The organism is Streptomyces sp. CB02366, assembly GCF_001905905.1.
GTDB lineage: Bacteria > Actinomycetota > Actinomycetes > Streptomycetales > Streptomycetaceae > Streptomyces.
The window spans coordinates 57,672-112,805 of the sequence record NZ_LIVT01000007.1 but is presented as its reverse complement, the minus strand read 5'-3'; the positions used below and the strand labels follow the sequence as shown (position 1 = coordinate 112,805).

53 protein-coding genes and 3 pseudogenes (1 of these 56 cut by a window edge) are annotated in these 55,134 nt (G+C 73.9%); 36 read left to right on the top strand and 20 right to left on the bottom strand.

Annotation, left to right across the window (positions count from 1 at the left end):
• Positions 1 to 95 precede the first annotated feature (95 nt).
• The gene (locus AMK24_RS21445; protein ID WP_073770443.1) at positions 96 to 767 is read left to right on the top strand and encodes a TetR family transcriptional regulator; all 672 of its coding nucleotides are present in this window, start codon (positions 96 to 98) and stop codon (positions 765 to 767) included.
• Positions 768 to 810: 43 nt separating this feature from the next.
• Here AMK24_RS21445 and def read toward each other — a convergent pair whose 3' ends face one another.
• Positions 811 to 1,356: a peptide deformylase gene (def, locus tag AMK24_RS21440; RefSeq protein WP_073770442.1), complete on the bottom strand. Its 546-nt coding sequence runs from the start codon at positions 1,354 to 1,356 to the stop codon at positions 811 to 813.
• Between the two features lie 114 nt (positions 1,357 to 1,470).
• On the opposite strand from def, the gene AMK24_RS21435 reads away from it, so the two are divergent.
• The 7 genes from AMK24_RS21435 to AMK24_RS21410 all read left to right on the top strand — a co-directional run bounded on the left by AMK24_RS21435 (position 1,471) and on the right by AMK24_RS21410 (position 7,983).
• Positions 1,471 to 2,709: a MurT ligase domain-containing protein gene (locus tag AMK24_RS21435; RefSeq protein ID WP_073770441.1), complete on the top strand. Its 1,239-nt coding sequence runs from the start codon at positions 1,471 to 1,473 to the stop codon at positions 2,707 to 2,709.
• Positions 2,710 to 2,743: 34 nt separating this feature from the next.
• Positions 2,744 to 3,472, top strand: a complete 729-nt coding sequence (locus tag AMK24_RS21430; protein WP_073770440.1) for a type 1 glutamine amidotransferase — start codon at positions 2,744 to 2,746, stop codon at positions 3,470 to 3,472.
• 178 nt (positions 3,473 to 3,650) lie between these two features.
• Positions 3,651 to 4,676 (top strand): 6-phosphofructokinase, encoded by a 1,026-nt coding sequence (locus AMK24_RS21425; RefSeq protein ID WP_073770439.1) that lies wholly within the window; start codon positions 3,651 to 3,653, stop codon positions 4,674 to 4,676.
• A gap of 111 nt (positions 4,677 to 4,787) precedes the next feature.
• Complete coding sequence (locus tag AMK24_RS21420) at positions 4,788 to 5,738, top strand: cytochrome c oxidase assembly protein (protein ID WP_073770438.1); 951 nt, start codon at positions 4,788 to 4,790, stop codon at positions 5,736 to 5,738.
• 66 nt (positions 5,739 to 5,804) lie between these two features.
• Entirely contained in the window at positions 5,805 to 5,963 is a 159-nt protein-coding gene (locus AMK24_RS34275; RefSeq protein WP_199876475.1) for a hypothetical protein, read from the top strand.
• Between the two features lie 185 nt (positions 5,964 to 6,148).
• Positions 6,149 to 6,865, top strand: coding sequence for a lysophospholipid acyltransferase family protein (locus tag AMK24_RS21415; protein ID WP_073770437.1), 717 nt, complete (start codon positions 6,149 to 6,151; stop codon positions 6,863 to 6,865).
• A gap of 65 nt (positions 6,866 to 6,930) precedes the next feature.
• A complete protein-coding gene (locus tag AMK24_RS21410; protein WP_242435216.1) occupies positions 6,931 to 7,983 on the top strand; it encodes an NAD-dependent epimerase/dehydratase family protein in 1,053 nt (350 codons plus the stop codon).
• 31 nt (positions 7,984 to 8,014) lie between these two features.
• On the opposite strand, the gene AMK24_RS21405 is transcribed toward AMK24_RS21410, so the two are convergent.
• The 8 genes and pseudogenes from AMK24_RS21405 to AMK24_RS21370 all read right to left on the bottom strand — a co-directional run.
• Positions 8,015 to 9,598 (bottom strand): alpha/beta hydrolase, encoded by a 1,584-nt coding sequence (locus tag AMK24_RS21405; protein WP_242435215.1) that lies wholly within the window; start codon positions 9,596 to 9,598, stop codon positions 8,015 to 8,017.
• Positions 9,599 to 9,753: 155 nt separating this feature from the next.
• A complete protein-coding gene (locus AMK24_RS21400) occupies positions 9,754 to 10,539 on the bottom strand; it encodes an urease accessory protein UreD (RefSeq protein WP_073770434.1) in 786 nt (261 codons plus the stop codon).
• Complete coding sequence (gene ureG, locus AMK24_RS21395) at positions 10,536 to 11,213, bottom strand: urease accessory protein UreG (protein WP_073770433.1); 678 nt, start codon at positions 11,211 to 11,213, stop codon at positions 10,536 to 10,538. Before ureG ends, AMK24_RS21400 begins: the two co-directional genes overlap by 4 nt.
• A 59-nt stretch (positions 11,214 to 11,272) precedes the next feature.
• Complete coding sequence (locus AMK24_RS21390; protein ID WP_073770432.1) at positions 11,273 to 11,935, bottom strand: urease accessory protein UreF; 663 nt, start codon at positions 11,933 to 11,935, stop codon at positions 11,273 to 11,275.
• Between the two features lie 12 nt (positions 11,936 to 11,947).
• Positions 11,948 to 13,669, bottom strand: a complete 1,722-nt coding sequence (locus AMK24_RS21385; RefSeq protein ID WP_073770431.1) for an urease subunit alpha — start codon at positions 13,667 to 13,669, stop codon at positions 11,948 to 11,950.
• Entirely contained in the window at positions 13,662 to 13,973 is a 312-nt protein-coding gene (locus tag AMK24_RS21380; protein ID WP_073770430.1) for an urease subunit beta, read from the bottom strand. The genes AMK24_RS21385 and AMK24_RS21380 overlap by 8 nt, the downstream gene beginning before the upstream one ends.
• A gap of 14 nt (positions 13,974 to 13,987) precedes the next feature.
• Complete coding sequence (locus AMK24_RS21375) at positions 13,988 to 14,290, bottom strand: urease subunit gamma (protein ID WP_073770429.1); 303 nt, start codon at positions 14,288 to 14,290, stop codon at positions 13,988 to 13,990.
• A 137-nt stretch (positions 14,291 to 14,427) separates the two neighbouring features.
• Positions 14,428 to 14,658, bottom strand: a pseudogene (locus tag AMK24_RS21370) (TetR/AcrR family transcriptional regulator); the annotation flags it as partial.
• 5 nt (positions 14,659 to 14,663) lie between these two features.
• Between AMK24_RS21370 and AMK24_RS21365 the strand changes: the two are divergent.
• Positions 14,664 to 14,915: pseudogene (locus tag AMK24_RS21365) on the top strand (ABC transporter permease); the annotation flags it as partial.
• Between the two features lie 98 nt (positions 14,916 to 15,013).
• Here the strand turns inward: AMK24_RS21365 and AMK24_RS21360 are convergent.
• Positions 15,014 to 15,301: a type II toxin-antitoxin system Phd/YefM family antitoxin gene (locus tag AMK24_RS21360; RefSeq protein ID WP_073770573.1), complete on the bottom strand. Its 288-nt coding sequence runs from the start codon at positions 15,299 to 15,301 to the stop codon at positions 15,014 to 15,016.
• 112 nt (positions 15,302 to 15,413) lie between these two features.
• Here AMK24_RS21360 and AMK24_RS21355 point away from each other — a divergent pair, with 112 nt between their 5' ends.
• From AMK24_RS21355 to AMK24_RS21345, 3 genes are all read left to right on the top strand, one after another.
• The gene (locus tag AMK24_RS21355; RefSeq protein ID WP_073770428.1) at positions 15,414 to 16,037 is read left to right on the top strand and encodes an ATP-dependent Clp protease proteolytic subunit; all 624 of its coding nucleotides are present in this window, start codon (positions 15,414 to 15,416) and stop codon (positions 16,035 to 16,037) included.
• 37 nt (positions 16,038 to 16,074) lie between these two features.
• Positions 16,075 to 16,380, top strand: a complete 306-nt coding sequence (locus AMK24_RS21350; protein WP_073770427.1) for a hypothetical protein — start codon at positions 16,075 to 16,077, stop codon at positions 16,378 to 16,380.
• A gap of 608 nt (positions 16,381 to 16,988) precedes the next feature.
• Complete coding sequence (locus AMK24_RS21345) at positions 16,989 to 17,459, top strand: C40 family peptidase (protein ID WP_073770426.1); 471 nt, start codon at positions 16,989 to 16,991, stop codon at positions 17,457 to 17,459.
• A gap of 120 nt (positions 17,460 to 17,579) precedes the next feature.
• Here the strand turns inward: AMK24_RS21345 and AMK24_RS21340 are convergent, their stop codons facing one another.
• Entirely contained in the window at positions 17,580 to 18,224 is a 645-nt protein-coding gene (locus AMK24_RS21340) for a LysE family translocator (RefSeq protein WP_073770425.1), read from the bottom strand.
• 73 nt (positions 18,225 to 18,297) lie between these two features.
• On the opposite strand from AMK24_RS21340, the gene AMK24_RS21335 reads away from it, so the two are divergent.
• The gene (locus AMK24_RS21335) at positions 18,298 to 19,221 is read left to right on the top strand and encodes a LysR family transcriptional regulator (protein ID WP_073770424.1); all 924 of its coding nucleotides are present in this window, start codon (positions 18,298 to 18,300) and stop codon (positions 19,219 to 19,221) included.
• A 3-nt stretch (positions 19,222 to 19,224) separates the two neighbouring features.
• Here the strand turns inward: AMK24_RS21335 and AMK24_RS21330 are convergent, their stop codons facing one another.
• Positions 19,225 to 19,665, bottom strand: coding sequence for an ATP-binding protein (locus AMK24_RS21330; protein ID WP_073770423.1), 441 nt, complete (start codon positions 19,663 to 19,665; stop codon positions 19,225 to 19,227).
• A gap of 234 nt (positions 19,666 to 19,899) precedes the next feature.
• On the opposite strand from AMK24_RS21330, the gene AMK24_RS21325 reads away from it, so the two are divergent.
• Entirely contained in the window at positions 19,900 to 20,754 is an 855-nt protein-coding gene (locus tag AMK24_RS21325) for a helix-turn-helix domain-containing protein (RefSeq protein WP_073770422.1), read from the top strand.
• A gap of 9 nt (positions 20,755 to 20,763) precedes the next feature.
• Complete coding sequence (locus tag AMK24_RS21320) at positions 20,764 to 21,024, top strand: DUF397 domain-containing protein (protein ID WP_073770421.1); 261 nt, start codon at positions 20,764 to 20,766, stop codon at positions 21,022 to 21,024.
• Here AMK24_RS21320 and AMK24_RS21315 read toward each other — a convergent pair.
• Positions 21,017 to 22,177 carry an 8-amino-7-oxononanoate synthase gene (locus AMK24_RS21315; RefSeq protein WP_073770420.1) on the bottom strand — a complete coding sequence of 387 codons (1,161 nt, stop codon included), beginning with the start codon at positions 22,175 to 22,177 and terminating at the stop codon, positions 21,017 to 21,019. The genes AMK24_RS21320 and AMK24_RS21315 overlap by 8 nt on opposite strands.
• A gap of 313 nt (positions 22,178 to 22,490) precedes the next feature.
• Here AMK24_RS21315 and bioB point away from each other — a divergent pair, with 313 nt between their 5' ends.
• From bioB to AMK24_RS21295, 4 genes are all read left to right on the top strand, one after another.
• Positions 22,491 to 23,744, top strand: a complete 1,254-nt coding sequence (bioB, locus tag AMK24_RS21310) for a biotin synthase BioB (protein WP_073770419.1) — start codon at positions 22,491 to 22,493, stop codon at positions 23,742 to 23,744.
• Positions 23,737 to 25,080, top strand: a complete 1,344-nt coding sequence (locus AMK24_RS21305; protein WP_073770418.1) for an adenosylmethionine--8-amino-7-oxononanoate transaminase — start codon at positions 23,737 to 23,739, stop codon at positions 25,078 to 25,080. Before bioB ends, AMK24_RS21305 begins: the two co-directional genes overlap by 8 nt.
• Positions 25,081 to 25,086: 6 nt before the next feature.
• Complete coding sequence (gene bioD / locus AMK24_RS21300) at positions 25,087 to 25,785, top strand: dethiobiotin synthase (RefSeq protein ID WP_073770417.1); 699 nt, start codon at positions 25,087 to 25,089, stop codon at positions 25,783 to 25,785.
• Positions 25,786 to 25,945: 160 nt separating this feature from the next.
• Complete coding sequence (locus tag AMK24_RS21295; protein WP_073770416.1) at positions 25,946 to 26,623, top strand: class I SAM-dependent methyltransferase; 678 nt, start codon at positions 25,946 to 25,948, stop codon at positions 26,621 to 26,623.
• A 69-nt stretch (positions 26,624 to 26,692) separates the two neighbouring features.
• Here the strand turns inward: AMK24_RS21295 and AMK24_RS21290 are convergent, their stop codons facing one another.
• A complete protein-coding gene (locus AMK24_RS21290) occupies positions 26,693 to 27,064 on the bottom strand; it encodes a fic family toxin-antitoxin system, toxin component (protein ID WP_073770415.1) in 372 nt (123 codons plus the stop codon).
• The gene (locus AMK24_RS21285; protein WP_073770414.1) at positions 27,061 to 27,288 is read right to left on the bottom strand and encodes an antitoxin; all 228 of its coding nucleotides are present in this window, start codon (positions 27,286 to 27,288) and stop codon (positions 27,061 to 27,063) included. The genes AMK24_RS21290 and AMK24_RS21285 overlap by 4 nt, the downstream gene beginning before the upstream one ends.
• Positions 27,289 to 27,430: 142 nt before the next feature.
• Between AMK24_RS21285 and AMK24_RS21280 the strand changes: the two genes are divergently transcribed.
• The 8 genes from AMK24_RS21280 (at position 27,431) to AMK24_RS21245 (ending at position 35,964) form a co-directional block, all read left to right on the top strand.
• Positions 27,431 to 28,312, top strand: a complete 882-nt coding sequence (locus AMK24_RS21280; RefSeq protein WP_073770413.1) for an LLM class F420-dependent oxidoreductase — start codon at positions 27,431 to 27,433, stop codon at positions 28,310 to 28,312.
• A 120-nt stretch (positions 28,313 to 28,432) separates the two neighbouring features.
• Positions 28,433 to 28,903, top strand: a complete 471-nt coding sequence (locus tag AMK24_RS21275) for a GNAT family N-acetyltransferase (RefSeq protein WP_073770412.1) — start codon at positions 28,433 to 28,435, stop codon at positions 28,901 to 28,903.
• A gap of 250 nt (positions 28,904 to 29,153) precedes the next feature.
• Entirely contained in the window at positions 29,154 to 30,491 is a 1,338-nt protein-coding gene (locus tag AMK24_RS21270; RefSeq protein ID WP_073770411.1) for a hemolysin family protein, read from the top strand.
• On the top strand, positions 30,488 to 31,507 hold the full coding sequence (locus AMK24_RS21265) for a hemolysin family protein (RefSeq protein WP_073770410.1): 1,020 nt from the start codon (positions 30,488 to 30,490) through the stop codon (positions 31,505 to 31,507). Before AMK24_RS21270 ends, AMK24_RS21265 begins: the two co-directional genes overlap by 4 nt.
• Positions 31,508 to 31,584: 77 nt before the next feature.
• Complete coding sequence (locus AMK24_RS21260; protein WP_073770409.1) at positions 31,585 to 32,454, top strand: SGNH/GDSL hydrolase family protein; 870 nt, start codon at positions 31,585 to 31,587, stop codon at positions 32,452 to 32,454.
• Positions 32,455 to 32,574: 120 nt separating this feature from the next.
• Positions 32,575 to 34,008, top strand: a complete 1,434-nt coding sequence (gene purB, locus AMK24_RS21255) for an adenylosuccinate lyase (protein ID WP_073770572.1) — start codon at positions 32,575 to 32,577, stop codon at positions 34,006 to 34,008.
• Positions 34,009 to 34,044: 36 nt separating this feature from the next.
• Complete coding sequence (mug, locus tag AMK24_RS21250) at positions 34,045 to 34,641, top strand: G/U mismatch-specific DNA glycosylase (protein ID WP_073770408.1); 597 nt, start codon at positions 34,045 to 34,047, stop codon at positions 34,639 to 34,641.
• Between the two features lie 165 nt (positions 34,642 to 34,806).
• Positions 34,807 to 35,964 (top strand): ROK family protein, encoded by a 1,158-nt coding sequence (locus tag AMK24_RS21245; RefSeq protein WP_073770407.1) that lies wholly within the window; start codon positions 34,807 to 34,809, stop codon positions 35,962 to 35,964.
• 126 nt (positions 35,965 to 36,090) lie between these two features.
• On the opposite strand, the gene AMK24_RS21240 is transcribed toward AMK24_RS21245, so the two are convergent.
• Together AMK24_RS21240 and sigJ are read right to left on the bottom strand one after the other, a co-directional pair.
• Positions 36,091 to 36,861, bottom strand: coding sequence for a GntR family transcriptional regulator (locus AMK24_RS21240; protein ID WP_073770406.1), 771 nt, complete (start codon positions 36,859 to 36,861; stop codon positions 36,091 to 36,093).
• 276 nt (positions 36,862 to 37,137) lie between these two features.
• A complete protein-coding gene (sigJ, locus tag AMK24_RS21235) occupies positions 37,138 to 38,022 on the bottom strand; it encodes an RNA polymerase sigma factor SigJ (RefSeq protein ID WP_073770405.1) in 885 nt (294 codons plus the stop codon).
• Between the two features lie 123 nt (positions 38,023 to 38,145).
• On the opposite strand from sigJ, the gene AMK24_RS21230 reads away from it, so the two are divergent.
• Positions 38,146 to 38,976: an alpha/beta fold hydrolase gene (locus AMK24_RS21230; RefSeq protein WP_073770404.1), complete on the top strand. Its 831-nt coding sequence runs from the start codon at positions 38,146 to 38,148 to the stop codon at positions 38,974 to 38,976.
• 516 nt (positions 38,977 to 39,492) lie between these two features.
• Here AMK24_RS21230 and AMK24_RS35445 read toward each other — a convergent pair.
• Positions 39,493 to 39,906 (bottom strand): annotated as a pseudogene (locus tag AMK24_RS35445) (EamA family transporter); the annotation flags it as partial.
• Between the two features lie 47 nt (positions 39,907 to 39,953).
• Here AMK24_RS35445 and pdxR point away from each other — a divergent pair.
• The 5 genes from pdxR to AMK24_RS21200 all read left to right on the top strand — a co-directional run bounded on the left by pdxR (position 39,954) and on the right by AMK24_RS21200 (position 48,918).
• Positions 39,954 to 41,411, top strand: a complete 1,458-nt coding sequence (gene pdxR, locus AMK24_RS21220; protein WP_073770402.1) for a MocR-like pyridoxine biosynthesis transcription factor PdxR — start codon at positions 39,954 to 39,956, stop codon at positions 41,409 to 41,411.
• Between the two features lie 145 nt (positions 41,412 to 41,556).
• On the top strand, positions 41,557 to 43,158 hold the full coding sequence (locus AMK24_RS21215; RefSeq protein ID WP_073770401.1) for an alkaline phosphatase D family protein: 1,602 nt from the start codon (positions 41,557 to 41,559) through the stop codon (positions 43,156 to 43,158).
• 51 nt (positions 43,159 to 43,209) lie between these two features.
• Entirely contained in the window at positions 43,210 to 44,616 is a 1,407-nt protein-coding gene (locus AMK24_RS21210) for an SWIM zinc finger family protein (protein ID WP_073770400.1), read from the top strand.
• Positions 44,613 to 47,345 (top strand): DUF7825 domain-containing protein, encoded by a 2,733-nt coding sequence (locus tag AMK24_RS21205; protein ID WP_073770399.1) that lies wholly within the window; start codon positions 44,613 to 44,615, stop codon positions 47,343 to 47,345. The genes AMK24_RS21210 and AMK24_RS21205 overlap by 4 nt, the downstream gene beginning before the upstream one ends.
• 145 nt (positions 47,346 to 47,490) lie before the next feature.
• Positions 47,491 to 48,918, top strand: a complete 1,428-nt coding sequence (locus AMK24_RS21200) for a GNAT family N-acetyltransferase (protein WP_073770398.1) — start codon at positions 47,491 to 47,493, stop codon at positions 48,916 to 48,918.
• Here AMK24_RS21200 and AMK24_RS21195 read toward each other — a convergent pair.
• Positions 48,851 to 50,065 carry a trans-sulfuration enzyme family protein gene (locus AMK24_RS21195; RefSeq protein WP_073770397.1) on the bottom strand — a complete coding sequence of 405 codons (1,215 nt, stop codon included), beginning with the start codon at positions 50,063 to 50,065 and terminating at the stop codon, positions 48,851 to 48,853. The two genes, AMK24_RS21200 and AMK24_RS21195, sit on opposite strands and share 68 nt — an antisense overlap.
• A 59-nt stretch (positions 50,066 to 50,124) precedes the next feature.
• Here AMK24_RS21195 and AMK24_RS21190 point away from each other — a divergent pair, with 59 nt between their 5' ends.
• From AMK24_RS21190 to AMK24_RS21180, 3 genes are all read left to right on the top strand, one after another.
• A complete protein-coding gene (locus AMK24_RS21190; RefSeq protein ID WP_073770396.1) occupies positions 50,125 to 50,604 on the top strand; it encodes an Lrp/AsnC family transcriptional regulator in 480 nt (159 codons plus the stop codon).
• 119 nt (positions 50,605 to 50,723) lie between these two features.
• On the top strand, positions 50,724 to 52,412 hold the full coding sequence (locus AMK24_RS21185) for a DUF885 domain-containing protein (protein WP_073770395.1): 1,689 nt from the start codon (positions 50,724 to 50,726) through the stop codon (positions 52,410 to 52,412).
• 70 nt (positions 52,413 to 52,482) lie between these two features.
• Positions 52,483 to 53,364 carry an ATP-grasp domain-containing protein gene (locus tag AMK24_RS21180; RefSeq protein ID WP_073770394.1) on the top strand — a complete coding sequence of 294 codons (882 nt, stop codon included), beginning with the start codon at positions 52,483 to 52,485 and terminating at the stop codon, positions 53,362 to 53,364.
• Positions 53,365 to 53,590: 226 nt separating this feature from the next.
• Here AMK24_RS21180 and AMK24_RS21175 read toward each other — a convergent pair whose 3' ends face one another.
• On the bottom strand, positions 53,591 to 55,134 hold the 3' portion of the coding sequence (locus AMK24_RS21175) for an AAA family ATPase (protein WP_073770393.1). The gene runs 1,495 nt beyond the window's last position; only the last 1,544 of its 3,039 coding nucleotides appear in the window; its start codon lies off the right edge, out of view; the stop codon is at positions 53,591 to 53,593.

Here is a 55,134-nt window from a genome sequence, read left to right as displayed (position 1 = left end):
GGAGCCGATCCGACGCCGTCAGCGCGGGGTGTTACGTTGCGCGGGGGTGCAGGAGCGATGCGACGCATCGCGTGGCCAGGGGTGGGAGAGACGACATGGAGACCGCACGAAGCGCCGAGCGGCAGCGGACCGCGGCCGAGAGCCGTCGGCGCGAGTTGCTGGAAGCGGCGGACCGGGTGGTGCTCAGGGACGGACCGCACGCCTCGATGAACGCCATCGCCGCCGAGGCCGGGATCACCAAGCCCATCCTCTACCGCCACTTCGGGGACAAGGGCGGGCTCTACCGCGCGCTGGCCACCCGCCACACCGACGCACTGCTCAGCGCCCTGCGGGCCGCCCTGGACGCGCCCGCCGACCGGCGCCGCCGGGTGGAGTCCACGCTGGAGACCTATCTCGCCGCGATCGAGGCCCGCCCCCAGGTCTACCGCTTCCTGATGCACCCCGCCGACGGGGCGGCCGACGCCTCCCCCGCCGACGCCTCCTCCGCCGAGCAGGGCTTCGACGTCGGCCGGCACTCCGCCCCGCTGCTGCGCCGCCTCGGCGAGGAGCTGGGCCGGGTGATCGCCGAACGGGTGGACCTGGGCCCCGACAGCGAGCGGACCGCCCGCATCTGGGGCCACGGGATCGTCGGCATGATGCACGCGGCGGGCGACTGGTGGCTCGGCGACCGGCCCTGCTCCCGCGAACAGCTGGTCCGGGCCCTGGCCGATCTGCTGTGGGGCAGGCTCGCGGAGGCGGGCGACCTCCGGGGCGGCCCCGGTTTCTGAGCGGAGCGGAGGTGCGGACGGCCCCCGCCGCCCGGACCGGGACTCAGCCGCTTTGCGCCCAGGGGGCCCGGCGCACCGCCCGCAGCGCCCTGGAGCGCCGCAGCCCGGTCAGCCGGTCGGTGTAGACGGCGCCCGCCAGGTGGTCGCACTCGTGCTGGAGGCACCGGGCGAACCACCCCGTCCCGGCGATCCGGACCGGCTCGCCGGTCATCGTCAGACCCTCGACGACCGCGTGGTCGAAGCGTTCCGTGCCCGCTTCCAGGCCCGGAAGTGACAGACAGCCCTCCGGTCCGCGTACGGTGAGTCCGTCCGCCTCGACCAGTTCGGGATTGACGACGTGTCCCAGATGGCGGACATCGTCGTCGTCCGGACAGTCGTAGACGAACACCTTGAGCGGGACGCCGATCTGGTTGGCGGCGAGCCCGACACCCCGTGCGGCGTACATCGTGGCGAACATGTCCTCGACCAGCCGGGCCAGCGACGGGCCGAAGTCCGTGACGTCCTCGCAGGCGCGATGGAGCAACGGGTCGCCGAACAGACTCATCTCACGGACGAGTCCGGAACTGCCGGGGATCGGGCGGTTTCGCATGGCGGCAAGCGTACGTTCCGCCGGGACCGGGGCGTTCCCCCGGTGCCGCGGTGCGGCCGTGGCGCGGGACATCGATAGGCTGGGCGCGGACCGATGCAAGGAGGATCTAGGACGATGGCAGGCAACACGGAGCCGTTGTCGCCGCGGGCCAAACTGGCCGTGACGGCGGGCAAGGCCGCGGCGGCGGTGTCACGCGCCGCGGGGCGGGGCAGCGGATCGGTGATCGGCGGCCGGGTGGCGCTCAAGCTCGACCCCGACCTGCTGGGGCGGCTGGCGCAGCACCTGGACGTGATCCTCGTGTCGGCGACGAACGGCAAGACGACCACCACCCGGCTGATCGCCGAGGCGCTGCGGGCCGCCGGGCCCGTCGTGTCGAACGCGCTCGGCGCGAACATGCCCGCGGGCATCACCTCGGCGCTGGCCGGCGGCTCGGACGCGAAGTTCGGCGTGATCGAGGTCGACGAGAAGTACCTGGCCGGCGTCGCCCGCGACACCACGCCCAAGGCGATCGCCCTGCTCAACCTCTCGCGCGACCAGCTGGACCGCGCGGCGGAGACCCGGATGATGGCCGAGCACTGGCGCGAGGGCCTGTCCGGCTCGAAGGCCGTGGTCATCGCCAACGCGGACGACCCGCTGGTCGTCTGGGCGGCTTCCTCCTCGTCCAACGTGGTGTGGGTGGCGGCCGGTCAGGCGTGGAAGGACGACGCCTGGTCCTGCCCGTCCTGCGGCGGTGTGATGCAGCGTCCGGGCGACGACTGGTTCTGCGGGCAGTGCGGCTTCCGCCGCCCCGCCCCGAGCTGGGCGCTGAACGGCGACTACGTCCTGGACCCGCACGGTTCGGCATGGCCGATCCACCTCCAGTTGCCGGGCCGGGCGAACAAGGCGAACGCCGCGACGTCGGCCGCCGTGGCCGCCGTCTTCGGAGTGCCCCCGCAGGTCGCCCTGGAGCGCATGTACCAGGTGCAGGCGGTGGCCGGGCGCTACGACGTGGTCACCTTCCAGAACCGCGAGCTGCGCCTGCTGCTGGCGAAGAACCCGGCCGGCTGGCTGGAGACGTTCTCCCTGATCGACCCGCCGCCCACGCCGGTGATCCTCTCGGTCAACGCCCGCGGCGCGGACGGCACCGACACCTCCTGGCTGTGGGACGTGGACTACACCCAGCTGGCGGGCCACCCGATCTTCGTGCTCGGCGACCGGAAGCTGGACCTCGCGGTCCGCCTCGAAGTGGCCGGTCTCGACTTCCGGGTCTGCGAGACGCTCGACGAGGCCGTGCAGTACGCCCCGCCCGGCCGCATCGAGGTCATCGCCAACTACACCGCCTTCCAGGATCTGCGCCGTCGTGTCGGCAACTGACCCCGGCCCCGGCCACCTCCGGAGAGGACGAAGCATGAGCAACAACGGTCTGCGTCTGGTCTGGGTCTACCCCGACCTGCTCAGCACCTACGGCGACCAGGGCAACGCGCTGGTCGTGGAGCGGCGGGCCCGGCAGCGCGGTCTGGACGTGCAGCGCGTGGACGTGCGCAGCGACCAGCCGGTGCCGACGTCCGGCGACATCTACCTGATCGGCGGCGGCGAGGACCGGCCCCAGCGCCTCGCGGCCGAGCGGCTCCGCCGGGACGGCGGGCTCAGCCGGGCCGCCTCCAACGGCGCGATCATCTTCTCGGTCTGCGCGGGTTACCAGATCCTGGGCCACGAGTTCATCAACGACCTCGGTGAGCGCGAGCAGGGCCTCGGTCTGCTCGACGTGGTCTCCACCCGCGGCGAGGGCGCGCGGTGCGTCGGCGACGTCCTGGCGGACATCGACCCCCACCTCGGGCTGGAGCCGCTGACCGGGTTCGAGAACCACCAGGGCGTCACCCACCTGGGGCCGACGGCGCGGCCGTTCGCCCGGGTGCGGTTCGGCCGGGGCAACGGCACCGGGGACGGTACGGAGGGCGCGTACAACGACACGGTCTTCGGGACGTACATGCACGGTCCGGTGCTGGCGCGCAACCCGCAGATCGCGGACCTGCTGCTGAAGCTGGCCCTCGACGTGAACGCGCTGCCGCCCACCGACGACCGCTGGTACGAGGCACTGCGCGCGGAGCGGATCGCGGCTGCCACACAGCCCGCCTGATGAGGCGTTTTCCGCTCGCCTGAGCGGTGTCCGCCTGAGGTGTTCCCCGCTCGATCGAGCGGAGTCCAGCAGGCGGACGGCCGGTTCGGTCCCGTCATCCTGCGCCGGTAGGGTGGCGGGGATCCAACCGGACGACGTGGTCCGGTCGTCGACTAAACGTTGCAAAGGTTCTCGGGCCATGCGCATTGGTGTACTCACCTCCGGCGGCGACTGCCCCGGCCTCAACGCCGTCATCCGTTCCGTGGTCCATCGCGCGGTGGTGGACCACGGCGACGAGGTCATCGGATTCCACGACGGCTGGAAGGGCCTGCTGGAGTGCGACTACCGCAAGCTCGACCTCGACGCGGTGGGCGGCATCCTGGCCCGCGGCGGCACGATCCTCGGCTCCTCCCGGGTGCAGCCCGCGCATCTGCGCGACGGGGTCGAGCGCGCCCGGGGCCATGTCGCGGACCTCGGTCTCGACGCCGTCATCCCGATCGGCGGCGAGGGCACCCTCAAGGCGGCCCACCTCCTGTCCGAGGCCGGGCTCCCGATCGTCGGGGTTCCCAAGACCATCGACAACGACATCGCCTCCACCGACGTCACCTTCGGCTTCGACACCGCCGTCGGCGTCGCCACCGAGGCGCTGGACCGTCTGAAGACCACCGCCGAATCGCACCAGCGGGTGCTGATCGTCGAGGTCATGGGCCGTCACACCGGTTGGATCGCGCTGCACTCCGGGATGGCCGCCGGGGCCCACGCCATCGTGGTGCCCGAGCGCCCCTTCGACATCGACGAGCTGACCGAGCTGGTCGGCAAGCGCTTCTCGGCGGGCAAGAAGTTCGCCATCGTGGTGGTCGCCGAGGGCGCCAAGCCCCGCGAAGGCTCCATGCAGTTCGAGCAGGGCGTCAAGGACGTCTACGGCCACGAGCGGTTCGCCGGCGTGGCGACCCAGCTCTCCGGTGAGCTGGAGCAGCGGCTCGGCAAGGAGGCCCGGCCGGTCATACTCGGCCACGTCCAGCGCGGCGGCACGCCGACCGCGTACGACCGGGTCCTGGCGACCCGGTTCGGCTGGCACGCGGTGGAGGCGGCGCACCGGAGCGAATTCGGGATGCTGACCGCGCTGCGCGGCACCGACATCGTGATGGTCCCGCTGGCGGAGGCGGTCGAGACGCTGAAGACGGTCCCGGCCGAGCGGTACGCCGAGGCGGAGTGCGTGCTCTAGGGACACGTCGTTCCAGAACTGCCCCCGGCCGCGACCGCGGCCGGGGGCAGTTCTACTCTGGACCGGACAACCGGCACGAAACGGGGACACGTCCCCATCGGGAGCGAACTGATGGATCACAGCGGGCACGGCATGAACATGGATCTGCCGCCGTTCACGCTGGGACGGGGGCTGGAGCTCTCCGTGGAGCCGTTCTTCCTGACCGGCTGCGTCCTGGCGCTCGCCCTGTACGGGTACGGCGTGGTGCGGCTGCGTCGGCGCGGGGACGGCTGGCCGGTGAACCGGATCGTGTTCTTCGCCGTGGGCGTGCTGAGCATCGCGCTGGTGATGTGCACCAAGCTCAACGACTACGGCATGGTCATGTTCAGCGTGCACATGGTGCAGCACATGGTGATCAGCATGCTGTCGCCGATCCTGCTGCTGCTGGGCGCCCCGGTGACGCTGGCGCTGCGCGCGCTGCCGCCCGCCGACCGGGGGCGGACCGGGCCGCGCGAGCTGCTGCTGAAGCTGCTGCACAGCCGGTACATGAAGATCATCACGCATCCGGTGTTCACGATCCCGCTGTTCATCGCGAGCCTGTACGCGCTGTACTTCACCCCGATCTTCGACTTCCTGATGGGCTCCAAGCCGGGCCACCTCGGGATGATGGTGCACTTCCTCGCGGTCGGCCTGGTCTTCTTCTGGCCGATCATGGGCGTGGACCCGGGACCGCACCGCCCCGGCTACCTGATGCGGATGCTGGAGCTGTTCGCCGGGATGCCGTTCCACGCGTTCTTCGGGATCGCGCTGATGATGGCGTCGACGCCGATGGTGGAGACGTACCGGAACCCGCCCGCCTCGCTGGGCATCGACGCCCTGAGCGACCAGAACTGGGCGGGCGGCATCGCCTGGGCGTTCAGCGAGATCCCCTCCGTGCTGGTGCTGATCGCGCTGGTCTACCAGTGGTACAACTCCGAGCAGCGCGTCGCCCGGCGCACGGACCGGGCCGCCGACCGCGACGGCGACAAGGAGCTGGAGGCGTACAACGCCTATCTCGCTTCTTTGCAGACGCGCGGCCGGTAGCGCGCGGGGCGCGTCCGGGGCGACCATGGTGGGAACGGCCGCGCGGCCGACGAGGAGCGTGCGCGCATGTCCGGATCGACGAAGACCATGGGATACCTGACCGTCGGGACGCTGGTCGCGGTGACCGCGTACACGGTGGCGCTGGGAAGCAGCGGCTGGCTCTGGTTCGGCTGGGTGGTGCTGGGACTGTGCGCCCTCGGCATGCTGGCCACCCAGGACACCTGAGCGGCTGAGCGCCGCGGACGGGGTGGCCAGGCCTGACGGGCCCCGTGGCGGGTACGAGCCGGAGAACCGGTTCATCCCGGTCGCACGGTGGCGCAGGGGGCCTACGCTGTGATCCCCCGACACCGCCGTGTCGGGGTGGGCAAGCGGTCCCGAGTCGGCCCGGCAGAGCGAGGTGCGCCCTCAAGGTGTTCTATTACGTCCTGAAACACGTCGTTCTGGGGCCTGTGCTGCGGCTGCTGTTCCGGCCCCGCATCGAGGGTCTGGAGAACATCCCGGAGGACGGCGCGGCGATCGTCGCGGGCAACCACCTCTCCTTCTCCGACCATTTCCTGATGCCGGCGATCCTCAAGCGCCGCATCACCTTCCTGGCGAAGGCCGAGTACTTCACGGGCCCCGGGATCAAGGGCCGGCTCACCGCCGCCTTCTTCCGCAGCGCGGGCCAGATCCCGGTGGACCGGTCCGGGAAGGACGCGGGGCAGGCGGCCATCCGCGAGGGGCTCGGGGTGCTGGGCAGGGGTGAGCTGCTGGGGATCTACCCGGAGGGCACCCGCTCGCACGACGGACGGCTCTACAAGGGCAAGGTCGGGGTCGCGGTGATGGCGATCACCGCGGGCGTGCCGGTGGTCCCCTGCGCCATGGTCGGCACCTTCGAGATCCAGCCGCCCGGCCAGGTCGTGCCGAAGATCAAACGGGTCGCGATCCGGTTCGGCGAGCCGTTGGACTTCTCCCGGTATGCGGGCATGGAGAACCAGAAGGCCGCGATCCGGGCCGTGACGGACGAGATCATGTACGCGATCCTCGAACTCTCCGGTCAGGAGTACGTGGACGAGTACGCGGCCAAGGTGAAGGCGGCCGAGCAGGACGCCGTCCCACCGAGGAAGTTCCCGAAGCTGCGACGCTGAGCGCGGATACGCCACCGGCAGAGCGGCCTCGCCCGAGCGGGCGCCCTCCCCCTAGCGTCGCCTCCATGAGCAGAGGACACGCATGGGTGCTGGGAGCGACGGGCCAGATCGGGCGGGCCGCGGTGCGGGCGCTGGCCGCGGACGGCTGGGAGGTCACCGCGGCCTCGCGCGGCGGGGGCCGGGACGGGACGTGGGACGCCGGGGTGCGCGCGGTGGCGCTCGACCGGGACGAGGAGGGGGCGCTGGAGAAGGCGCTGGGCGAGGGCTGTGACGTCCTGGTCGACATGGTGGCGTTCGACGGGGCGCACGCCCGGCAGCTGGCGGGGCTGGCCGGCCGGATCGGGTCCGCCGTGGTGATCTCCAGCGGCGCGGTGTACGAGGACGGGCGGGGCCGCAGCTTCGACACCCAGGACGAGGCGGACGGCTTCCCCCGCTTCCCGGTGCCGTTGCCGGAGACGCAGGCCACGGTGGCGCCGGGTGAGACCACGTACGGGACGCGCAAGGTCCTGCTGGAGCGGGAGCTGCTGGCGGCCGGCGACGCTCTGCCGGTGACGCTGCTGCGGGCGGGCGCGGTCCACGGCCCGTACTGCCGTACCCCGCGCGAGCTGTACTTCGTGAAGCGGCTGCTGGACGGGCGGCGGCGACGGGTGCTCGCGTACGGCGGCGGGAGCCGCTTCCACCCGGTCCACGCGTCCAACGCGGCGGAGCTGATCCGGCTGGCAGCCGGGAAGCCGGAATCGCGGGTGCTGAACGCGGCGGACCCCCAGGCCCCCGCGGTCGCGGAGATCGCGTCGGCGATCGACGACGTGCTGGGGCGGGAGACGGAGACGGTGCTGATCGAGGGCCCTCCCCCGGAGGGGCATGTCGGGGTGACACCGTGGAGCGGTGCCCATCCCGTGGTCTACGACATGACGGCGGCCGGGGAACAGCTCGGGTACCGCCCGGTGACCGGGTACGCGGAGTCGCTGCCGGAGACGGTCGAGTGGCTTGCCGGACAGCTGGCGGAGCGCGACTGGCGGGAGGCGTTCCCGAAGATGCTCGCCAACTACGGCGCATGGCTCTTCGACTACGCGGCGGAGGACGCGTGGCTGGAGGCGCACGACCGGGGGCGGCGCTGAGCGGCCCCCGGTCGTGCGCCTTCCGCGGGGTCTACGGCTTCGGCGTGGCGTGCGGGGTGCACGTCACGTCGTGCCGGCCGGTCTCCCCGGTGAGCAGGTAGGCGTCCACCCGCTCGTTGACGCAGGGGTTGACCAGCCCGGTGACGCCGTGGGATCCGGCGTCCTTCTCGGTGATGAGCCGGGAGCCCTTGAACCGCTTGTGCAGCTCGACCGCGCCCGCGTAGGGGGTGGCGGCGTCGCGGGTGGACTGCACGATGAGGACCGGCGGCAGGCCCTTGCGGGTCTTCACCTCCAGCGGGGTGTGCTGCTTGGACGGCCAGGTGGCGCAGGGCAGGTTCATCCAGGCGTTGGCCCACGTCATGAACGGGTACTTCTCGTGCAGCCGGGTGTTGTCCCGGTCCCAGGTGCGCCAGTCGGTGGGCCACGGGGCGTCGGCGCACTCGACGGCGCTGTAGACCGCGTTGCCGTTCTCGGCGGCGGCGTTGCCCGCGATGTCGCTCATGTCGGGGGCGGCGGCGTCGGTCAACGCCTGGGTGTCACCGGCCCGGTAGGCGCTCCAGGTCTTGGCCGTGGGGGCCCAGGCCGAGTCGTAGTACGGCGCGCTCTGGAAGAAGCCGATGAGCTCGGCGGGTCCGACGACGCCCCCGATGGGCTTCTTCTTGGCGGCGGCCCGCAGCTCCAGCCACGCCTGCTCGACCTTCTGCGGGGTGTCGCCGATGCCGTAGACGGCGTCGTGCTTCGCGACCCACGCCTTCCAGTCGTCCCAGCGCGTCTGGAAGGCGATGTCCTGGTTCAGGTTCGCCCGGTACCAGATGTTCTTCCGCGACGGGTCGACCACGCTGTCGACGACCATGCGCCGCACGTGGTCCGGGAAGAGCGTGCCGTAGACGGCGCCCAGGTAGGTGCCGTAGGAGACGCCGAGGAAGTTGAGCTTCTCCTCCCCGAGCGCGGCCCGGATGACGTCCAGGTCGCGTGCCGTGTTCGGCGTGGTCATGTGCGGCAGCATCGCGCCGCTGCGCTCGCCGCACCCCTCGGCGTACTCGCGGGCCAGCTTGCGCTGGGCTCGCTTGTCGGCCTCGTCGTCGGGGACCGGATCGGCCTTGGGGGCCTTGACGAACTCCTGCGGGTCCACGCAGGAGATCGGGGCCGAGCGGCCGACGCCGCGCGGGTCGAAGCCGACGAAGTCGTAGGCCTTCGCGGTCTTCGTCCAGAGCGGGTTCTTGTTGGTGATCCGGGTGGGAAAGCGCATGCCCGAGCCGCCGGGGCCGCCCGGGTTGTAGAGCAGCGCGCCCTGGCGTTCGCGCTCCGTGCCGGTGCTGACGTGCCGGTCGACGGCGAGCTTGATCTTCTTGCCGTACGGCTTGGCATAGTCGAGCGGCACGGTCACCCAGCCGCACTGGATGGGGGCGGCCAGCCCCCAGTCCGCCGGGCAGTCCTTCCAGTCGATCCCGGTCCGCGCCGCGCGGTGCGCCGCGACCGCGACCCCGCGCGCCTCCGCGTCGCCCCGCCCGTGACGGCGGCCGTCGGCGCTCGCGGCGGGTGCGGCCATCGCCCCCGCTATGAGCGTGCCCGCGACGAGAGCCCCGGCCGAGCCGAGCACCGTGGTACGTCTCACGTGGAACCTCCCCCTTCATCCGATCCGTCGCCGAGGGACGGCGAGGTCATCGGTACGTAGCGGGGATCCTCGCGCCTGAGGGGCGCCCGGGGCCAGGGCGTACACGTGTTTCTTTACCGAACCCATAACCGGTGAAGGGCGTTCGCTGAGCGGACTCAGCCGCCGGAGCCCTCCTTCAGCCCGTCCAGCAGCTCGCGCATCGCCTCGTCCAGGATTCCGCGCAGCAGGCGGGCGTCGGGGGCCAGGGCGGTCACCAGGACGGCGGGGCCGGCCAGCGGGGTGAGGGCGGCGGTGGGGCCGAGGAGGCGCGCCGGGGGCGGGGCCTCCTCGAAGGCCGGGTCGGCGAGGAGGAGTTGGCCGGCCGCCCGGTGGCCGGCGAGGACGGCGGGGCCGTTCCAGCCGGCGGACGCGCCGGGGCCGTACGCCAGTTGCTGGTCGAGGAGGGGGCGGCCCGCGCGGCGGACGGTGAGGCGGGTGGTGAGCGCGCCGGCGGGTTCGTCGTGGCGGCCGAGGATCTGCTCCTCGCGCAGCAGCAGGCGTGCGGTGGGGGCGAGTTCGACCCGGGTGGTCTGGCGCAGGTCGCTGCCCCGGGCGGAGACGAGTTGTTCGGGCAGCCAGTGCAGGACGGCCCCCTCCCCCACGCTCAGGTCCACCGTGTACGTGGAGGGCCCCGTGTCCGCCCGGGGCCCGGGGAGGGCGATGGTGGCCGCCGCCGCGTCGACGGTGAGGCGTGCGCCGTCCGCGATCTCGGCCCCGATCGCCAGCCGGTCGCCGTTGAGCGGGGCGCTCATGGCGCCGACGACGGTGACCCGGGCGTACGCGGACCGCGGGGCGCGGGTGCGGCGCAGGGCGAGCGGGCCGTCGCTCACCAGGACGGGCAGGGCGCTCCCGCCCCGTCCGTCCGGCTCGGCGCGGAGCCGGGCCCGCGCGTGGACGCTCACGCGGTCCAGGCGGCGAGCTGTGCCCGCACCCAGTCGGCGACCGGCCCGACGCCCTCGGCCGAGGTCAACGAGGTGAAGGCGACGGGGAGGTGGCCGCGCTGCTTCTCGGCGTCCAGGGCCATCCGTTCCAGGTCGGAGCCGACGTGGGGGGCGAGGTCGGTCTTGTTGACGACCAGGAGGTCGGCGGTGGTGACGCCGGGGCCGCCCTTGCGGGGGATGTCGTCGCCGCCCGCGACGTCGATGACGAAGATCTGGGCGTCGACCAGGCCTTTGGAGAAGGTGGCGGTGAGGTTGTCGCCGCCGGACTCGAGGAGGATCAGGTCGAGCGGCCCGACCGCCTCCTCCAGGTCCTCGACGGCTTCGAGGTTGGCGGAGATGTCGTCGCGGATCGCGGTGTGCGGGCAGGCTCCGGTCTCGACGGCCCGGATGCGCTCGGGCGGCAGGACCGCTTGGCGGAGCAGGAAGTCGGCGTCCTCGCGGGTGTAGATGTCGTTGGTCACGACGGCGATCGAGAGCCGGTCGCGCAGCTCCCGGCAGAGGGCGGCGACGGTGGCGGTCTTGCCGGAGCCGACCGGACCGCCGAGCCCGATGCGCAACGCGCGGCGGGCGCCGTCGGGGCGGGTGGCGTCGGCGCTGACGGCGGCGGGGCCGCCGTGGGTGTGACCGAGGTGCATGGGGACTCCGGTGGTGTTCGAAGGGCGTGGGTCGTGAAGGCGGTCGCGGGAGACCGCCGCTACGAGGCGAAGAGGCGGACCGGCCAGGCGGCGTGCGCCTCGGCGGTGATGTCGAGGAGCGGGGCCGAGGCGGCGGGCAGGGCGTCGACGCCCTGCCGGGCGGCCTCGGCGGCCTGCGCGGCGACCCGGTCCACCTCGGGGGCGAGCCGGGCCAGTACGGCGGTGGCGTGGAAGGGGTCGAGCGAGAGGAGGCGGACGACGGCGGTGGCGGGACCGCTCACGGTGTCGTACGCGGTCCAGTGGGCGGCGTCCTCGGGGTCCAGGCCCGCCGACCGCGCGGTGAGTCCGAGGACGACGGGCTGGTGGGCGCCGTGCGGCCGGGCCCGGGCGAGCGCGTCCAGTTCGGGGCTCGGCCAGGTGGCGCGGGCGGCCCGCATCATCTGGCGGCCCAGCTTGCGGGCGGTGGCCCGCAGGGCGGGCGAGGGGGTACGGGCGTCGGCCGCTTCGTCGAGGACGAGCGGGTCGATACCGTGGGCCGCCGCCGCGGCGAGCGCGGCGGCGGTGAGGCCCGCGGTGTGCAGGCGGCCCCGGCAGAAGTCGGCGAGGGAGTCGGCGTCGTGGACGCGGCCCTCGGCGACGGCCGGTTCGGCGCCGCCGGAGTGGGCGTGGCCCCCGGCGGGGAACCGGCCGTCGGAGAGGACGAGGAGTGCGGCGCGGGACACGGTGCGGGCCTCTCAGAAGAGGAAGTAGCGCTGGGCCATGGGCAGTTCCGCCACCGGCGCGGGCTCGACCGGGTCGCCGTCGATGGTGACGGCGAAACTGTCGGGGTCGACCTCGACGCGGGGCACGGCGTCGTTCTCCCGCATGTCCGCCTTGGTGACCCCCCGGGTGCTGGTGATCGGCACGAACCGCTTGTCCAGGGCGAGCCGTTCGGGCAGTCCGTCCTCGATCGCGGCGGCGGAGACGAAGGTGAACGAGCTGTGGGCCGCCGCCCGGCCCAGCGCGCCGAACATCGGCCGGGGCAGGACCGGCTGGGGTGTCGGGATGGAGGCGTTGGCGTCGCCCATCTGCGCGTACGCGATCTGGCCGCCCTTGATGACGGTCTGCGGCTTGACGCCGAAGAACGCCGGTTCCCAGAGCACGAGGTCGGCGAGCTTGCCGGTCTCCACGGAACCGATCTCACCGCCCATCCCCTGGGCGATCGCCGGGTTGATGGTGTATTTGGCGACATAGCGACGGACCCGGTGGTTGTCGGCCCGGCCGTCGCCGGGCAGCGCTCCGCGCCGCTTCTTCATCACGTGGGCGGTCTGCCAGGTCCGCAGGATCACCTCTCCGATGCGCCCCATGGCCTGGGAGTCGGAGGAGATGATCGAGATGGCTCCGAGGTCGTGCAGGATGTCCTCGGCCGCGATGGTGGAGGGCCGGATCCGGGATTCGGCGAACGCCAGGTCCTCGGGGACGGCGGGGTTGAGGTGGTGGCAGACCATCAGCATGTCGAGGTGTTCCTCGACGGTGTTGACGGTGTGCGGCCGGGTGGGGTTGGTCGAGCTGGGCAGGACGTAGGGCTCGGAGACCACGGTGATGATGTCGGGCGCGTGCCCGCCGCCCGCGCCCTCGGTGTGGTACGCGTGGATCGTGCGTCCGGCGACGGCGGCGAGGGTGTCGGCGACGAACCCGGCCTCGTTGAGGGTGTCCGTGTGGATGGCGAGCTGCGCGCCCGTCCGCTCGCAGACGGTGAGGCAGGCGTCGATGACGGCGGGCGTGGCGCCCCAGTCCTCGTGGATCTTGAATCCCAGTGCGCCGCCGCGCAGTTGGGAGTACATGGCGTCGTGGGACATCGTGTTGCCCTTGCCGAGCAGCCCGATGTTGACGGGGAGGGCGTCCAGCGCCTCGAACATGCGGGCGAGGTGCCAGGGGCCGGGGGTGACAGTGGTGGCCTTGCTGCCCTCGGCGGGCCCGGTGCCGCCCCCGACGAGGGTGGTGATGCCGGCGGCGAGCGCCTCGTCGACGAGGGTGGGGGAGATGAAGTGGACGTGGGCGTCGACCCCTCCGGCCGTGAGCAGTTTGCCGTTGCCGGCGATGATCTCGGTCTCGGGCCCGATCACCAGGTCGGGGTGGACGCCGTCCATGGTGTCGGGGTTCCCGGCCTTGCCGATGCCGGTGATCCGTCCGTCCCGGATGCCGACGTCGGCCTTGACGATGCCCCAGTGGTCGATGACGACGACCCCGGTGACGACCGTGTCGGGCGCGCCCTCGGCCCGGGTGGTGCGAGCCTGGCCCATCGATTCGCGGATCACTTTGCCACCGCCGAACACCGCTTCGTCGCCCGCGTTCCCGGGGCCGCCCGAACGGTCCTCCTCGATCTCGACGAAGAGGTCGGTGTCGGCGAGCCGGACGCGGTCGCCCGTGGTGGGCCCGAACAGGTCGGCGTAGACGGCTCTGTCGAGGTCAGGCATCGAGGGCTCCTCCGGTTTCGCCGCGCAGGCCGGGGACGACGCGGCGGCCGGCGAGGGGGACGAGTTCGACGTCGACGGGGACGCCGGGTTCGAAACGGGCGGCGGTGCCGGCCGCGATGCCGAGCCGCAGACCGCGGGCGGCGGCGCGGTCGAAGCGCAGCCCGGGGTTGGCCTCGGCGAAGTGGTAGTGGGAGCCGACCTGGACGGGGCGGTCGGCGGTGTTGAGGACGGTGAGGCGGGTGACGGGGCGCCCCTCGTTGAGGGGGATCTCCCCTTCTCCGTACAGGATCTCTCCGGGAATCATCGGCGCGGTCCCCGTCAGACGATCGGGTCGTGGACGGTGACGAGTTTCGTGCCGTCCGGGAAGGTGGCCTCCACCTGGACGTCGTGGAGCATCTCGGGGATGCCCTCCATGACATCGTCGCGGGTGAGCAACGTCCGTCCCGAAGCCATGAGTTCGCTGACGGTGCGGCCGTCCCGGGCGCCTTCCAGCAGGTGGGCGGTGATGAGCGCGACGGCCTCGGGGTGGTTGAGCCGCAGCCCGCGTGCGCGGCGCTTCTCGGCCACGTCGGCGGCCACATGGATGAGCAGTCGTTCCTGCTCGTGCGGGGTCAGTTGCACGCTTCCACCTCATCGTCTTCCGTCCGGCACCGGCTCCGGACGCAGCGGAAACCTACCCCCGTTCAACAATCCGTTGAAGGTGAAGTGGCCGCCCGGGCCCAGGCATTGCACGTTAGGGCGGAAGTTTTTCCGGCGTGTTAACCGGTCTTTTGCGTCTTCATGGCCATCAGCCCGCGCAGCCCTCCCTCCGGCGCCTCCGGCCGCACGTCCCCGAAGAGCGCCTCCTGCACGATGAACCCCTGCGCCGTCGCGATCATCGTGCGCGCCACATGGTCGCCCGGGACGCCGCCCGCCAGGGTTCCGGCGGCCCGGTAGGCGTCCGCCAGCTCCGCCCGGAGTCCGCGCATGGCGGCGTACCCCTCCTCCAACCGATAGCGCGCCCGAGCTGCTGCCGGAGCCCGTGGGGGCGATCGGTCAATGGCTTCCGCCGGGCGCGGGCGGTTCGCTGCTGCGCTCGGTCGGCTTCTTCGGCGGCAGCGCGGCGGCCGGCGCCGTCCTCACGCTCTCGCTCCGGTCGGCCCTCGGTCTGGCGGCCGTACTGGCCGCCCGGCGGGCGCCCGCCACCACCGGACCGGCCGGCCCCCGTCCCGTCGGCCCCGCCGGGGAGCCGGCCCTGACCGGCTGAGCCCCGGATGCCCGCCATCGCAGCCGGGCGCCCCCTGAAGGGGGCGCCCGGCTGCGGGCCGTCGCGGGGCGGCCGGGGCCGGAAGCGGGGCCGGGTCGTCAGCCGTCGCGGTCGCCGCCCCGGGGGCGGTGCTCGGCAGCGATGCCGAAACTGCGCCGTTCGCCCTGAGCAGAGCGCGCGGAAGCGATCGAGGAGACCGAACTGATCACCTGCTCCTCGGCCGCGGCCTCCTCTTCCTCAAGTCGTTGCAGCTCAGCGGCGGACACCAGCGCGACGAGCGGCTTGCCGTGCCGCGTCACGACGACGCGCTCGCCGCCGTAGACGACGCGGTTGATCAGTTCGGCTAGCTCCGCCCGGGCTTGCGTCACCGGAATCTCGTAGGCCATAGTCCCCATCATAACCTTCTGTACGTCCTGTACATTTTTTACGGACGGACGAACGGCTGATCCGCACCGGGGCCGCCACGCCCCGGTGCGCACCCAGGAGAAAGGCACCTCCATGATCCGCTCCACCGTCGGTCACGCCCCTGCGGCCCGCTACGTACTGCCGGAGTTCACCGAGCGCACCGCGACCGGCACCCGCACGCTGGACCCCTACTCCAAGCTGCTGTCCGAGCGGATCGTCTTCCTCGGAACCCCGGTGGACGACACCGCCGCCGGCGACCTCATCGCCCAGCTCATGTATCTGGAGCACGCCGATCCGGACCGGCCCGTGTCGCTCTACATCAACTCCCCGGGCGGCACCTTCGGCGCCATGGCCGCGGTCTACGACACGATGCGGTTCCTGGCCTGCGAGGTCGAGACCTTCTGCCTCGGCCAGGCGGGCTCCTACGCCGCAGCCCTGCTGGCGGCCGGATCGCCGGGCCACCGACATGCGCTGCCCGGTGCGCGGGTAGTCATCCAGCAGCCCGCGCTGGAGGAGCCGATGCGGGGCCAGCCGTCCGACCTGGAGATCCACGCGCGCGAACTGGTGCGCACCCGCGACATGTTCGCCGCCATGCTGGTCCGGCACACCGGCCGGACCCCGGAGCGGATCACCGCCGACATCGAGCGCGACACCATCCTCGACGCCCAGGCCGCCCTCGCCTACGGGCTGGTCGACCACGTCGTGGAGAACCGCTGACGTCCCCGCCCGCCCCACGCCACGAGGTGAACCGCCGATGGAGCCACCCGCGTTCCCGCCCCTGCCCGCCCTGACCCGCGCCGAGGGCGAGTTCGTCGACTGCTATCTGGCCGTGCTGGATCAGGTGGGGCGGATCAACCCGGCCCACGGCGGCGACACCTACGGCGCACTGCGCGCCGCCCAGGCCCTGGCCTCCGGGGCGGCCGCGCTGCGCGACGCGCTGGCGCTGATGCACGAGCGCGGTGAGTCGCGTCTCCACGCGGCCACTCTGGCCCGGGCCCTGCGCGTCCTGGACGGGGAGCGCCGGGCAGGACGGGTCGCGGTGCCGCCGCCCGCGAACTGAGCGGCGCCGCACGCCGGGTTCGGGGACCACGGGCGGAGCGCGGCACGGGAGCGGGACCGGTCGCGCGGTACAGAAAGGGGCGGGAGCGCCTTACGGGAGCGGACCGGTCGCCGCGCCGTACGACACGCCCGATCCGGCACCCTGTTTTCCTCGCTCGTTCGGCGTAGGAGATCACTCGTGCGAGCGACGGCTCAACTTGCGTTCCGCACACCGTCCGTACTCGAAATATGCCCTTTCGCCGCTGGTGCGCGGGTGTGCGCCGAGCCCCTCGGCGGGCGCGAAACCGGCCTGTCCACTCGAATGGATCAGCCGTGAGGAGACTCACAAATCGCCGTTTCCGCTCGGAAATCCGGCACGGAGTGCGTCAAGATCCCTGGGACGACAAGCCCCCGCCACCGCGGCGGGGCGGTCCGGGCGGACGCCGAGTCCTGCCGCCGCCCGGATGACTGGTCGACAGAAAGTGGATCGGCAGGAGTGGAGGACCCGAGCACAACGGGCCGACCGGGAGACCGGGAAGCCCTCGGGGTGAAGCCGCGACGCGGCCGGGCAACTTCGCCAGCCCGAACCCGACAGGTCATCCTTCACAGGCGGCTGACGAAGGGTTGCGCATGCCCGCGCAGGTTCATGTCCCGTCTCTGTTCGCCCGGGTCGGCACGGCCTCGGCACTCACCCTGGCCGTGACGTCCACGATGCTGGCGCCCGGCCTGGTGAGCGACGCCGAAGCGGCCACCCACTCGACGAAGGCCCTGAAGGTCGCCGCGTCGAAGAAGGGGTCCCCCTACAAGTACGGCGCGGCCGGCCCCCACCGCTTCGACTGCTCGGGGCTGACGGTCTACTCGTTCAAGAAGGCGGGGAAGAAGCTTCCCCGCACGGCACAGCAGCAATACAACAAGACCCGCCATATCGCGAAGTCGCAGCGCAAACGCGGCGACCTCGTCTTCTTCCATTCGGGGCGCAGCGTCTACCACGTGGGCATCTACGCCGGGGCCGGGAAGATCTGGCACTCCCCCAAATCGGGAGACGTGGTGCGACTGGCGAAAATCTGGTCCAAGAGCGTCTGGTACGGACGGGTCCGCTGATCCACCGGCCGGACGCTCTCTCCTTGCGGGACGCAGGAGCGCTCCCCCACGGACGTCACGGGCGGCCCCGCACCGCCGCGGGCCGCCCGGACCGCCCCCTTCCGCACCGGGGACGGCTCCTCAGCGCAGCAGCGGGCCGGTCACCAGGGCCAGTCCCAGCCCGGTGAGCGCCACTCCGCTGCCGCCCTCGATGGCGCGGGCGGTACGCGGTCGGCGCAGCCACCGGCCCAGCCGGTCCACGAGCAGGGCGACGGCCGGGAACCAGATCAGCGCCAGCACCACCACGACGGCCGCCAGAAGCAGGGTCCGGGGCAGCGGCGGCTGCCCGTGGGGCACGAACTGGGGCAGCAGGCTGAGGAAGAGGACCGGGGCCTTCGGGTTGAGCGCGTTGGTCAGGAACCCCTGACGCAGCGCGCGTCCGAACTCCCGGGGCGCGGGCCGCCGCGGGCCGTCCTCCGGCGCCTCCCGCTCCGGACCGCTCCGCCGGAGCGTCGCGTACAAGGCGCTGATCCCGAGGTGAAGCACGTACGCCCCGCCGAGCAGCTGGACGGTGCGGAAGAGGGCCGGCAGGGCCACCAGCACGGCGGCGAGTCCCGCGACCGCGAGCGCCGTGTGCACCAGCAGCCCGCCGGCGACGCCGAGCGCGGTGGCCAGGCCGGCGGCGCGGGAGGCCAGGGCGTTGCGTACGACGACGGTGAAATCGGCGCCGGGCAGGGCGACCATGCCGGCGGCGACCCCCGTGAAGGCGATCAGTTGTGCGTCCATGGGGTCCACCTTGGACCTGCGGAGCCTTTAGCGTGTACTTGCAATCTCCTGGGTCTGGCTGAAGGAACTCTTTATGTACGATCCGACGCGCCTCACCGCGCTCGTGGCGGTCGCGGAGGCCGGATCGATCACCCGGGCCGCCGCCCGCCTGGGCTACACCGCCCCCGCGCTCTCCCAGCAGCTGGCCAAGCTGGAGAGGGAGGCCGGGGCCGCCCTGCTGGTACGCCATCACCGCGGCGCCCGGCTGACGGCCGCGGGCGAACTGCTGGCGGGCCGGGCCCGGCGGGTCCTGGACGAACTGGACCAGGCGCGCCACGAGCTGGCGCGGCTGGCCGGGCTCTCGGGCGGCCGGCTGCGGGTGGGGACGTTCACGACGGCGGGCGTCCATCTGCTCCCCCCGGTCCTGAGCGCGTTCCGGCGGGCCCATCCGGAGGTCGAGCTGGCGGTCGCCGACCACGAACCGCCCGGCGGGATCTCCGCGGTGGCCGCGGGTGACGTGGACCTCGCCCTGACCCATGCCTACGAACCGGGGGGCGCCGCCCCTCCCCCGGCGGGTGTGGTCGTCGAGCCCCTGCTGGTCGAGGAGCTGGTACTGGTCACCTCGGTGGGCCACCGGCTCGCCGAGGGCGCCGGACGGCTGCCGGTCGCGGAGCTGGCGGGACGGCCGCTGATCAGCAGCGCGCCCACGCATCCGCCTCGGCGGGGGGTGGAGAACGCGCTCGCCGAGGCCGGGGCGACCCCGGCGGTGGTCTGCGAATCGCCGGGGTACGCCCTGGTGTGCGCGCTGGTCAGCGCGGGGCTCGGGGTGGCGGTGGTGCCGGAGATGGTCGCCTCGATGGCGCCGGCCCCGCTGTCGGTACGGCGGCTGGAGCCCGCGTCGTTCCGCCGGACCATCTCGGTCGTGCACCGGGGCGAGAGGTCGAGTGCCGCGGCGGCCACGCTGCTCGCGCTGTTGCGCAGTGGTTTCGGCCGCGGGGGCACGGCCCCCGCGGGCTGAGCATCAGCGGGGCGCGCCCTGGAGCGGAACGGCCCAGGGGAGGGCCAGCCAGACCGTCTTGCCCCCCTCGGCGGTCGGGGTCACCCGGAGCCGCCCGCCGCACTCCTTCGCCAGCGACCGGATGATGGCCATGCCCCGGCCGTTGTCCTGCCGTACGGCGGCGGGCAGGCGCTGGGGCCACCGGGGGTGACTGTCCGTGACACCGACGTACAGCTCCTCGTCGCGCACGAGGCGCAGGTCCACGGTGAAGGTGGGCGACTGGCCGAAGGTGTGCTGCACCGCGTTGGTGGCCAGCTCCGAGACGATCAGGCGGACGGTGTCGGCGAACTCGGCATCGTCGGGCAGGCCCCATTCGGACAAGGTCCTGGCCACATGTCTGCGGGCGGACGAGACCGAGGCCGGATCGCTCGGCAGCGTGACGGTTGCTTCCTGATGGTCTGCCATGGCGACGCCGTCCCTTTCCCGCTCCGGACGACCGACGGCCGACCGGGATGGTGCTTCGCGCCAGACTGCCATCGATGAAGCTCCCTGTAACGGCGTTCGACCAAGATATGCATATATCTGTCGCTCGAAGCGGTGAATTCGGGACCGGTGCGGTGGGGGCGGGCGGCACACTGACGTCTCCGCGGGCGGGCTCCGGCGACGGACCGGCCCTTTCCCACAGAGAAGGAGACCGCCATGCTGCACGGCCCCGCCGTCCGGCGGCGCAAGCTCGGCGAGGAGCTGCGGAGTCTGCGTCACGCCGCCGGGCTGACCAGCCGGGAGGCGGCACGGCTGCTCGGCTGGCACCAGTCGAAGGTGAGCCGCATCGAGACGGGTGCGAGCGGGGTGACGCCCTTCGACGTATCGCGGCTGCTGGACGCCTACGCGGTGCGCGACACCCGGCTGCGTTCGCTGCTGGAAGTCCTCGCGGGGTCGGCGGGGGGCGGCGGTTCGGGCTGGTGGCACGCCTACCGGGGGCTGATCCCGCCGCAGTACCGCGACTTCATCAGCCTGGAGTCGCAGGCCAGTACGGTCCGGACGCTGGAGACGTCGGTCGTGCCGGGGCTCCTCCAGACCGCCGGGTACGCGCGGGCGGTGACCCGCGCCTCGCTGGACGGTTTACCGGAGGAGCGGCTCGACTCACTGGTCGAGGTGCGGCTGACCCGGCAGCGGGTGTTGCGTACGAACCCTCCGCTGCGGTTCACCGCGGTGCTGGACGAGGCGGTGCTCCACCGCGAGGTGGGCGGGCCGGAGGTGATGCGGGACCAGGTGCGGCATCTCGCCCGGATGTCACAACTGCCGCATGTTCAACTGCAGTTGCTGCCGTTCTCGGTCGGAGGGTACGTCGGGCTCACCGGGCCTTTCGTTATCTTCTCCTTTCCGAACATTTCTGATCTGGACGTGGTTGTTCTTGACCACTTGACGAGTAGCCTCTATCTGGAGCGGAAAGAAGACCTCGACGCGTACAGTTCGGCCTTCCGCACCTTGCAGGCGCACGCGCTGTCGCCGGAACGCTCGCTGGACCTCATCACCGGGATCGGACGCAGCTAAGGGGCCGCCATGCCAGACCGTCTCGCACCGTCCGCCGCGTCACCGTCACCGCCGACGTCCGCCGTGCCGCACGCCCCGCGCTGGCGGCGCAGCAGCCGCTCGACCGGGATGAACAACTGCGTGGAGACCGCCCTGCTGGGCGGCGCGGCCCTGGCCGTGCGCGATTCCAAGGACGTGGACCGGCCGCCGCTGCGCTTCTCGGCGGCGGCCTGGAACACGTTCCTGGATGGCCTCGGCCCGCACGGAGCCGGGCCGCGGCGCTTCAGCTGACCGGAGCGTCCGCCTGCCGCGGAGCGGTGGCGACGATCGTGGCCACCGCGGCCGCGATCTGCTCCTCGGTCAGGTCGGCCCGGGCCGTGAGCCGCAGGCGGGAGACGCCGTCCGGGACCGACGGCGGGCGGAAGCAGCCCACCGCCGTCCCGGCCGCCCGGCAGTCGGCCGCCCAGCGCACCGCCGCCTCCGCCGAGGGGGCGCGAACCGCGACGACGGCCGCGTCGGGCCGGACCGCCCGCAGCCCGGCGGCGGTGAGCCGCGAGTACAGCGCGGCGGCCGCCTCCCGGGCGCGGCCCGCCCGTTCGGGCTCCCGGCGCAGCACCGCGAGCGCGCCGAGCGCGCCGCCGGCCGCCGCCGGGGCGAGCCCGGTGTCGAAGATGAACGGACGGGCGGTGTTGACGAGGTGGTCGACGACCCGGGCCGGCCCCAGGACCGCGCCGCCCTGGCTGCCCAGGGACTTGGAGAGGGTGAGCGTGGCCACGACCCCGCCGCCGCCGGCCAGCCCGGCCGCGGCGGGCGCGCCGCGACCGCCGTCGCCCAGGACGCCGAGCCCGTGGGCGTCGTCCACCAGCAGGGCGGCGTTCGCGGCTCGGCAGACCTCGGCCAGCGCGGCGAGGGGCGCCGCGTCGCCGTCGACGGAGAAGACCGAGTCCGTGACGGCGAGCGCCCGCCCGTCGTGCGCCCCGAGCGCCTTCGCGACCGCGTCCGGGTCGGCGTGGGGGACGACGGCGGTCTCGGCCCGGGAGAGCCGGCAGCCGTCCACGATGGAGGCGTGGTTGCCCGCGTCGGAGACGATGAGCGAGCCGCGCCCGCACAGCGCGGTCAACGCGGCGAGGTTGGCCGCGTACCCGGAGGAGAGCACGAGGGCCGCCTCGAAGCCGCAGAACGCGGCGAGTTCGTGTTCGAGTTCGGCGTGCAGGGCGGTGGAGCCGGTGACCAGCCGGGACCCGGTGGCCCCCGCCCCCCAGCGGCGGGCGGCTTCGGCCGCCGCCCCGGTGACCTCCGGGTGCCGGGCGAGGCCCAGGTAGTCGTTGCTCGCGAGGTCCAGCGGCTCCGGCTCCGCGCCGCGTGGCCGCAGGGTGCGGACGAGTCCGGCGGCGGCCCGGCCTCGGGCCTCGGCGTCGATCCAGTCGAACGGGGCGTAGGACATGGGGCGGTCCCTCGGGTAGGCGGGTCTCGGCGGGGCGGCTGCGAGCGGTCGGTCCGGTGGGCACGGCCGTGCGCACGGCCCGGTGTGCGCGGCCCGTGCGCACGGGCCGGTGCGGACGGCCCCGCCACGGGCGGCCCCGCGGGGCCGGGCCCGGTGCGGAGGGTCCGGTGCGAACGGTCCGTTTGTAGGCAGCCCACAGACCCTAGCGGGGCGCGCAGCAGGTCAGGGTGTGGCCATACACACACCCTCGCCCGGGTCTCCTGTCCGGTTCCTCCTTGGCCGGAGGCGGTGCCGTACGTCAGGATCAGCTTCCATGGACCTGCTGAACACGCTGGTGGACAAAGGGCTGCGGCGCGAACTGCCGACCCGTGGAGAAGCGCTCGCCGTGCTGGCGACCTCCGACGACGAACTGCTCGACGTGGTGGCCGCCGCCGGGAAGGTGCGCCGTCAGTGGTTCGGACGACGCGTCAAACTCAACTATCTGGTCAACCTCAAGTCGGGGCTCTGCCCCGAGGACTGCTCGTACTGCTCGCAGCGGCTGGGTTCGAAGGCCGGAATCCTCAAGTACACCTGGCTGAAGCCGGAGGAGGCGTCCAGGGCCGCCGCCGCCGGGGTGGCGGGCGGCGCGAAGCGCGTCTGCCTGGTGGCGAGCGGGCGCGGCCCCACCGACCGGGACGTGGACCGGGTCACCAGGACCATCGAGGCGATCAAGGAGGAGAACGAGGGCGTCGAGGTGTGCGCCTGCCTCGGTCTGCTCGCGGAGGGACAGGCCGACCGGCTGCGTTCGGCGGGCGCCGACGCGTACAACCACAACCTCAACACGTCCGAGGGGACGTATGGGGCGATCACCACCACGCATACCTACGCGGACCGGGTGGAGACCGTACGCCAGGCCCAGGGCGCGGGCCTCTCGGCGTGTTCCGGGCTGATCGCCGGGATGGGCGAGAGCGACGAGGACCTGGTCGACGTGGTGTACGCGCTGCGCGACCTGGACCCGGACTCGGTGCCGGTCAACTTCCTGATCCCGTTCGAGGGAACCCCGCTCGCCAAGGAGTGGAACCTCACCCCGCAGCGCTGCCTGCGCATCCTGGCGATGGTCCGCTTCGTCTGCCCCGACGTCGAGGTGCGGCTCGCGGGCGGCCGAGAGGTGCACCTGCGCTCGATGCAGCCGCTGGCGCTCCACCTCGTCAACTCCATCTTCCTGGGCGACTACCTCACGAGCGAGGGCCAGGCCGGCCAGGCCGACCTGGACATGATCGCGGACGCCGGTTTCGAGGTGGAGGGAGCGGGCACGACGACGCTGCCGCGCCACCGGACCGACGCCCCGGCCGGCTGCGGCACGCAGCCCGCGGGCTGCGGCTCGCACGCGGACTCCGGAGCCGCCGGGGGCTGCGGGCCCTGCGGCGGCCACGGGGACCGGGAGCCGGCGACCGCCGAGGCCGCAGAGCCCGCGCCGGGCACGGGCGCGGACGGCGCGACGCGCGGCGAGGACAACGGGGTGGCGCGTACGGATCTGGTGGCGGTGCGCCGACGCGGTGCGGGAACGGATCTCGCCCCCAATGCCTGAACCGTACGCCCCCGCGCTCCCCCGGACCGCCGCCCCGAAGCCGTACGCCCCCGACGAGCTGCGGGCGCTGGACCGCGCCCATGTGTGGCACCCGTACGGCCCGATGCCGGGCCGCCAGGAGCCGCTGATCGTGGAGTCGGCCTCCGGGGTACGGCTCCGGCTCGCCGAACCCGTCGAGGGGCGGCGCGAATTGGTGGACGGCATGTCCTCCTGGTGGTCGGCGGTGCACGGCTACAACCACCCGGTCCTCAACGAGGCCGCACGCGGCCAGCTGGACCGGATGAGCCATGTGATGTTCGGCGGGCTCACCCACGAGCCCGCCGTCCGGCTGGCGGTCCGGCTGGTGGAGATCACCCCCGAACCGCTCCAGCACGTCTTCCTCGCCGACTCGGGCTCCGTCTCCGTCGAGGTCGCGGTCAAGATGTGCCTGCAGTACTGGCGTTCGGCCGGTCGTCCGGCCAAGCAGCGGCTGCTGACCTGGCGCGGGGGCTACCACGGGGACACCTGGCAGCCGATGTCGGTGTGCGACCCGGAGGGCGGGATGCACGAGCTGTGGTCGGGCTCCCTGCCCCGGCAGGTCTTCGCGGACGCCCCGCCGGACGGCTTCGACGCGGAACCGGACCCCGCGTACACGGCCCACCTGCGGGAGCTGATCGCCGCGCACGCCGAGGAGTTGGCGGCGGTCGTCGTGGAGCCGGTGGTGCAGGGGGCCGGAGGGATGCGGTTCCACTCCCCCGGCTATCTGCGGGTGCTGCGCGAGGCGTGCGACGAGTACGGCGTGCTGCTGGTGCTCGACGAGATCGCGACCGGTTTCGGCCGTACCGGCACGTTGTTCGCCTCCGGGCACGCCGGGATCGCGCCCGACGTCATGTGTGTGGGCAAGGCGCTGACCGGCGGTTATCTCACGATGGCGGCGACACTGTGCACCACGCGGGTGGCGGAGGGCATCTCCGACGGCGCGGTGCCGGTGCTGGCGCACGGCCCGACGTTCATGGGCAACCCCCTGGCCGCCTCGGTGGCCTCGGCCTCCGTGGACCTGCTCCTGGGGCAGGACTGGGAGGGCGAGGTGGCCCGGATCGGGGCGGGCCTGCGCGCCGGGCTCGCGCCCGTCGCGGAGACCGCCGGGGTGGTGGACGTCCGCGTCCTGGGGGCGATCGGGGTCGTCCAGCTCGACCACGAGGTGGACATGGCGGCGGCGACCCGCGCCGCCGTGCGCGAGGGCGTGTGGCTGCGGCCGTTCCGCGACCTCGTCTACACGATGCCGCCGTACGTCACGGACGACGAGGACGTGGCGCGGATCTGCCGGGCCGTGGGCGCCGCGGCGCGGGAGGGCTGAAGCGGTATGCCGATGATTCTGGTGGTCTCCGGCACGGGTACGGAGATCGGCAAGACCGTGGTGACCGCCGCTGTGGCGGCCGCGGCGGGCAGCCGCCGGGTCGCGGTGCTCAAACCCGCGCAGACCGGGCTCGCCGCCGGGGAGCCGGGCGACGCGGCCGAGGTCGCGCGCCTGGCGGGAAGCCGGGTGACGGCGGTCGAACTGGCCCGGTTCCCGGAGCCGTTGGCCCCCGCCACGGCCGCCCGGCGGGCGGGGCTCGCCCCCGTGCGGCCGGTCGAGGTGGCCGAGGCGGCCCGGAAGCTGGCCACCGAGCACGATCTCGTGCTGGTGGAGGGCGCGGGCGGGTTGCTCGTACGGTTCGACGACGAGGGCGGCACCCTCGCGGACGCGGCCCGGCTGCTGTCCGCGCCGGTGCTGGTGGTGGCCCCCGCCGGCCTGGGCACGCTGAACGCCACCGCGCTGACGGCCGAGGCGCTGCGGGCCCGGGGGCTGGAGTGCCGGGGCGTCGTCATCGGCAGCATGCCGGCGAAGCCGGACCTCGCGGCCCGGTGCAACATCGAGGACCTGCCGGTGGCGGCGGGCGCGCCCCTGCTCGGCGCGGTGCCGGCGGGGGCGGGCGCGCTGCCGGGCGCCGACTTCGCGGCGCGCGCGCCGGGGTGGCTCGCTCCGGCGCTGGGCGGGACCTGGGCGCCGCCCCGGTACTGAGCACCCGGCCCCCGTACCGGCCCCGCGCTTCCGTAGCGGGGCCCGCGCTTCCGCACCCGGGCGTACGCCTGCGTACCGGCCCCGCGAGGGCTACCGGGAAGCCGCGGGGGGAAGGAGAATCGTCGAAGAGCAGCACGTCCACTCCTCACGGAGGTCCGCCATGCAGCTGCGCAACGGGAAGCTCCCCCGGGACGCCGTGCACCATCCGCTCTTCGCCCGGTTCTACGCCCGGTTCAGCGTGGCCGCCGATCTGAAGGGCGGCGTCGCCGCCTACCGCGAGGAGCTGCTGTCGGGGCTTTCCGGCCGGGTCATCGAGATCGGCGCGGGGAACGGGCTGAACTTCGCCCACTACCCCGGCGCCGTCTCCGAGGTCGTGGCGCTGGAGCCGGAACGCTCGCTGCGGCAGCTCGCCGTCCGCGCCGCCCTGCGGGCCGAGGTACCGGTGGACGTGGTGCCGGGCGCGGCGGAGGCGATCCCGACGAAGAGCGAGGGTTACGACGCCGCCGTCGCGTCCCTGGTGCTGTGCACCGTGCGGGATCTGCCCCGGGCGCTCGCCGAGATCCGGCGCGTCCTGCGGCCGGGTGGCGAACTGCGGTTCTTCGAGCACGGGGCGGCCCCCGGCCGGGCGCTGGCCACGGTGCAACGGGCGGCCGACCGGACGCTGTGGCCGGTGCTCTTCGGCGGCTGCCACACGGCGCGCGACCCGCTGGCCGCGATCGAGGCGGCGGGCTTCGAACTGGGCACGTACCGCAGGCTGCGGATTCCGGAGAAGGGCCCGCAGACGCCGTCGTCGCCGTGCGTCCTGGGGGTGGCCCGGAAGCCGTTCACCGAGGGGTGATCCGGGCCCGGGGCCTTCGCGCCGGTGACGGCACGGGCCCCCGCCCTCACCGGACCGGCGCGCGCCCTCTCAGACGCTCCACTGCCGCAGCTCGTCGGCGATGGCCCGGACGTCGGCCTTGCCCTGCTTGACCAGCAGCGCCAGATCACGGACCTGCTCGGGCGAGGTGACGACCTTGAGCCCGGAGGCGACGAGATAGCCGTACGCGACGGCCGAGGCGAACATCGCGTTGGAGTGTTCGAGGGCGGGCACGTGCAGCAGCAACTGCAACAGGGCGGCCGCCCGCGCGTGCGGGTCGGTGTAGACGGCGCTGCCGAAGATCTCCGCGTCGTGCCGGGCCACGGCGGCGACGAGCGCGCCCCAGTCGAGAACCTGCGGATCCCCGGGCGTCTTGTGCTCGGCCACCATCAGCAGCCAGGAGAGGTCGATCCGGAGGTTCAACGGGCGCCTTCGCGCTCCGGGCCGAACTCCTCGGCGAACACCGACTCGTACTGCTTCATGAAATCGGCCGCGGCCTCGACGAACGTGTGGCCCACCTCACCCGCGTCCTGCTGGACGAGCTCCTCTATGTAGCGGTTCACGCTCACCCCCCTCTGCAGCGCGCGCCGACGCGCCGCCTCGGCGGTGGCCTCGTCCACTCGAACGTTCAGCTGAGTCTTGGGCACCCTCCCACGCTAGCGCGGGCGCGCTAGCACCGGCAAGAGGGCGGAAGGGGACCAAGACACGTGTTCGCCGGACAACGGACCACCTTCTCGGCAGAGTGGGTGGCTGTAGCACTTAGTCCGTTCCTCTCCCACGGAGGCACCCATGACCAGGCCGTTCCGCTTCGGCGTCAACCTGATGGCCCCCACCGACGGGGCGGGGTGGCGAGCCCGCTGCCGCCGGGCGGAGCAGCTCGGCTACGACGTGATCCTGGTCCCGGACCACCTGGACATGCCCGCCCCCTTCCCCTCCCTGGTCGCCGCGGCCGAGGCCACCGAGCGGCCCCGCGTCGGCACCTTCGTCCTGAACGCGGGGTTCTGGAACCCGACGCTCCTCGCCCGCGAGACGGCCGGCACGGACGCGCTCACCTCGGGCCGTCTGGAGCTGGGCATCGGCGCCGGATACGTCCGCGCGGAACACGAGCGGGCGGACATCCCGTTCCTGACGCCCGGCGGACGCGTGGACCACCTGCGCCGCACGGTGCAGGAGCTGGACCGGGCACTGCGCGACGAGGCGTACCTGCCCGCGCCCGTGCAGCGGCCCCGCGTCCCGCTGCTCATCGGCGGCAACGGGGACCGGGTGCTGCGGCTGGCCGCCGAGTACGCCGACACCGTGGCCTTCACGGGCGCGGCGGCCGGCAAGGACGGGGCCCTCTCGGCCCTGACCGCCGACCAGCTCGAAGCGCGGGTCGACGCCTACCGGGGGTTCGCCGCACGGCGGGAGAGCCCGGCGGAGCTGAACCTGCTGCTCCAGCTGGTGGCGGTCACCGGCGACCGGCGGTCGGCCGCCCGGCCGCTCCTGGAGCACATGCCCCATCTGAGCGAGGACGAGGTGCTGGAGCTGCCGATCGTCGCGGTCGGCACCGTGCGCCGGATCGCCGAGCAGCTGCGGGAGCAGCGCGAGCGGTTCGGGTTCTCGTACCTGACCGTCCTGGAACCGGCGATGGAGGCCTTCGCACCGGTGCTGGAGGAACTGGCGGGCACCTGACGGGACCGGGCCCGGCCGCCCCGGAACCCCGTCCGGGTCCTGGACCAGGGCTGCCCGGCCCGGCTCCGGGGCGACCGCATCGTGGAATACGGTCGATGCCGTACCGGGGCGGGTGGTGGGATGGCCGCCATGAACGATCTTTCGACAACCGTACGATGCGCGACCGCGGCCGACCTGGACGAGGTCCTGGCGTTCTGGAGGACGGCCGCCGAAGGCACCGGCATCAGCGACGACGGCGAGGGGATCGCCCGCTTGGTGGAGCGGGATCCGGAGGCGCTGCTGCTCGCCGAACGGGACGGGGAGCTGGTGGGGACGGTCATCGCGGGCTTCGACGGCTGGCGGTGCCACCTCTACCGGTTCGCCGTCCATCCCGGCCGGCGGCGTGAGGGCGTGGGCAGCGCCCTTCTCGCGGCGGCGGAGGAACGGTTCACCGCTCTGGGCGGGCGGCGCGCCGACGCCATGGTCCTCGACCGCAACGCCCTGGCCCACCACGCCTGGCGCGCGGCGGGCTACGGGCCCGAACCGCAGTGGAGCCGCTGGGTGAAGCCCCTGGCGGACCGATGGGGGGCGCCCTCCGCGCCGACGCGGTGACGACGGCCGGCCCCTCGGGCACGCGGTGAGGGCGGTCGGGGACGCGGTGAGGGCGGTTGGCCCGCGCGGACGCGGTAGGACGGGGCTGCGCCGGGCAGACGGCCTACGATGACATGCCCCTTTGCCCCTCCCCTGCCGAAAGGTGTGAACGTCCGTCCATGGGCGAGCCTCCCAGCAGCCGATTCCCCCGACGCCGCCGACACCGCGCGGCCCCCGTGCCCCTGCCCGATCATGGGACGGAGGTGAACCGATGATCGAAGTGCTTCTGCTGCTCATCGCCCTGCTGCTCTGCGTCGCCTGCGGCGCGTTCGTCGCGGCGGAGTTCTCGCTGACCACGGTGGAGCGCAGCGAACTGGAACGGGCCGTCGAGCAGGGCGACCGGGGTGCTTCGAGCGCGCTCAAAGCCGTCCGCGGCCTCACCTTCCAGCTCTCGGGGGCCCAGCTCGGCATCACCGTCACCAACCTGGTGATCGGCATGCTCTCCGAACCGTCCATCGCCGCGCTGATCCGCGGCCCCGTCGAGGCGGCGGGGCTGCCCCCCGCCGCGGCGTCCACCCTGGCGCTCGTCATCGGTACGGGGCTGTCCACCGTGGTCCTGATGGTCGTCGGCGAGCTGGTCCCGAAGAACTGGGCGATCTCCTCCCCGCTGGCCGTGGCCAAGGCGGTGGCCACCCCGCAGCGGGTGTTCACCGCCGTGTTCCGCCCCTTCATCAGCCACCTCAACAACACCGCCAACCGGATCGTGCGCCGCTTCGGCCTGGAGCCGACCGAGGAGCTGGCCTCCGCCCGCAGCCCGCAGGAGCTGGTGGCGCTGGCCCGGCACTCGGCGAAGGAGGGGGCGCTGGAGGCGGACACCGCCGAGTTGTTCGTCCGTACGCTGAACCTCTCGGAGCTGACCGCGGAGAACGTGATGACACCGCGCGTCCAGGTGACCGCGCTCGACGTGCACGCCACGGCCGAGGACGTCGCCAACGCCACCCGGGCGACCGGTCTGTCCCGCTTCCCCGTCTACCGGGGCAGCCTGGACTCCGTGGTCGGGGTGGCCCACATCAAGGACGTCCTGGCGATCCCCGCCGACCGCCGCCCCCGCACCCGCGTCTCGGAACTGCTGCGCGAGCCCCTGCTCGTGCCGGAGACGCTGACCGTGGACAAGCTGCTGGACCGGTTGTCCGGCAAGCTCGCCATGGCCGTGGTGATCGACGAGTACGGCGGTACGGCCGGGGTCGCGACGCTGGAGGACATCGTGGAGGAAGTCGTCGGCGAGGTCCGCGACGAGCACGATCCGCACGAGACGCCCGACCTCGCCGCCGCCGGCGAGGACGCGGACGGCCGTACTCTGTGGTCGGCCGACGGAGCGGCGCGCACCGACCAGCTCCGGCGGATCGGGCTGCGGGTGCCGGACGGGCCCTACGAGACCCTCGCGGGGCTGGTCGCCGCGGAGCTGGGCCGGATCCCCACGGCGGAGGACAGCGTCGAGCTGGAGGGGTGGCGGATCGACGTGGTGGACGCCTCGGGCCGCCGGGCGGCGCGGGCTCTGCTGCACGCCCCGGCGCCGGGGCCCGACGAGGGAACGGAGGACGGACGGTGATCGTTCTCCAGCTCTTCATCGGCCTGCTCACGCTGGTCGCCAACGCCTTCTTCGTCGGCGCGGAGTTCGCCCTGATCTCGGTGCGCCGCAGTCAGATCGAGCCGGAGGCCGAGGCCGGCGACCGGCGGGCCCGCAGTGTCATCTGGGGCCTGGAGCACGTCTCCGCGCTGCTCGCCGCCGCCCAGCTCGGCATCACGCTCTGCACCCTGGTGCTCGGCATCGTCGCCGAACCGGCCATCGCCCATCTGCTGGAGCCGGTCTTCGACGCGGTCGGCGTGCCGCACGGGCTGGTGCACCCGCTGTCGTTCGTCATCGCGCTCAGCGTGGCGACCTATCTGCACATGCTGCTGGGCGAGATGGTCCCCAAGAACATCGCCCTGGCGGAACCCGCGCGCAGCGCCCTGCTGCTGGGCCCGCCCCTGGTGGCGATGGCCCGTGCCCTGCGGCCCGTGATCTTCACCGTCAACGCGTTCGCCAACGCCCTGCTCAAGCTGTTGCGGGTGGAGACGAAGGACGAGGTGTCCGCGACGTTCTCGGACGACGAGCTGGCCCGGATGGTGCAGGACGCCGGGGACGCCGGACTGGTCGACGACCGCTCGGCGCAGCGCCTCCACCACGCCCTGGAGCTGGGGCGCCGGCCGGTGCGGGACGTGGTGATGCCGGTCGACCGGGTGCTGTACGCCAAGGTCGGCACGACTCCGGAGGAGCTGGAGCGGCTGTCGTCCGAGTCCGGGTTCTCCCGCTTCCCGGTGATGGACCGCGAGCAGCGCATCCTCGGCTACCTCCACGTGAAGGACGCCCTGGACGCGGTGCCCCGCGACGTCCCCTTCCCGGTGTCGGCGATGCGGCCGATCGCCCGCGTACGGGCGGCGACCCCGCTGGACGACGTGCTGACCGCGCTGCGCCGCAGCCGGACCCACCTGGCGGCCGTGCTCGACGAGGACGGGCGGCTGGCCGGCATGGTCACGATGGAGGACGTGCTGCGCGAACTCGTCGGGCGGCCCGGATCCCGCTGACCCCCTCCCCGGCTCCTTCGGCCCGTTCCGGCTCTCGCCGGGCGGGCCGAAGGGGTGAGAGGTAGGATCTCCGGGCCATGAAACCGAATGCCTCATACACCAGTCTCGTCGCGGTCGGCGACTCGTTCACCGAGGGCATGTCGGACCTGCTCCCCGACGGCACGTACCGGGGCTGGGCCGACGTCCTCGCCTCCCGGCTGGCGGCCCGGTCCCCCGGTTTCCGGTACGCGAACCTCGCCGTGCGCGGAAAGCTCATCGGCCAGATCGTGGACGACCAGGTGGAGGCGGCGGCCGCCCTGCGGCCCGATGTGGTCACGCTCGTCGGCGGGCTCAACGACACGCTCCGCCCGAAGTGCGACATGGCCATGGTCAGGGGGCGGCTCGAAGAGGCCGTGGAGCGTCTCGCGCCCTCCTGCGAACAGCTGGTGCTGATGCGCAGCCCCGGGCGCAGCGGACCGGTGTTCGACCGGTTCCGTCCCCGGATCGAGGCGTTGTTCGCCCTGATCGACGACCTGGCCGGGCAGCACGGGGCCGTCGTGGTGGACCTCTACTCCGCGCCCTCGCTCGCCGACCCCCGGATGTGGGACGTCGACCGGCTGCACCTCACCGCCGAAGGGCACCGGCGGGTCGCCGAGGCCGTCTGGCAGGCCCTGGGGCTGCCGGCCGAGCTGGACTGGCGGGCGCCGATGCCCCCCGGCTCACCGCCGCGCTGGGCAACCCGGCGCACCGAGGACATCCGCTTCGCCCGTCAGCACCTGGCTCCCTGGATCGCGCGGCGGCTCACCGGCCGCTCCTCCGGTGACGGACGCCGGGGCGCGCAGGTCGACGCCGCGACGGGCCGGGCCTTCTGGATCACGCCCGCGGACCCGGAGAACCCGGGCCCGGTGACGGGATGGCGGCGCGCCCTCTCCCCCGACGCCGCGGTGGGCGCCGGGGAGAGCGACTGAGCCGGGCGCCGGTCCGCCGCCCCTCGCCGCGCCCCCTCCCCCGCCTTCGTAGCAAGCCACAACCCGGGGCGCGGCGTCGGCCTGCACGAACCGCCAGTAGAATCCGTCCACGTGAACGCCGTGTCTGCGAAGCCTCGCATCCCCAACGTCCTGGCCGGCCGCTACGCCTCCGCGGAGCTGGCCGTCCTCTGGTCCCCCGAGCAGAAGGTGAAGCTGGAACGCCGGCTGTGGCTGGCGGTGCTGCGCGCTCAGAAGGACCTCGGGATCGAGGTGCCCGACGCGGCGCTGGCCGACTACGAGCGCGTGCTCGACCAGGTCGACCTCGTCTCGATCGCCGAGCGCGAGAAGGTCACCCGGCACGACGTGAAGGCCCGGATCGAGGAGTTCAACGCCCTCGCCGGCCATGAGCAGGTCCACAAGGGCATGACCTCCCGGGACCTGACGGAGAACGTCGAGCAGTTGCAGATCCGGCTCTCGCTGGAGCTGATGCGCGACCGCTCGGTCGCCGTGCTCGCCCGGCTGGGCAAGCTCGCGGCGGAGTACCGCGAGCTGGTGATCGCCGGACGCTCGCACAACGTCGCCGCGCAGGCGACGACGCTGGGCAAGCGCTTCGCGACCGCGGCCGACGAGCTGCTGGTCGCCCACGGCCGCTTGGAGGACCTGCTCTCCCGCTACCCGCTGCGCGGGATCAAGGGCCCGGTCGGCACGGCGCAGGACATGCTGGACCTGCTCGGCGGCGACGCGGACAAGCTCGCCGACCTGGAGCAGCGCATCGCCGCGCACCTGGGCTTCACCGAGGCCTTCACCTCGGTCGGCCAGGTCTACCCCCGCTCCCTCGACTACGACGTGGTCACCGCCCTGGTGCAGCTCGCCGCGGCGCCCTCCTCGGTCGCCAAGACCGTCCGGCTGATGGCCGGCCACGAGCTGGTGACCGAGGGCTTCAAGCCCGGCCAGGTCGGCTCCTCCGCGATGCCGCACAAGATGAACACGCGCTCCTGCGAGCGGGTGAACGGCCTGATGGTGATCCTGCGCGGCTACGCCTCGATGACGGGCGAGCTGGCGGGCGACCAGTGGAACGAGGGCGACGTGTCCTGCTCCGTGGTCCGCCGGGTGGCCCTCCCGGACGCGTTCTTCGCCCTCGACGGTCTGCTGGAGACCTTCCTGACGGTGCTGGACGAGTTCGGCGCGTTCCCCGCGGTCGTGGCGCGCGAGCTGGACCGCTACCTTCCGTTCCTCGCGACCACCAAGGTCCTGATGGGCGCCGTACGGGCCGGGGTGGGCCGCGAGGTGGCGCACGAGGCGATCAAGGAGAACGCGGTCGCCTCCGCCCTCGCGATGCGGGAACAGGGCGCCGAGCGCAACGAGCTGCTGGACAAGCTCGCCGCGGACGAGCGGATTCCGCTGGACCGGGCGCAGTTGGCCGGGCTGATGGCCGACAAGCTCTCGTTCACCGGCGCGGCCGGCGACCAGGTGGCCTCGGTGGTCGCCCGGATCGAGGAGATCACCAAGCGGTACCCCGAGGCCGCGGGGTACGCCCCCGGCTCGATCCTGTGACCGGGGCCGCCCCCGTCGCCTGACCCCCGAGGCCGTATGACCCCCGAAGAGCTGAACGCCGCCCGCGGCCGCATCGTCCCCGATGTGGTCGCGGGCGGTCTGCGCGTGCTCTTCTGCGGCATCAACCCGAGCCTGACGGCCGCTGTGACGGGCCACCACTTCGCCCACCCGGGGAACAGATTCTGGCCGGTCCTGCACCGCTCGGGGTTCACGCCCCGGCAGCTGCGCCCCTCGGAGCAGGCCGAGTTGCTCGGGCTGGGACTCGGCATCACCAACGTGGTGGCGCGGGCCACGGCCCGCGCCGACGAGCTGGAGGCGGAGGAGTTCCGCCGGGGCGGGGCCGCCCTGGAGGCGAAGGTCGAACGGCTCGCGCCGCGGTGGCTCGCGGTGGTGGGCATCACCGCCTACCGCACGGCGTTCGGGGAGCCCCGGGCCCGCATCGGCCCCCAGGACCGCACGGTCGGCGGCGCCCGCGTGTGGGCGCTCCCCAACCCCAGCGGCCTCAACGCCCACTGGACGGTGGCGACCATGGCCGAGGAGTACGGCCGCCTCCGGAACGCCGTGTCCGAGGACGCCGCGCCCACCCCTCCCCCGGGGGGCCGGCCCGCCGCCGACCCGTACCGCCCCGGCTGAGCGCCCGGCCGGTCCCCGGGGCGCCCGGGACTCCTCCCCGCCGGGGCCTCCTGCTCGGGGCCGCCCCCAGGTTGCGGCTCGATACCGGCTTTTCCGGCCGCTCGCAGGGCACACGACCAGCGAGTACGATCCGGCAGACATGCGCACGAGCTGGGAGGACATACCGTGGGTCGGCTGACCGGTGGGGACCCGTCCCTGTTGCGGCGGATCAATTCGGCGGTGGTGCTGCACGCCCTGAGAGGAGCCGGCGCGCTCACGCTGACGGACCTCACGCAGCTCACCGGGCTCTCCCGGCCCACGGTCGAAGGGGTCGTCGAGGGGCTGTTCGACGCCGGTCTCGTGGTCGAGGCCGTGCCCGACGAGAGCGAGGCACGGCGTCAGGGGCGCCCCGCGCGGAGGTTCCGCTTCCGCGCGGAGGCGGGGCATCTCCTGGGGGTGGAGATCGGCCCGCACCGGGTGTCGGCGCTCATCTCGGGGCTCGACGGGCGGATCGTCGGAGCCGGCTCCCGGGCGGTGTCGGAGACGGCCGGCGCGGACGACCGGCTCGACCAGGTCCGGGCCGTCATCGCGGACGTGCTGCGCCGCACCGGGGTTGCCCGGAGCAGTCTGCGCGCGGTCGGTGTGGGCAGCCCGGGCATCGTGGAGGCCGACGGCACGGTACGGCTGGGCACGGCGCTGCCGGACTGGACCGGCCTCGCGCTCGGGGAGCGGCTGCGCCGTTCGTTCCGCTGCCCGGTGCTGGTGGAGAACGACGCCAACGCCGCCGCCGTGGCGGAGCATTGGAAGGGCGCGGCCATGGGGACCGACGACGTCGTCTTCGTGCTGGCGGGGCTGAGCCCGGGCGCGGGTTCCCTGATCGGGGGGCGGCTGCACCGGGGGTTCGGCGGGGCCGCCGGGGAGATCGGCGCTCTGCACCTGCTGGGCCGGGAGGTGACGCCGGAGCACCTGCTGTCGACGACGGACACGCCGCTGGACCCGCTGGACGAGCGGGCGGTGGCCGCGGTGTTCGCCAAGGCGCGGCAGGGCGACGCGGGGGCCCGGGCGGCGGTCGACCGGTTCCTCCAGCGGCTGGTGCACGATGTGGCGGCGCTGGTGCTGGCGCTCGACCCGGAGCTGGTCGTGGTCGGCGGCTGGGCCGCCGGACTGGACGGGGTGCTGGAACCGCTCCGCAGGGAGCTGGCCCGCTACTGCCTGCGCCCGCCCCGGGTGACGCTGTCGCTGCTCGGGGAGGCCGCCGTCGCGACGGGTGCGCTGCGGCTCGCCCTCGACCACGTCGAGGAGGAGTTGTTCGCCGTCGAGGGGGCGGTGACCGCCCGGCGTTGAGTACGGGCGGGCCCCGACCGCCCACCGCTGAGCGCGGGATGCGGGGGGGAGGCGCGCGCCCGCCGGTCCTCGACGGCCGGAACCGTCGGGAGCGGCGGGCGGGGGGGGCCGGGCGGGCCGGAGGCGTCAGGACGCCCGGCGCTCGGGCTGCTCGTCGTGGCTGATCTCCAGCGCGCCGGAGTCCCCGAAGGTGAGCCGGCAGGTGTCCGCGCGGTAGGTGGCCACGGAGACGGCCGCCGTCCCGTCCGCAGTGAGGTAGCGGGTGGTGACGACGAGGACGGGGGCGCCGGGGAGCCGGTCCAGTTCCTTGGCGTCGTCCGCCCGGGCGGAGCCGAGTTCCACGGAGCGGTCCTGGCCCTGCAGGCCGAGCCGGTGCAGCTCGCGCAGGACGCCGCGGGCCCGCACCGGTCCGGACGGCGCCTCGATGGCGGAGAGGTCGGGCACGGAGGAGGCGGGGATGTAGAGCAGCTCCGCCGCCACCACCTGGCCCTGGGTGTCACGGATCCGGCGCACCACGTGCACCGGTTCGGCCGGGTCCGTTCCCAGCATCGCGACGACCGGCGCGGGGGCCTTGGCCATGGTGCTGTCGACCGGCTGCCACGCCTCGCCGCCCACGTCGCCGGCCCACTCGTGCTGGGCGGTGGAGACGGCGACGCCCACGCGCGGCGGGGCGACGGTGGTGCCGACGCCGCGGCGGCGCTGCAGTCGGCCTTCCAGTTCGAGCTGCTCCAGGGCCTGCCGGAGCGTGGCGCGGGCGACACCGAACCGTGCCGCGAGGTCCCGCTCGTTCGGCAGGATCTCCCCCACCGCAAAGTCCGAGTCGAGTGCCTCACTGAGCACGGTCTTGAGGTGCCAGTATTTCGGCTCCTGCACCGATTCCAGCTGCGTGGTCCCCACCCTGATCCTCCGCAATCGCCCAGCGTCTATTCCGCGACGTTATTTATTAAAGGTTCCTGCCTTAAGTGGAGACCCTAGGACGGCATACCCCCTTGGTCAAGACCAATACTTATTCCGTAACGGAACGAAACGGAACTCTGGCGCAGAGCGTTCACACGACGTTCGCGCCGCCGTGAGGTGGGCGCAGCACGCAGCCCCGCCGCCGGGACGGGCGGCAGGGCTGCGACCAGGGGCTCGGCGGGTCCGCACCGCCGACGGGGCCGGCGGGGTCCGCGACTACGCGAAGGACAATCCGAGGAGCTTGTCCGGATTCCGAATGATATAGGCGCATTGAATGACGCCTTGGCCGACTTCGATCTGAAAGACGGTGTCCGGCTTCCCTCCGACGAAGAAGACCGCGGCGGGCGCGCCGTTGAGCTCCACGATGCGGACCTCCCCGTCGGCGCCGAGACCCCCCGCCACCGCGAAGAGGAAGCGGCCGACCTTGTCGGCGGTCTCGATGATCCGCCGCGGGGCCTTCGCCTTGCCGCCGCTGTCGCTGACGAGCCGGACGCCCGGGGCCAGGAGTTCGAGCAGGGGTTCGATGCCGTCCCCGGAGGCGGCGGCCAGGAAACGTTCGGTGAGGTCGCGCCGCTCGGCCGGATCCACGTCGTAGCGGGGCTTGCGCTCCTCCACGTGCCGCCGGGCCCGGCCGCCGAGCTGCCGGACGGCCGCCTCGGTACGGTCCAGCACGAGGGCGATCTCGGCGTACGGGAAGCCGAACGCCTCCCGGAGCACGAACACCGCGCGCTCCAGCGGCGAGAGCGATTCGAGGACGACCAGGACGGCGAGGGAGACGGAGTCGGCGAGGACGGCGCGCTCGGCGGTGTCGGGCACGGCGGGGCCGAAGTCCGTGACCAGCGGCTCCGGCAGCCACGGCCCCGGGTACGACTCCTGACGGGAGCGGAGGCGGCGGAGCCGGTCGACGGCCAGCCGGGTGGTGATCCGCACCAGGTACGCCCGCGGCTCGCGGACGTCGTCGCGGTCCGCCGCCGACCACCTCAGCCACGCCTCCTGGACCACGTCCTCGGCGTCGGCGACCCGGCCGAGCATGCGGTAGGCGACCCCGGTGAGGACGGGTCGGTGCTCTTCGAAGAGGTCGGTCGCGGCGTCGGCGCTCATCACTCCATCCCAGCCCACGGCCCATCCGCTGTCCAGCGGGAAACGCCCCTGCCCCTTGAACTGCAAGCTACCCGGCGGTAATTGTTGTTGACGAGATGTCTACCCACCTCAGGGAGCAGCACCATGACGACCACGGCCTCCTTCACCGTCGCGACGACCGCAGGCCCCCACCGGGTCGCGGTCGCCTACGAACGGACCGGCTCGGGTGAGCCGGTGCTTCTCCTGCACGGCATCGGGCACCACCTGCGGGCATGGGATCCGGTGGCCCGCATCCTGGCCGCCGAGCGCGAGGTGATAGCCGTGGACCTGCCCGGCTTCGGCACCTCGCCCGCGCTGCCGGACGGAGTCCCCTACGACCTCCCGACCTTCGGCGCGGTCCTCGGGGCGTTCTGCGCCGAACTCGGCCTGGACCGCCCCCACGTGGCGGGGAACTCCCTGGGCGGCCTGCTCGCGCTGGAGCTCGGCCGCACCGGCCTGGCGCGGTCGGTGACCGCGCTCTCCCCGGCGGGCTTCTGGAACGGGCCCGAGCGCCGGTACGCCTTCGGCACGCTGCGGGCGATGCGCCGGGCCGCGCTGGCGATGCCGGTGCCGCTGATCGAGCGCCTGTCGCGCAGCGCGGCCGGCCGGGCGGTTCTCACCGGCGCCATCTACGCCCGGCCCGGCAGGCGTTCACCGCAGGCCGTCGTCGCCGAGACGCTCGCCCTGCGCGAGGCGACCGGTTTTCACGCCACGATGGCGGCCGGCCGCGGCGCGCCCTTCGACCTGAACGTGAAGGACGTCCCCGTCACCGTCGCCTGGGGCACCGGCGACCGGATCCTGCCGCGCAGGCAGGGGATCCGCGCCAAGCGGGCGCTCCCGGACGCCCGGCTCGTCCGGCTGCCCGGCTGCGGGCACGTCCCGATGAACGACGATCCGGCGCTGGTGTCCCGCGTCATCCTGGACACCAGCCGCTGACCCCGAGCCCCGGACCGGTCGGCCGGAGCGCGGGGTTCCGGCCGCGGGACGGCGGCCCAGGACGCCGGAGCCGTACGCCACCCCGGCTCCGACCAGGAGGCTCCCCGCGCCCTGGGCGAGCCCGTACGTCCCGGATCCGACCAGGGGTGCGGTGAGGGCGGCGGAGACGGGGATCAACCCGGAGAAGAGGGTGGCGCGTTCGGCCCCGATGCGCTGGATCCCGCTGTACCAGCAGACGAACCCGATCACGGTGACGACGGCGGCCTGCCACAGCAGCGCCGCCGCCTCACCGCCGGTCGGCGCCCGCAGGAACGAGCCGCCGTCCATCAGCACACCGAGCAGCGCCGACTCGGCGGCGGCGACGCCGCACACCGTCGCGGAGAGCAGTTTCGCGCCGAGCGGCCGCAGCACGGGGACGGCGAGGACCGCGAAGCCGACCTCTCCGGCGAGCGCGCCGACCGAGAACAGCACGCCCGCCGGGTCGGTGCGCCCCCAGCCCTGGACGGTGAACGCCCCGGCGGCGACGAGGCCGGCCGCGTACAGCGTGAGGCGGGTCGGGCGACGGCGCTCCAGCAGCGGGACGAGCACCCCGACCACGATGGGCGCACAGCCGACGAGAACCCCCGGGACAGCCGGTTCCGCCGACTGCTCGGCCGCCAGGACGGCCAGGTTGAACCCGACCATGCCCACGGCGGCGAGCAGCGCGATCCGCCCCCACTGGCGGCGGTTCAGGCTCCGGAGCCGGTCGGCGACGGAGTCGGGGCCGCCCCGCAGGAAGGGGACGAGCAGGAGCGCGGCGAGAGCGTAGCGGAGGGCCTGGCCGCCCGCGAAGGGGTAGTCGCCGAGGACGCTGTTGGCCGTGAAGGACGCCCCCACCAGCACACACGCGAAGGCCGCGAGGAGGACTCCGCGCAGAGAGGTTGTGTTCATGGGGGCGACGCTAGGGTCGCCGCCGGGCCGGTTTAAGGTCCACTTCCATGACGTCTTCGGGGACCAATGCGGACCACTCCTCGGCCGAACCCCTCTCTCCGGCCTGGGAGTTGCTGCTGCCCGCGGCCGCCGCTCCGGCGCGCGGGCGGGGGCGCGCGCTCCGGTCCGCGTTCCGCGAGGCGGTGCGCTCCGGCCGCCTCGCGGCCGGCACCCGGCTGCCTTCCAGCCGGGAGCTCGCCGCCGATCTGGGGGTGTCGCGCGGACTGGTCACCGAGGCGTACGAGCAGCTCACCGCCGAGGGGTATCTGCGCAGCGGGCGGGGCGCGGGCACCTGGGTGAGCGAGGGCGTACGCGCGGCGGAGCGTCCCGTGCGCGATCGTGCGCCGCGTACGGCGGGCGCGCGGTACGACTTCCGGCCCGGCACCCCCGATCTGTCCCTCTTCCCGCGCAGCGCGTGGAGCGCCGCCCAGCGGGCGGTGTCCGGCCGGCTGCCGCACCGCGCCCTGGGCTACCCCGATCCGCGCGGGCTCCCGGAGCTGCGCGAGGCCCTGGCCGGACTGCTCGCCCGGCGCCGGGGCGTGGTGGCCGACCCGGAGCGCCTGGTGGTCTGCTCGGGGGTGGCGCAGGCGACGACCCTGCTCGGCTTCGTGCTCCGGGACGAGGGCGTGGCCTCGGTCGGGGTGGAGGACCCGGGCAGTCCGGAGCACGCGACGCTGTTCGCGGCGACCGGTCTGGACACGGTCCCGCTCCCCCTCGACGACGAGGGACTCGCCCTCGCGCCCCTGGAGCGCTCCGGCGTGCGCGCGGTGGTGACCACACCCGCGCACCAGTTCCCCACCGGTATCGGGTACTCCGCGCGGCGCCGGGGCGCGTTGCTGGACTGGGCGCGGAGAGCGGACGCCGTGATCATGGAGGACGACTACGACGGGGACTTCCGCTACGACCGGGAGCCGGTGGGAGCCCTCCAGGGGCTGGATCCCGAGCGGGTCTTCTACACCGGGTCCGTGAGCAAGTCGTTGGCTCCCGGTCTGCGGCTCGGCTGGCTGGTCGCCCCCGCCGCGCTCACCGAGCGGGTCGTCGCCCGCAAGCGGACCATGGACCTCGGCAACCCGGTGCTCGACCAGGCGACCCTGGCCGACTTCATCGTGCGCGGCGGCTACGACCGGCAGTTGCGGCGCTGCCAACGGGCCTACCGGGAGCGGCGGGACGCGATGGTGACCGCACTCGGCGAGCACTTCCCCGGCTCGGCCGTCAGCGGCATCGCGGCGGGGCTGCACGTCATCGCCCGGCTGCCCGCCCGGTACGGCCCCGAGGACCTCTTCCTGGAGCGGGCGGCCTCGGCGGGCATCGCGCTGCGGCCCCTGCGCGACTGCGGAACGGCCGACTCCGGGGACGGCGCCCTGCCGCTCGTCCTGGGCTACGCGCACCTCACCCCCGCCGGCATCGCCCGGGGCGTAGCGGCACTGGCGGCGGCGGTGCGTTCCGGCCGGCCCGCCCCCGGCTGACCGGCCGGGCCGGGACGACGGGCACCGTTCACCCGGGGTTGGGGCTCCGGCCTCCGCGGGACGCTAGGCATGGGCCGAGACCGGCGCCGGTCCACGGTCCTCCCGCGAACGGCGCCCCGCCCGACCACCGCCCCGGAGGCGCTTCGTGTCCTACCGTCCGCTCCGTCCGCTCCGCCCCCGTGTCCCCTCGCCCGGCCGCCGCGCCGTCCTGCGCGGCTCGCTGATCGCCCCGGCGGCGGTCGCCCTCACGCCCGCGGTCTCCTCGGCGGCCCCCGCGCTGCACCTGGCGGGGCGCCCCGAGGCGTCCTGGGGTGTGCAGGTGGGCGGTGTCACCTCGTCGTCGGCGCTGGTGTGGGTGCGCTCGGACCGGCCCGCCCGGATGCTGGTGGAGACCTCGGCGACCGAGTCGTTCCGGCGGGCGCGCCGGTGGTACGGGCCGACGATCGGCCCCGGAACGGACTTCACCGGCACCACCCCGCTGTACGGCCTCCCCCCGGGCGAGCAGGTGCACTACCGCGTGACGCTCGCCGACCCGGCCGATCCGCGCCGTACCGGAAAACCGGTGTACGGGACGTTCCGCACCGCTCCGGCCCGGCGCCGCTCCGGGGTGCGGTTCCTGTGGTCGGGCGACATCGCGGGGCAGGGCTGGGGCATCAACCCGGAGACCGGCGGCTACCGGGTGTACGAGGAGATGCGCCGGCTGGACCCGGACTTCTTCCTGTGCAGCGGCGACAGCGTCTACGCGGACGGCCCGCTGGAGGAGAGCGTCACGCTGCCGGACGGCAGGGTCTGGCGCAACGTGATGACCGAGGAGAAGGCCAAGGTCGCCGAGACGCTGGACGAGTACCGGGGCAACTTCCGCTACAACCTGCTCGACCACAACGTCCGCCGCTTCAACGCGCAGGTGCCCTCCGTGGTGCAGTGGGACGACCACGAGGTGCGCAACAACTGGTATCCGGGCCAGATCCTGGACGACGTCCGCTACACCGAGAAGAACGTGGACATCCTCGCGGCGCGTTCGGTGCGCGCCTTCCGCGAGTACGTGCCGCTCGCGCCCTCGTACGGTTCCGGGCGGCGCTCGCGCATGTACCGGGTGGTCCACCACGGCCCGCTGCTCGACGTGTTCGTGCTCGACATGCGCTCGTACCGCAACGCCAACTCCCCCGGGCGGCAGGCCGACGACACGACGGGCATCCTCGGGGCCGAGCAGGCGCGGTGGCTGAAGCGGGCGCTCGCCGCCTCCCGGGCGGAGTGGAAGGTGATCGCCGCCGACATGCCGCTCGGGCTCGTGGTCCCGGACGGGGCGGTCGACTTCGAGGCGGTGGCGCAGGGCGACCCCGGAGCGCCCCTGGGGCGGGAGCTGCAGATCGCCGAACTGCTCCGGTTCGTCAAGCACCGCAGGATCACCGGCACGGTGTGGCTGACGGCGGACGTGCACTATACGTCGGCCCAGCACTACGCGCCGGAGCGGGCGGCGTTCAAGGACTTCGCCCCGTTCTGGGAGTTCGTCTCGGGCCCGCTGGCGGCGGGCGGGTTCCCGGCCAACGCGCTGGACGGCACCTTCGGTCCGGACCGGGTCTTCGTACGGGCCCCCGAGCGGGCGAACGTCTCGCCGATGGAGTCGCCGCAGTACTTCGGGGAGGTGGAGATCGACGGCGAGAGCGCGGAGCTGACCGTGCGCCTGCGGGCCGAGGGCGGGTCGGTGCTGTTCACCAAGGTGCTCCGGCCGGGCCGCGTCGGCCAGTGAAGGGGGCCTTGGACCAGGGCCGTTGTCAGTGGCGGGTCCTACGCTTTTTTCATGACGCGATCCGTTCAGGCCCTGGCCTACGCACGCCCTTCCTCCCTTGATTCCTCACAGGCGGGGCCCTCCCTCGGTCTGGAGACCGCAGGGGGCCACACCCCGCGCGGGGTGGAGGCGCACCCGCGGTTCTTCTCGGGTTTCCTCACCGGTCCGCGCACAGCGGCGCGCGGGCTGCTGGCGGTGGCGGACGTGGCCGCCGCCCGCTACTACCAGCGCACGCTCCCCGCTTCGCTGGACCCGGTGGTGACGGGAAACGGGGACCGGCTGCGGTTCGAGTCGTTCTCGGGCTGCTGCGGGGTGTATGCCCGGCTCGATGTGCTGCGGGACGGACTGGGCGGGCAGGAGACCGGCCACGGGACGACGAACGTGGACGTGAACGCCCCGCTGCGGGAGGCGCTTTCACGGCTCACCTCGGACGATCCGCTGCATCTGCGGGTGGGCCCGCAGGAGATGGCGGTGACCACGCTGGACGGTCCGGTGGTGGAGAAGAAGGTGCCGCTGCCGGACCGGTGGCTGCGCGGTTTCGCGGAGGCGCAGGTCGCCTCGGCCGGGTTCGACCTGCGGGCGGAGCTGACGGCCGCGCAGGCCGTGGCGTTCCTGCGGTCGCTGCCGCGTACCCCCTCCTCGGGCCGTGCGGGGCGGGGCGCCCGGTGGGTGGTGGCGGCGGGCGGCTCGCTGCGGCCGACGACCCGACCGGTGCCGGGCGCGGTGTGCCTGCCGGGTCCGGAGCGGTTGGTGGCGTTGCAGCGGGTGCTGCGTGATGCGACGGCCCTGCGGGTGTACGGGCCGGTGGCCGACGGTGCGGCGGCGGCGAGCGCCTGGGAGGTGGAGCTGCCCGGGATGCGGCTGACACTGACGCTCTCCCCCGACTCCGCGCGGGGTTTTTCGGGCGAGGGCGGCGTCCTGGAGGCGCTGGCCACCGACGAGGCGGCGGCCGACGCCGAGCTGGTGTCGGTGCTCCTCGCCTGGGAGCCCCGGATCGAACCGGCCGCGCTGGCCGAACAGGCGGGGCTGGACGTGGAGCGGGTGCGAGCCGCGCTGACCCGGCTCGGCACGGCCGGCCGGGTCGGCTACGACCTGGCGGACGCGGCGTACTTCCACCGGGAGCTGCCGTACGACGCGGACCGGGCGGAGCGGCACAATCCGCGTCTCGTGGCGGCGCGCCGCCTGGCCGGTGAGGGCGCGGTGACGCTCGACGGTCCGCGGGCGACGGTCGTCTCGGGGGACCGCCGCTACCAGGTGCGGGAGACCGGGACGGAGTTCGGTTGCACGTGCCAGTGGTGGGCGGACTACCGGGGGCGGCGGGGGCCCTGCAAACACGCGCTCGCGGTCCGCATGGTGCGCCGGGGCGCGACAGCCGCCGGCAGCGTGCGGGGCACGACGGTCGTCGGAGGCGTGCGATGAACGAGCTGCTCACCGCCGTTCGGGACGGCCGTCACCACGAGGTGCCGCCGCTGGTGCTCGCCCTGGACCGGCCGGGCCGCCGCGCCGCGCTCGCCGAGCTGAAGGAACTGCGCAAGGAGGCGCGCGGCTGGGACTGGCGGCGGCGGGACAGGATCCGCAAGGGACTGCTGGTGGCGGGTGCGGGCTGCCACACCGGGGCGGCGGCGTGCGCCGCCTGGATCGGAGGCCGTGACCTGCGGGACTGGGGCCGTTCCCCGTACCCCCTGATCCTCGCGTCGCTCAAGGACCGCGATCCGGCGTGGCTGGGGGACCTCGCCCGCCGGTTCGCCGTGCGCGCGGCCCTTTCCGACACGGAGTACACCTTCGTCTGCGAGTTGGCGCGGACCGCCGGGGTACCGCTCCCCGCCGCCGACAACCTGGTGGTGGGCTGGACGGAGCTGGCCGCGGCAGGGCGCTGGCACGGCCGGACCCGCCGTTCGCTGGCCGACGTCCTGCGGGACGATCCGCACTCCCCCGTGCTGGCGGCCCGGTTGTTCGAGATGCCGGAGCTGCCGCCGCAGGTCGACTTCCACGACGTCGCGGAGTCCCGGGACCACTGGCCGGGGGCGGTGTGCGCACTGGTCGACGACGGGCTGCTGGACCGGGCGCACCTGGTGGAGCGCTGTGTGACCCGGCTGATGCGCGGGGGCAGATCCGTCGACCAGCGGTTCTTCCTGGCCGTGCTGGTGCGGCTGGGAGCGACGGACGAGGAGGAGGAGCGGCATCTGCGGGACTGGACGGCGATGGCGGCGGACGGGATCGCGCCGGTCGCCTCGCACGCCCAGCAGGTGCTCGTACGGCTCGACGAGCGGGGCGTGTTGACGGTCCGGGCGCTGGCGGAGGCGTCGGGGGCGGTGCTCTTCCGCAGCGAGAAGAAACTGGTGCGGGCCCAGCTGACGCTGCTGGGCAAGGTGCTGCGCCGGGATCCGTCGACGGCGGACGACCTGCTGGTGGCGGTGGCCGAGGCGTTCGGCCACGAGGCGATCGACGTCCAGGAGCGGGCGCTGAAGCTGGTGGCCCGGTATCTCCCCCGTGCCACCGGCCCGGGGACGCGGGAGCGGTTGGCGTCGGCCGCCGCGCAGTTGGGGCCGATGCACCGGGAGACGGTCGCCGCGCTGTTCGGGGACGTCCTGGAGCACGAGCCGGCCGGGGCGTACGAGGAGTTCCTGCCGCCCGCGCCGACGCCGCGGCGGCAGGAGCCCGCGCCTGAGACGGTGGCCGAGCTGGTCGAGGAGGTGGCCGCCCGGGTGAAGGCGCATGCGTCGGAGCGCTGGATCCCGTCGTCGGCCCTCCTGGACGTCCCGGCCGGGATCACCGGCTTCGAGCGGGCGCTCGACGGCCTCGTCCGGCTGGCCGGGACGGACCGGGAGGAGCTGACGGAGGCACTGCGGGAGGCGCTGGCCGGGGTTCACTTCGTCGAGCACGGGCTCTCGCCCTACATGGTCGATCCGCGCGCCGTCTCGACCTCGCACGGGCTCTCCGTCGTGGTGGCATCGCTGCTCGGCCTGGTGTCGGAACGGGACCGGGTCGCGTGGCGGGCGAAGGCGGTGGTGACGGGGTCGGACGCCTGCGCGCACGCCGCGTTGAACGGGGTGCTGCTCGACCGGGCGTGGGAGGCGGCCGAGGCGGCAGCCGAGCGGCGGGTCCCCTTCCTGCTGGCCACGCCGACCTGGCACACCGGGGCGCTGGAGGCGGCCGAGCTGGTGGAGCGGCTGCGGATCTACGGGGAGTCGGGAGCCGCTCCGGGCCCCGCCGACTTCGCCCAGGCCCTGCTGCGGGTGCGCCGGGGCGGAGGCCCCGAGGGAGCAGAGGCCGCCGCCGCGGCCGAGGCGCTGGGCACCGCGGAGGGCGACCGGCTGGCCGCCTGGATCCGGGCCGATGAGCCGGTGGCCCCGGTGCTGCGGCATCCGGCGTCCACCGTCTCCCGTCCCGAGGCGGCCGGCTGGTGGCAGCGGACGACGACCGGGGAACGCCGGGTGCTCCTGGCGACCCGGGAGCGGTCGGTGATCCTGCGCGAGTTCCCGAAAGCGTTCCACTGGCTGGGCCGGGCCCAGCCTCCCCGGGCCCGGGAGTGCTACCACTGGGGGCCGGAACGGTCCTCGCACTGGACGGCCACCCTGCCCGAGGACCCGGAGGCGCTGGCCGCCTGGCTGCTGCCGGACCTGCTGTTCGCCGCCGACGAGGGGCAGCGGGGGGCCGTCGGCTTCCTGCCGGCCCTGGTCGAGAGCACGGGCGAGACGGGCGGGGCGACCCATCTCGCCCTGGCCTACGCGCTCGGCGCCCGGCACGCGGAGGACCGGACGGCGGCGGTGGACGCCCTGCTGGTGCTGGCAGCGCGGGACCGGCTCGACGGGGCCCTGCTCGGACGGGAGCTGGCGATCCTGGTCGACCGCGACCTGGTGAAGGTGAACCGTGCTGCGGACGCGCTCGGCACGGCGGCCGACACCGGCGCCCACCGGACGGTGCTGACCGTACTGGCCGCGATGCTGCCCCGCCTCCTGGCGTACGAGAAGACGCCCCGGGGACTCGGCGACCTGCTGTCCGTGGCGGCCGGATGCGCCGAGCGCTGCGGTACGCGGGAAATCGAGCCGATAACGGGGCTGGCGCGGACGGCGGCGCGCAAGGGCTCGTCCCAGACGGTCCGCCAGGCGGCCCGGCTGCTCGCCGTGTTCCCGGACGGGTCCGCCTGAAGGGGGGCCCGGTCGCCCGGGCAGGTCAGCGTGTCGAATTCTGACCGAAAGCAACGATAGGCGACCAGATCGACGCGTAACCCATCAGTCACACATCGTTCGTGATCAGGCAACACCGGTCCTTCACAGTGAGGACATGACTGATGTGACCTCCGCGAAGAGCACCCGCCGTCCGCACCACTGGCGGCGGGACCTGATCGAACTGGCCGCCCTGTTCACCGCCGTGGCCGTGGCCGACGCGATCGCCCATCTGATCGGGCACCAGCCGGACGGGCCTTTCCTGCTCATGGCGTCGGCGGTGGTACTGGTGGCCACGGCCGCGTTCCACACGTGGTGGGCCCGGCGCCACGGTCACGCTCCTCCGCCGGAGCCACCGGGCCCGGGGCCCGCCGGATCCGGCGGAGGAGAAGCACCCGCGGGGGCCGGGGCCCGGAGCGGGGCGGGGAGCGAGCGGGCGGACGGGCTCACCGGCGCCGAGGAGACCGTGCTGTGGCGGCTCCGGACGACGGTGCACGACGCCCCGGGCAGCCTGGCCGCCCTGTGCCTGACCCTCTCCGGGCTGGGAGTGGACATCCTCACCCTCCAGACGCACCCGCTGGCGCAGGGGACCGTGGACGAGTTCCTGCTCCGGGCCCCGGCCCCGCTCCCGGCGCAGGAGCTGTCCCGGGAGGTCGCGGCCGCGGGCGGCACGTCCACCTGGATCGAGCGGGCGGACGCCCACGATCTGGTCGACACCCCGGCCCGGGTGCTGTCACTGGCCACCCGGACGGCGCTGGACTCGGCCGAACTACCGCTGTCTCTTCGCCAGTTGCTGGGACGGTGCACGATCCACTCGCTGCCCGCCGTCTCCGTCACCGGCCGGGAGACCGGGCAGAGCGCCCCGGTCGAAGGCGTGCTGGAGGGGACGGTGATGCGTCTGCGGGATCCGTCCGGCGGCGTCATCTCCGTCGAGCGGCCCTACCTGCCGTTCACGCCCACCGAGTTCGCGCGGGCCCGCGCCCTGGTCGAGCTGGACGCGCGGCTCGGTCCCCGGATGCCGCGCGGCGCGGACGTCCTCACCCTGCCCGAGGGCGGCGAGATCACCGTGCGCCGCGCGGACCGCGGCGATCTCGCCGCCGCCCGCGCCCTGCACGACCGCTGCTCGCAGCGCACCCTGGGGCTGCGCTACCACGGCCCCGTCAAGGACGCCGACCGCTACCTCGACCACCTGCTCAACCCCCGCTTCGGCCGCACCCTGGCGGTGCGGACGGCTTCCGGCAAGGTGGTGGCGCTGGGCCACCTCCTGTGGGACGGGGACGAGACCGAGGTCGCCCTCCTCGTGGAGGACGAGTGGCAGCGCCGCGGCATCGGCTCCGAACTGCTCGCCCGACTGGTGGCGATGGCCGGGGAAGCGGGCTGCGACAGCGTGTACGCGGTGACGCAGTCCCGCAACACCGGCATGGTGGCGGCGATGCGGGCGCTGGAGCTGCCCCTCGACTACCAGATCGAGGAGGGCACGCTCGTCATCACCGCCCGGCTGACGCCCGAACAGGCCGGTCGGCCGTCCGCACCGGCGGAACGGACCCGTCACTGAGCGCCTGGCACAGATCGGCCCACAGGTCCTCGACGTCCTCCAGGCCGACCGACATCCGCAGCAGCCGGTCGCCGACCCCGGAGGCCCGCCGGTCCCCCTCCTCCACGATGCGGTGGCTGATGGAGGCCGGGTGCTGGATCAGCGAGTCGACGCTGCCGAGGCTGACCGCGGGGGTGATGAGCCGCACCCCGGCGATCACCCGGTGCGGATCCCCGTACACCTCGAAGGAGACCATCGCGCCGCCGATCCGCGGGTAGTGCACGCGGGCGACCCGCGGGTCGGCGGTGAGCCTGCGCACGAGTTCGGCTGCGCTGGCCGAGGCCGCCCGGACGCGTACCGGAAGCGTGGACAGCCCGCGCAGCAGCAGATAACCGGCCAGCGGATGCAGCACTCCGCCGGTGGCGAACCGCACCTGCCGCAGCACGGCGGCGAACTCCTCGTCGCAGGCGACCACGCCGCCCATGACGTCACCGTGGCCGCCGAGGTACTTGGTGGCGCTGTGCAGGACGATCCGCGCCCCCTCGTCCAGGGGCCGCTGCAGGACGGGGGTGGCGAAGGTGTTGTCCACCAGCAGCGGCACGGTCCCGCAGGCGTGGGCGACGGCCCGGACGTCGATCTCGGCCAGCGTCGGGTTGGCCGGGGTCTCGATCATCACCAGCCCGGTGTCCGGGCGGATGGCGTCGGCGACGCCCGCCGGGTCGGTCCAGGTCACCTCGGTGCCCAGCAGTCCGGCGCCGAGCAGATGGTCGCTGCAGCCGTAGAGCGGCCGGACCGCGACGACGTGGCGCAGCCCCCGGCTCGCGCGGGCGAGCAGCACCGCCGACAGCGCCGCCATCCCGCTGGCGAAGGCTACGGCGCTCTCGGCGCCCTCCAGTCGGGCGAGCGCCGTCTCGAAGCGGCCCGTGGTGGGGTTGTCCAGCCGGGCGTAGACCGGCGGCCCGTCCGGGCGGGCCCCGGTGGCGGCGAAGGCGTCGATCCGCATCGCCTCGGCACGCGAGTCGTAGGAGGGGTAGGTGGTGGACAGGTCGATCGGCGGGGCGTGCAGGCCGAGGGAGGCGAGGTCGTCGCGTCCGGCGTGCACGGCTTCGGTGGCGAGGGCCCTGGGCGGGGTGGTGGCAGGGGGCGTCATCGAGACTTCGTCGTCCATGCCGTCACTCTGAACAGCTACCGGGACGTAGGGGTGAATCACCGTGCTACGTTCGCCGCATGTCCGATTCCGTCGCTCTCGATCCGGTGGACCTGCACATTCTGCGGCTGCTGCAGAACGATGCGCGGACCACGTACCGCGAGCTCGCGGCCGAGGTCGGCGTGGCGGCTTCGACGTGTCTGGACCGGGTGGCCCGGCTGCGCCGCAGCGGGGTGATCCTCGGCGATCGGCTGCGCCTCGATCCGGCGAAGCTCGGCCGGGGGCTCCAGGCGTTGCTCCTGGTCCAGGTGCGGCCGCACCGCCGGGAGTTGATCGGGCCGTTCGTCGAGCGGATCAGGTCGCTGCCGGAAGCGCGGGCGCTGTTCCATCTCACCGGCCCCGACGACTACCTGGTGCAGGTGGCGGTGGCGGACGCGGCGGATCTGCAGCGGCTGGTCCTGGACGAGTTCACCGCGCGCCGGGAGGTGGCCCGGGTGGACACCCGGCTGATCTTCCAGCAGTGGGAGTGCGGCCCGCTGCTGCCGCCCGCCGCGAACTGACCGGCGGGATCCGCGCACCGGCCGGGCCGCCGGCCCCGGGCGCCGGCCGACCGGCAAAGTTCGGACACCGGACGGTCCCGGTGGTGACGGGAGGGCCGCCGCCGTAGAAGGATGTCCGCATGTCAGACACTCCGAGCAGCGCGCTGCCCCGTCAGGTCGCCGACGCCTACGTCGACGCGGTCATCGAACTCGACCCCATCACCGGCACCCACCTGGGTGTCCCCGAAAGCTCGCGCCGGCTGCCCGACTTCTCCCCGGCGGGCCAGGCCGCGACCGCCGACCTCATCCGTGCCACGCTGCGCGAGCTGGACGCCGCCGAGCGGCGCCCCGGCGCGGACAGCGACGCCGAGCGGCGCTGCGGACGCCTCCTGCGGGAGCGGCTGACGGCGGAACTCGCCGTGCACGAGGCCGAGGAGGGGCTGCGGACCGTCTCCAACCTGCAGTCGCCCGCCCACAGCATCACCGAGGTCTTCACGCTCACGCCCACCGCCACGGACGAGGACTGGGCGGCGGTCGCGGAGCGGCTGCGCGCGGTGCCCGCCGCGCACGAGGGGTACCGCGCCTCGCTGGAGCTCGGCCTGGAGCGCAAGCTGTACGGCGGACCGCGCGCGACCGCCACGTTCGTCGGACAGCTCACGGAGTGGGGCGGCGAGGGCGGGGGCCGGGCGTTCTTCGCCGAGTTCGTCGCCCCGGGGCCCGCCTCGCTGCGGGCGGAGCTGGACGAGGCCGCCGCGCGGGCGACCGCCTCGGTGCTGGCGCTGCGGGACTGGATGCGCGACGTGTACGCCCCGGCGATCGAGGGGGCCCCGGACCCGGTCGGCCGGGAGCGCTACGCCCGCTGGTCGCGGCTGTACAACGGCACCGACCTGGATCTCGACGAGGCGTACGCGTACGGCTGGTCGGAGTACCACCGGCTGCTCGCCGAGATGAAGGCCGAGGCCGGGAAGATCCTGCCCGGCGCGGGCCCCTGGGAGGCGCTCGCCCACCTCGATGTGCACGGTGAGCACATCGAGGGCGTGGAAGAGGTCCGCGGGTGGCTGCAGGGCCTGATGGACGAGGCGATCGAGGCGCTGGACGGCACGCACTTCGACCTCGCCGAGCGGGTACGGAAGGTGGAGTCCCGTATCGCGCCGCCCGGCGGGGCCGCCGCACCGTACTACACCGGCCCGTCCGAGGACTTCTCCCGTCCCGGCCGCACCTGGCTGCCCACCATGGGCGAGACCCGCTTCCCGGTGTACGACCTGGTCTCCACCTGGTACCACGAGGGGGTTCCCGGCCACCACCTGCAGATCGCGCAGTGGACGCACGTGGCCGAAAACCTCTCCCGCTACCAGGCGTCGATCGGCATGGTCAGCGCCAACGCCGAGGGCTGGGCGCTGTACGCGGAGCGGCTGATGGACGAGCTGGGCTTCCTGCCCGACCCGGAGCGCCGGCTCGGCTATCTGGACGCCCAGATGATGCGCGCCTGCCGGGTGATCGTCGACATCGGCATGCACCTGGAGCTGGAGATCCCGGCGGACTCCCCCTTCCACCCGGGCGAGCGCTGGACTCCCGCGCTGGCCCAGGAGTTCTTCGGCGACCACAGCGGCCGTCCCGCCGACTTCGTGGAGAGCGAGCTGACCCGCTACCTGTCGATGCCGGGCCAGGCCATCGGGTACAAGCTCGGGGAGCGCGCCTGGCTGCTCGGCCGGGAGAACGCGCGGGCCGCGCACGGCGACGCGTTCGACCTCAAGTCCTGGCACATGGCGGCGCTCTCCCAGGGCTCGCTGGGCCTGGACGATCTGGTGGACGAGCTGTCCCGGCTCTGATCCCGCCGCAACGGTGCGCACGAGCCGGGGCCCCGCCCGGGGGCGCGGGAGGCGAAGGAGGAAAGCCGTCGTGGACGAACGGAGCGGATTCCTGTTCTGCGCCGACCCGTTGAGGGCGTCACGCCCTGATCCGCAGTTCGCCGACGAGGTCGCGGCGGTGCGTGCGGCCGGCGGCCGGATCGCGCTGGTCGATCACGACGCGCTGCTCGCCGGGGACGCGGCCGGAGCGGTGGCGCGGGTCGCGCGGGACTCCGGACCGTACTGGTACCGGGGCTGGATGGCCCCCTCCGACCGGTACGCGGAGCTGGAGGCGGCGCTCGGCTCGCGGGGCTGCACCCTGCGCACCGGTGCCGCCGGCTACCGGCGCGCCCATGAACTCCCCGGCTGGTACGAGGAGTTCGCCCACCTCACCCCGCGCAGCGTCTGGCTCCCCACCGCCCCGGGGGCTCCACCGCCCACCGCCGAGGCGCTGACCGGCCTCGCGGCGGCCCTGGGGCCGGGGCCCGGCATCGTGAAGGACTACGTGAAATCCCGCAAGCACGAGTGGCACGAGGCGTGCTACGTACCGGAGTTGAGCGACCGGGAGCAGTTGGCGGCCGTGGTGGGCCGTTTCGTCGAACTGCAGGGCGACTTCCTCACGGGCGGGCCGGTGCTGCGGTCCTTCGAACCGTTCGTCGCGGGCGGTGAGGCGCGGGTGTGGTGGGTCGACGGCCGGGCGGTGCTCACCACCGCCCATCCGGACACCCCCGGCCGGGCCCCGGCCCCCGAACTCCCCGCCGTGCGGGAGGCGGTGGGCCGTCTGGGGCTGCGCTGGATCACCACCGACCTGGCGTTGCGCGAGGACGGGGCGTGGCGGGTGGTGGAGGTCGGCGACGGTCAGGTCAGCGGGCTCCCCGCCGGAGCGGACGCCGGGGACCTGTTCGCCGCCCTGGTCGCCGCCGGAGCGCCCTGACCCGGGGGCGGGTTCCGCCGTCCCGGCAGCCGCGGTGAGGGGCGGTCGGCGGGGAGGACGGGCGCCCCACCGAAACAGGCCGCCGCCGCCGTGGCCGACGCCGAACGGCCGGGGCCACCGGTCCTCGCCCCGGCGCGCCCGCGCCGGTCCGCACGGGCGGGCCCCGGTGGCGGAGTGCGGGCGGGGCGCGCCTTCGGCCGGGCCGGGGACGAACCGCGCGCCCCGCTCACAGGCGGTGGCGTACGGACGACCCCTGCCGCTCCTTCACCACTTCGAGCCGGGCGGGGATCCGGCGGCGCAGGTCGGCCACGTGGCTGACGATGCCCACGCTGCGGTCGCGCTCCCGCAGGGAGTCCAGTACGTCGAGCACGTCGTCCAGGGTCTGGTCGTCCAGGCTGCCGAACCCCTCGTCGATGAAGAGGGTGTCCAGGCGTACGCCGCCGGCCTCCTCGGTCACCACGTCGGCGAGGCCCAGCGCGAGGGCCAGCGAGACGAAGAACGTCTCTCCGCCGGAGAGCGTCGCGGTGTCGCGTTCGCTGCCGGTCCAGGCGTCGACCACATGCAGTCCGAGCCCGGCCCGGCGGCCGCCGGTGCGGGCGTCGGAGTGGACCAGCGTGTAACGGCCGGAGGACATCCGCCGCAGCCGCGCGGTGGCGGCGGCGGCCACCTGTTCGAGGCGGGCGGCCAGGACGTAGGACTCCAGGCGCATCTTGCGTTCGTTGTCGGCGGAGGTGCCCGCCGCCAGGCCCGCGAGCCGGGCGATCCGCTCGTACTGCCGGCGCACCGGGCCCAGCTCGCGCACCTCGTCGGCGGCCTGCCGGGAGAGCCGGGCCAGCTCGGCGCAGCGCTCCTCGGCGGCGGCGCGGACGGCGGACGCCTCGCGCACCACCCGTTCCGCCGCCTCGAACCCGTCCCGCGCCGCCGACGGCCGGGCCGGGGGCTGTTCGGCGGCCTCGCGGGCGTCGCGTTCGGCACGGCGGTCGGCGATCGCGGCGGCCTCGGCCTGCCAGGCGTCGACGCGGTGCTGGAGGTCGCGTTGGGCCGCCGGGTCCAGGAGCGCCGAGGCGGCGTCCTCCGGGGTGTCGAAGCCGGCCCGGAAGGCCGCGTCGGAGAGCCGGCCGTCGGCCTCCTTGCGCCGCCGGGCCGCGTCCTGTTCGGCACGTACGGCCTCGGCGGCCTCCTGGAGCAGCGCCACCCGGCGGGTGAGGCGTTCCGCGTACGCGGCGACGGACCCGAACTCGCCCCGTACGGCGTCGAGGTCGCCGCGCAGCACCGTCTGCTCGTGGTCGAGGGCCTCACGCCGGGAGGTGCGGGCGGCGGCCCGGCGTTCGGCCTCCTGGCGAAGGCCCAGGCGTTCGCGGTGCTCGCGTTCCGCGGCGTCGAGGGCTTCGCGGGCGGCGTGCGTACCGGCGGCGGTGCGGTGGGCTTCGGCGTGCTCGGCGGCCAGCCGTTCGACGGTGGAGCGGAGTTCGTCCACGGACGGACCGGGATCCTCGTCGGTCCCGGGGGCGGCACCCGCCTCCGGGGCGGCGTCGCGGGCCTCCGCACGGGCGGCGGCACGGCGTTCGCGGACGACTCCGAGGGCCTGTTCCGCGCGGGCGCGGCTCTCCTCGGCGTCGCGGTGGGCGGCGAGGGCGGCCTCCTCGGCGGCCCGGTCGACGTGGCCGTCGCCTTCGGTCGCGGGGGCCGGGTGCTCGGCGGATCCGCAGACGGTGCAGGGCACACCGGCGACCAGCCCGGCGGCCAGCTCCGCGGCGATGCCCCGCAGCC

What these genes read in the sequence shown, in the direction of transcription:
- AMK24_RS21445 (WP_073770443.1), top strand. Translation starts at nt 96, where the DNA reads ATGGAGACCGCACGAAGCGCCGAGCGGCAGCGGACCGCGGCCGAGAGC.
- def (WP_073770442.1), bottom strand. Translation starts at nt 1,356, where the DNA reads ATGCGAAACCGCCCGATCCCCGGCAGTTCCGGACTCGTCCGTGAGATG.
- AMK24_RS21435 (WP_073770441.1), top strand. Translation starts at nt 1,471, where the DNA reads ATGGCAGGCAACACGGAGCCGTTGTCGCCGCGGGCCAAACTGGCCGTG.
- AMK24_RS21430 (WP_073770440.1), top strand. Translation starts at nt 2,744, where the DNA reads ATGAGCAACAACGGTCTGCGTCTGGTCTGGGTCTACCCCGACCTGCTC.
- AMK24_RS21425 (WP_073770439.1), top strand. Translation starts at nt 3,651, where the DNA reads ATGCGCATTGGTGTACTCACCTCCGGCGGCGACTGCCCCGGCCTCAAC.
- AMK24_RS21420 (WP_073770438.1), top strand. Translation starts at nt 4,788, where the DNA reads ATGGATCACAGCGGGCACGGCATGAACATGGATCTGCCGCCGTTCACG.
- AMK24_RS34275 (WP_199876475.1), top strand. Translation starts at nt 5,805, where the DNA reads ATGTCCGGATCGACGAAGACCATGGGATACCTGACCGTCGGGACGCTG.
- AMK24_RS21410 (WP_242435216.1), top strand. Translation starts at nt 6,931, where the DNA reads ATGAGCAGAGGACACGCATGGGTGCTGGGAGCGACGGGCCAGATCGGG.
- ureG (WP_073770433.1), bottom strand. Translation starts at nt 11,213, where the DNA reads ATGCACCTCGGTCACACCCACGGCGGCCCCGCCGCCGTCAGCGCCGAC.
- AMK24_RS21385 (WP_073770431.1), bottom strand. Translation starts at nt 13,669, where the DNA reads ATGCCTGACCTCGACAGAGCCGTCTACGCCGACCTGTTCGGGCCCACC.
- AMK24_RS21380 (WP_073770430.1), bottom strand. Translation starts at nt 13,973, where the DNA reads ATGATTCCCGGAGAGATCCTGTACGGAGAAGGGGAGATCCCCCTCAAC.
- AMK24_RS21360 (WP_073770573.1), bottom strand. Translation starts at nt 15,301, where the DNA reads ATGGCCTACGAGATTCCGGTGACGCAAGCCCGGGCGGAGCTAGCCGAA.
- AMK24_RS21355 (WP_073770428.1), top strand. Translation starts at nt 15,414, where the DNA reads ATGATCCGCTCCACCGTCGGTCACGCCCCTGCGGCCCGCTACGTACTG.
- AMK24_RS21350 (WP_073770427.1), top strand. Translation starts at nt 16,075, where the DNA reads ATGGAGCCACCCGCGTTCCCGCCCCTGCCCGCCCTGACCCGCGCCGAG.
- AMK24_RS21345 (WP_073770426.1), top strand. Translation starts at nt 16,989, where the DNA reads ATGCCCGCGCAGGTTCATGTCCCGTCTCTGTTCGCCCGGGTCGGCACG.
- AMK24_RS21340 (WP_073770425.1), bottom strand. Translation starts at nt 18,224, where the DNA reads ATGGACGCACAACTGATCGCCTTCACGGGGGTCGCCGCCGGCATGGTC.
- AMK24_RS21335 (WP_073770424.1), top strand. Translation starts at nt 18,298, where the DNA reads ATGTACGATCCGACGCGCCTCACCGCGCTCGTGGCGGTCGCGGAGGCC.
- AMK24_RS21330 (WP_073770423.1), bottom strand. Translation starts at nt 19,665, where the DNA reads ATGGCAGACCATCAGGAAGCAACCGTCACGCTGCCGAGCGATCCGGCC.
- AMK24_RS21325 (WP_073770422.1), top strand. Translation starts at nt 19,900, where the DNA reads ATGCTGCACGGCCCCGCCGTCCGGCGGCGCAAGCTCGGCGAGGAGCTG.
- AMK24_RS21320 (WP_073770421.1), top strand. Translation starts at nt 20,764, where the DNA reads ATGCCAGACCGTCTCGCACCGTCCGCCGCGTCACCGTCACCGCCGACG.
- AMK24_RS21315 (WP_073770420.1), bottom strand. Translation starts at nt 22,177, where the DNA reads ATGTCCTACGCCCCGTTCGACTGGATCGACGCCGAGGCCCGAGGCCGG.
- bioB (WP_073770419.1), top strand. Translation starts at nt 22,491, where the DNA reads ATGGACCTGCTGAACACGCTGGTGGACAAAGGGCTGCGGCGCGAACTG.
- AMK24_RS21305 (WP_073770418.1), top strand. Translation starts at nt 23,737, where the DNA reads ATGCCTGAACCGTACGCCCCCGCGCTCCCCCGGACCGCCGCCCCGAAG.
- bioD (WP_073770417.1), top strand. Translation starts at nt 25,087, where the DNA reads ATGCCGATGATTCTGGTGGTCTCCGGCACGGGTACGGAGATCGGCAAG.
- AMK24_RS21295 (WP_073770416.1), top strand. Translation starts at nt 25,946, where the DNA reads ATGCAGCTGCGCAACGGGAAGCTCCCCCGGGACGCCGTGCACCATCCG.
- AMK24_RS21280 (WP_073770413.1), top strand. Translation starts at nt 27,431, where the DNA reads ATGACCAGGCCGTTCCGCTTCGGCGTCAACCTGATGGCCCCCACCGAC.
- AMK24_RS21275 (WP_073770412.1), top strand. Translation starts at nt 28,433, where the DNA reads ATGGCCGCCATGAACGATCTTTCGACAACCGTACGATGCGCGACCGCG.
- AMK24_RS21270 (WP_073770411.1), top strand. Translation starts at nt 29,154, where the DNA reads ATGATCGAAGTGCTTCTGCTGCTCATCGCCCTGCTGCTCTGCGTCGCC.
- AMK24_RS21260 (WP_073770409.1), top strand. Translation starts at nt 31,585, where the DNA reads ATGAAACCGAATGCCTCATACACCAGTCTCGTCGCGGTCGGCGACTCG.
- mug (WP_073770408.1), top strand. Translation starts at nt 34,045, where the DNA reads ATGACCCCCGAAGAGCTGAACGCCGCCCGCGGCCGCATCGTCCCCGAT.
- sigJ (WP_073770405.1), bottom strand. Translation starts at nt 38,022, where the DNA reads ATGAGCGCCGACGCCGCGACCGACCTCTTCGAAGAGCACCGACCCGTC.
- AMK24_RS21230 (WP_073770404.1), top strand. Translation starts at nt 38,146, where the DNA reads ATGACGACCACGGCCTCCTTCACCGTCGCGACGACCGCAGGCCCCCAC.
- pdxR (WP_073770402.1), top strand. Translation starts at nt 39,954, where the DNA reads ATGACGTCTTCGGGGACCAATGCGGACCACTCCTCGGCCGAACCCCTC.
- AMK24_RS21210 (WP_073770400.1), top strand. Translation starts at nt 43,210, where the DNA reads ATGACGCGATCCGTTCAGGCCCTGGCCTACGCACGCCCTTCCTCCCTT.
- AMK24_RS21205 (WP_073770399.1), top strand. Translation starts at nt 44,613, where the DNA reads ATGAACGAGCTGCTCACCGCCGTTCGGGACGGCCGTCACCACGAGGTG.
- AMK24_RS21195 (WP_073770397.1), bottom strand. Translation starts at nt 50,065, where the DNA reads ATGGACGACGAAGTCTCGATGACGCCCCCTGCCACCACCCCGCCCAGG.
- AMK24_RS21190 (WP_073770396.1), top strand. Translation starts at nt 50,125, where the DNA reads ATGTCCGATTCCGTCGCTCTCGATCCGGTGGACCTGCACATTCTGCGG.
- AMK24_RS21185 (WP_073770395.1), top strand. Translation starts at nt 50,724, where the DNA reads ATGTCAGACACTCCGAGCAGCGCGCTGCCCCGTCAGGTCGCCGACGCC.